The sequence below is a fragment of the Halopseudomonas salina genome, assembly GCF_008641105.1.
Window position 1 is genome coordinate 115,344 of sequence record NZ_VTTI01000011.1, and the last position, 47,997, is coordinate 163,340.

The window sequence follows — 47,997 nt, forward strand, 5'->3', positions numbered from 1 at the left end:
GTGTTGCAGGCCGAGACAGCCGTCAATCGCCTGGATGAAAAGGGCAGTGACGTGGGGCCGGCGCCGGGTGCCGGGCCGGCCTCCAGCGGCGAGCCGGTAGAGCTGCGGGAGGCGCGTATCGTCTTGATCGAGGAGTCCCAGGCGGGGCTGTCTCTGGCCAAGCGCGCCATCACCGCTTATATGGAATCAGGCAACGACCTGATGCACCTGATGAACGTGCCCTCTACGCTGGAATCGGTGCGCGGCGGTCTGATTTTCCTCGGCATGAGTCGAGCGGGCAATATCATTCACCAGTCGGCATGTTTTGTTCAGAAAAACATGCTGGAACAGCAGGCGCCACCTCAGGCGCAGCAGTTGGAGGTGTTGGCAGACGCCCTCACCGGTATTGAATTTTATCTTGAATCAGCCGAGCGTTCGGTCGTCGCCAACACCGAGGTTCTGGCCATGGCGGAAGAGAGCCTGGCTGAACTCGGTTACCAGGTTGCGGGAGCTTGAGCAGCATGAGTTTGACTTCAAAACGTTTTGTGCCAGCTACTCGAACGTCGAGGATAGACGATCAGGACTGGGTAGTGATCTACCATGAACAGCAGTTCGGAATGCTGCAGGGGCGTTTCCTGCTTGAGCCTGACGCTGTGCGATTTCTCGGCAATGTTGAACATCAGTTGTTGCTCGGGCACCTTGATGACAAGCCCTGTCATATGCTGCGTATCAGCGATCCGGCACAGGTGCCGGGTCTCACCTGGCACGGTCTGCGTGGTTTGATCGGCCAGGTTGATGATGACCTGTTCCGCTTGCTCGGCCTGGCCCAGCAGCTTGACGCCTGGTATGACAGTCATCGGTTCTGTGGCCGCTGCTCCGCCCCCATGCAACCGCGGGGCGAAGAACGCGCCATGGAATGCACGCAGTGTGACCTACGCCAGTATCCCAAACTGGCGCCCTGTATCATCGTGCTCATTCACCGCGATAACGAAGTTCTACTGGCCCGCGCCCCGCACTTTCGTCCGGGCTTCTTCAGCACTCTGGCAGGCTTCATCGAGCCGGGCGAGTCGGTCGAAGAATGTTTGCACCGTGAGGTCATGGAGGAGGTGGGCCTTGAGGTCGATCAGCTGGAATATCTGGGCAGCCAGAACTGGCCTTTTCCGAACTCGTTGATGATGGGCTTCCATGCTCGCTATGTCGGCGGTCAGATAGTGCCCCAGCCGGGCGAGATAGAGGAAGCTGAATGGTGGCCGGTTGATCAGTTGCCGGGGATCCCACCCCAGGGAACCATATCCCGCTGGCTGATCGACTGTCACCTGGCCCGTCTTGACGGTCAACCCCTCCCGCCCGTTCCGGCCTGAGAAAACACAGGAGCTACCATGCAGTACTACGGTCTGGCCGGTCTGGTACTGGTCATTGTTGCGCTCATGCTGTTTGCCGTTGTTCGAGCCGGCTGGCGTCTTTCCTGGCTATTGCCCTGGCTCAAGGGCAATCTGCTTCTGCTGGGTGTTCTGTTCGCCTGCGCCCTGGGGATCGTGGCCTGGGAGATTCAACAGTTTAAGACGCTCGACCCCGGCGCCAACGTAGCTACCCTGGAGTTTCGCAAGGTGGGGCCCCAGCAGTACGAGCTGCTTTTTTCGGCGGGTACCGAGCCTCGGTCGATTGTCCTCGAGGGTGACCTGTGGCAGCTTGACGCCCAGGTCCTGCGGTGGAGTGGTCTGGCCCATGCCATTGGCCTGCAGGACGGTTACCGGCTGCACCGGCTTACGGGCCGTTATCTGACCCTTGAACAGCAGCGGGGGCTGGCTTCTGCAGAGTACACCGGCGTGTTGCATGAAACACCCGCCTGGCGCGATGCCTGGCAATGGCTGGATAGACTCGATAGTGGGGCGCTGCTTGAAACTGACGCATTTGTGGTGCGTTTCATACCCATGGCTGAGGGCGCTCGTTTCGGGATCGAGATTGGTGAAACGGGATTGACCCCGGTACCCATGAATCGGCAGGCAATGAACGCCATGCAGCGTTCACAGTAGAAGGAACGCCGGTCCGGCGGGCGCCGGACCAGCCAACGACTCAGGCGAGCATGCCGCCGTCAACATTGATAGCTGCACCGGTGGTGTAGCTTGAGGCTTCGCTTACCAGATACAACACAGTGCCGGCCATTTCGCTCGGATCCGCTGCGCGGCGCAGCGGGATACGCTGCAGTGCCATTTTCAGAATCGAGTCATTGGTGGTCAGCGCCGAAGCAAACTTGGTATCAGTCAGACCTGGCAACAGGGCGTTGCAGCGAATGCCGAACTGGGCGCATTCCTTGGCAAACACCTGGGTCATGTTGATGACGGCTGCCTTGGTGATCGAGTAGATCCCCTGCATGTCGCCAGGCACTCTGCCGTTCACTGAGGCTACGTTGAGGATAGTGCCGCTGCCGTTTTCACGCATCAGCTTGCCTGCCTCTACAGACATGAAGAAGTAGCCGCGGATGTTCACATCTACGGTCTTCTGGAATGCGGTCAGATCGGTGTCCAGCACGTTGCCGAAGTAGGGGTTGGTGGCAGCGTTGTTGACCAGAATATCCAGCTTGCCGAAATCAGCGCGAATTTTCTCGATGGCCGCGGTGATCTGCGCCATTTCACCGATGTGACAGGCAACGGCTGTTGCCTTGCCGCCGGCGGCAACGATGGAATCAGCCACTTCCTGGCAACCTTCAATCTTGCGGCTGGAAACGATGACATGGGCGCCCTGCTGAGCCAGCAGTCGGGCGATGGACTCGCCGATTCCGCGGCTGGCACCGGTGACCAGTGCTACCTTGCCATCCAGATCAAACAGTTGTGTCTTCTGCATATTAGCGTCCTCTTCAAAGGGTTAGAGAGTGGATTTGGCGATCACAGCCAGGCTGGTCTGTTCCAGCAGCTTGTTCATGTGAATGAAGCTGCCGAAACGCTTGTCCTTGGTCTGGCCATGGTAAAAACGGTAGTAGATCTGCTGCATGATGCCGGCTAACCGGAACAGCCCGTAGGTATAGTAGTAATCCAGATTCGGGATCTCGATGCCGGCTTTTTCTGCGTAGTAATCAGCAAACTCCTGACGGGTCAGCATGCCGGGCGCATGGCTTGGCTGGCGGCGCATCAGCTGCACAGGCTGCGGATCATCGGCCTGAATCCAGTAGGCCAGGGTGTTGCCCAGATCCATCAGAGGATCACCGATGGTGGTCATTTCCCAGTCCAGCACGCCGATGATCTCCATCGGGTTGTTCGGGTCGAGGATGACGTTGTCGAAGCGGTAATCGTTATGCACCAGGCCAGGCTTGTGGTGGTCGGCAGGCATCTTGTCGCGCAGCCATTGCATTACGGCTTTCCAGTCCGGGGCATCCGGCGTGGCGGCTTTCTGATAGCGGTCGATCCAGCCTTCAATCTGACGCTTCACGTAGCCCTCGGGCTTGCCCAGGTCGCCCAGGCCACAGGCCTCGTAATCGAGATTGTGCAGATCGACGAACTTGTCGATAAAGCTCTTGCACAGCTCCCGCGTCTTTGTCTCATCCAGGCCCAGGTCGTCTGGCAGCTCGGAGCGCAGAATCACGCCTTCGATGCGCTCCATCACGTAGAACTCGTCGCCGATCACGCTATCGTCTGTGCAGTAGGCATAGACCTTGGGGCAATAGGGGAAGCCTTCGCCCAGCTGCTTGAGAATCCGGTATTCGCGGCCCATGTCGTGGGCGGATTTGGCTTTTTTGCCAAACGGTGGACGACGCAGTACAAATTCCTGATCGGGGTAGGCGACCAGATAGGTCAGGTTGGACGCGCCGCCGGGAAACTGGGTGATGGTCGGGGTGCCTTCAAGACCCGGGATCTGGCTCTTGAGGTACTGGTCTACGGCCTGTACGTCGAGCTCTTCGCCTTCGCGGATCTGGGTAGCCTGGTCTGTTGCGCTCATGGCTTTCCTTATAATGGTGGTCATGGACAATCAGCTAATCTAATGCAGGCCGCGGTTTGTAACAAGCCAAACGCTCGTTTGAATGGGGTTATCAGGGTTCGTGTTGTTGGGGGATTGGTTGGGGCTATTTTGCGGGGTTGTTTTCGGCTAGCACGGTGTCTGTGCACCCCGGTTGGGCAGGGTTGCGAAAGACGCCGTGAATACGTCCTTGTAGGCTTGTCAGAAACGTCCCTGTTTCAGACACTTTCTCCACCCTGACCAGCCGGGACGCTTCTTGGGCTTTTGCGTGGCTGATAGCGTGCTGTCCAAGTTCAAGTTCAAGTTCAAGTTCAGAAGATTGAGTCAGCTATCAGGATGCGCGGTTAGTACCGAGACCGCTTGGATTCGCGCCTTCGCGGGAATGACGGTTTTTCGTTAGGCGCCATCTTCGCGAGTGCCGGACCCAAACGGTGCCTCAGGGAAATACCAGCTTCTCCCCAATCGTCATCCTCGCGAAGGCGGGGATCCAGGCGGAGTGTCAGAAAACAGCTGAGCTCTCGCCCAAACGTCATCCTCGCGAAGGCGGGGATCCAGTCGGAGTGTCAGAAAACAGCCGAGCTCTCCCCCAAACGTCATCCTCGCGAACGCGGGGATCCATTTAGAGTTTCAGGACACTTCGCAGCTTGAACAAACCCCGAACATAAAAAACCGGAGCTGGGCTCCGGTTTCTTGTGCTGCTTTTGCTTCTTACGCGGGGAAGAGTTCGCCCAGTTTCAGAGCCAGCATCATGTCGCCTTCGGCGCGCAGCTTGCCAGCCATGAAAGCTTGCATGCCGTCGGTCTCACCGGTCATTACACCGTTCAGGGTGTCGCTATCCATGATCAGGGTAACGTTGGGTGCAGAGGCATCGCCCTGGGCGATGGCGCAGGTGCCGTCCTTGATGGTGACGTTGAAGTTGCTGTCGTCTTCGATGTTGAACTGGAAAACCAGGTCCAGACCGGCAGCGGCGGACGGGTTAAACTTCTCTTCCATCTTCTGGGTAATTTCTGCAACGTTGCTCATGTCTAAGTCCTTGTTTTGATGCTTGAAAGCAGCAGGTAGAAACCTGGCGCCATTGGTTATCTGTAAGTGACCCAGTCTGGCTGCTGGTGTACGTCAAGGTGCGCCTGGCTGTTGAACGAGGCCAGACTGACTTTGCTTCTACCATATTGTAGACGGCTTACAGAGGTATTCACTATTTGCCAGTTCAGCTCGAAAGCGCTGGTGGCTGGCATATCCGTGATCAGTTGCAGGGCAGCGGTAATGGTGCCGCCCGAAGTAAAAATGGCAATATTCTCGCCGCGGCCTGCCTGCTCCATGACACGACTCAAGCCTGCCTTCACGCGAGCAACAAAAGCGGACCAGGGCTCACAACCAGGCACTTCGTTCTGCTCGGTAATCCACATGGTGATTACCTTGCTGAATACTTTCTGGAACTCCTTGCGGTACTCGCCGGCGTTCTCGACAAAGTAACGGGCCTTGGGTTCGCTTTGCTCAAGGTGCGGCAAGTAGGTGCGCATGACCTCGTCGGCGGCATACTCGTTGAATGCCGGCTCGATCAGAATGTCTGTTCCAGAGCCGGGCATTTCCGCGAGGGCGTGGCGGCCGGTATCGATCTGGCGCTGCATCTCGCCCGAATAGGAGCGGTCGAACTTGAGGCCGCTGGAATGCGCGAACTGACCGAGTAATTTGGACTGTTTTATGCCCATATCGGAGAGTACGTCGTAGTTTGCTGCACCCAGGGAAGCCTGGCCGTGCCGAATCAGATAGATGCTACCCACGATGTCACCTGTCTTGTTAACAAGACACGAGGGTATGGGGCGGCGTGGAGTGTGTCAACAGAAAACCATACGCTTGTTTGAATCATCTTGTGGTACCTCAGCGCCCCCGCATCGGTTCATCCTGTATGCTTGTTTATATTATTTTCAACCCCCTGTTATTGGCTGGAGTGCGCTTGTGGAATGGCTTGCTGAATACACGATGTTTCTCGCAAAGGCATTTACCTTTGTAATGGCGGCGTTTCTGATTGTCGCAATGATTGCTTCGCTCAAGCAGCGCAATAAACGCGAAGAGGGCACGCTGACCGTAGTCCCCCTGAATCAGCAGTTGCTACGCATGACGGAGAAGCTTGAGCACGCGGTGCTGAACAAGGCAGCTTTGAAAACGCTGCTCAAGAGCCGCAAGGCAAAAGCCAAGGCAAAAGAGAAATCCACTGAAACAGGCAAGCGTGTCTATGTGTTGAACTTTGATGGTGACATCAAGGCCAGCGCCCTGGATAACCTGCGCCACGAGGTGACCGCCTTGCTGGAGCTGGCCACGGATAAAGATGAAGTCGTCATCAAGCTCGAGAGCGGTGGGGGTATGGTGCACGCCTACGGCCTGGCCGCCTCACAATTGGTGCGAATTCGCGATGCCGGTGTGCCGCTAACAGTGTGCGTGGACAAGGTCGCTGCCAGTGGCGGTTACATGATGGCCTGTATCGGCAACAAAGTGCTGGCAGCGCCCTTCGCGATTCTCGGTTCTATCGGCGTGGTCGCGCAGATGCCGAACTTCAACCGTGTTTTGAAGAAACACGATGTGGATTACGAAATGCTGACGGCGGGTGAGTACAAGCGCACGTTGACGTTGTTTGGTGAGAATACCGAAAAGGGCCGTGAGAAATTCCAGGAAGACCTGGAAAATATCCATCGCCTGTTCAAATCCTTCGTGGGCCAGTACCGCCCGCAGCTGGACGTTGCCGAGGTGGCTACCGGAGAAATCTGGTTTGGCACCGAGGCGTTGGAAAAATCCCTGGCGGATGAAATTTCTACCAGTGATCAGTACATTAGTCGCATGATCCACGAAGCGGACGTCTTTGAAGTGCATTATGTGCATCGCAAGCGGCTACAGGACAAGTTGTCGGCGGGCATGTCTGCCACTGTTGACCGGCTGCTTTTGACTTGGGTGTCACGCTTCCACAATCAGCGTTTCTGGTAGGAGAAAAACATGTCTGAATTCAAGGCTCTGGTCGTCAGTGAAGAAGACGGCAAGTATGTTTCCAAGGTGACCACTCGGCATGTCGATGACCTGCCCGCCGGCGAAGTGCTGATTCGCGTCAAGTATTCCTCGCTGAACTTCAAGGATGCGCTTTCTGCCTCTGGCAACAAGGGGGTCACCAAAAGCTTCCCGCACACGCCAGGCATTGATGCCGCTGGAGTCGTCGAGGCTTCGGCGGTCCCGGAGATAAACGTAGGCGATGAGGTGATAGTAACGGGCTATGACCTGGGCATGAACACCTCTGGTGGCTACGGTCAGTACATTCGCGTACCCGCAGCCTGGGTACTCAAGCGTCCCGAAGGCCTGTCGCTGCGCGACAGCATGCTGCTGGGTACCGCAGGCCTGACAGCGGCGCTGTGCATCGACAAGCTCGAACAGGCTGGGCTGGCGCCCGATCAGGGGCCGGTGCTTGTTACCGGTGCCACCGGCGGGGTGGGGAGTATTGCCGTATCCATGCTGGCGGGTCTGGGTTATGAGGTTGCTGCATCTACCGGCAAGGCTCTGCAGGCAGACTTTCTGCGCAAGCTCGGCGCCAGTCAGATCGTTGATCGTACAGCGCTCGAAGCTGGCAAGGAAAAACCCATGCTCAAGGAGCAGTGGGCTGGTGCAGTGGATACAGTAGGCGGCGACATTCTGTTCAACGTGGTCAAATCACTACGTTACGGCGCCAGCGTCGTCACCTGCGGTCTGACCGCTGGCACCCAGTTCCAGGGCAGCGTACTGCCGTTCATCCTGCGGAACGTGAATCTGCTGGGCGTGGACTCGGTAGAGCAGCCCCTGGTCGTCAAGGCTTCCATGTGGGATCGTCTTTCCGTGCAATGGAAAACTGATCTGCACGCTCTTGAGCACGAAGTCGGTCTGGATGACTTGCCAGCCGAGATTGAACGCATCCTGGGTGGCAAGATGGTCGGGCGTGTGGTGGTCAGGCTGGACTAGGTTTCACCTCTTTCCAGGCTGGGCGCATCTGACTGAAGGGGTCAGATGCGCAGGTTGGCTACCAGCCTCAAGAGGGGAATCGCTCGAACTCGGGCAGCTCCTGAACCTGCAACATCCAGTGAAGCCGCTCGGCCGTCTGTATCTGTACCGCCGGAGGCAGCGCCTCTGGATCGTCCAGAGTCGCAATCTGTACGTCAACGATCTCTGGCAGCACCGCCGCATTGCGGTAAAACAATCCACTGCCACAATCGGGGCAGAAGCTGCGCATTGCGGTACCTGAAGAGTTAATTGTCTTGGGCTGGCCCTGTGTGAGAGTCAACGCGCTCTCCGCAAACATGGCCCAGGCCACCATCGGCGCGCCGGCGCTTCGCTGACAATCTCGGCAATGGCAAAGGGCTGCCGTCTGGGGCTCCCCGTCAAGTTGATAGCGGATGGCACCGCACAAGCATTGTCCTGAATAGAGCATGGCTAATTTCCCTGATATTGAATTGACTGGTGAGAGCAGCCTATTGCTATTAAAGCTACCAATGCAGTTCAGCACAATGGCATCGATGCGTTGTATTTTTTGCGGTAGATCTACGGAGGTAAAGGCACCTGAACGGGTCGAGGTATGCGCTTTGACTGGCGACAGGTTAACCTATCGGATATTGCCAGCAGATACATGAATCTGCTTCTTTGCCAACACCGCCAACCCGGGAAATACAGATGCTCATATACCTTCTCATCGCATGTGATCGCCTTGATGAAAAGCAGGAGAAGAAACTGAAGCAGAATTTGTCAGAGCTGCTAGCGGCTCTGACGGCTTATGTTGACGCCAACGAAGCCAACGATGTGACCCTGATCAATGAGTGCGATAGCGACGACTGCGAGCAATGGCAGTTGGGTATCAGCCAGCCGGTAAAGAAAAATATCCACCTCAACTTTCCGGTGAATCTGTTTAACAGCCTGGCCAGAAAGTACGACATTGATTGCGAGGTGGGTTATATAGAGGACGATACACGCGAGCCGGTCAGCTACTTCGGGAAGCAGGAAGGCGCCGGAGAGGCATTCTTGATAGCGGAGTATCTGGGCTTGTAGCGGGGCATTTCCAATAAAGCGGCATGCGACTGAACGCCGTCAAGGTAGCTGAGATGATGCTGCGGCACCCTATCGTATGGCGCCGCGCGGTGAGATTGATAGAGTCTCAATGCTGATCTGACTCCGGTTTTCTTCTTGTCTGGTTAATGGTCTATATTGATATCATTGCGCAGTCGCTCTCGATCGATAGGCACTGCTCACTGACAACGCGTAGCCATAAAAGACAAGGACAAGGCGCGATGTATGAATCATAAGGTCAGGCAAGCTATCGCAGACCTGTTCGAGCTTTCCGCGAGCACTACCAATGATAAGTGGCTTGCTCTGGTGCTGGGTGAGTCCCTTGAGCCGGTCATACACACGCCTGCCGATACCGCAGAAATCAGATCCTATCTCCAGGCCGCCGAAGACCTGATTGACAGAAGCTCGAAAGAACTTATCAAGGTTGAATTGCGGGAAACGGTCGCTGTACTGAGCGGTGAGACTACCGGATCCACCTTCATGACGGCCCGCACGCTCAAGGCCGTCAATCTGTTCAATGGCAGGGGAGACCACCAGGGGCTACTGGTGGCTCTCAGCGTTTCTCCAAAACCGACCGATACGCCAAAAGAGGAGATCCTTCCCCGTATTGCTCTGCTGGCCGAACAGATTATCTCCGCCGGGACTTCGGAGGATCAGAGCCAGCAAGCGCTTGAGCACAGCTTCAATATTAATCGCGCGATCCTTGACACGCTCTATGACGCGGTTGTCATGACTGATCTCAAGGGGCGAATCCAGAGCGTGAATCCCGCGCTTGTTAAGATGTTTGGATACCCCGAAAACGAACTGGTCGGCGAATTCATCACCAAACTCATGCCACCAGAAGTTGCGCATCATCATCCTGGTTACATGCAGGCCCATGCTGAAGGCAAAACCACCGGCAAAATCATGGGTAATTTGCGTGCGGTCCAGGGTTTGAGGGCCGACGGCACGCGTTTTACGCTTCAGATCGCGATTACAGAAACCAGGGTCGGGTCTGAACGCTTGCTGGTCGCCGCTTTGCAAGACATCACAGAAAGCGAGGAGGCCAGGTTGAACCTCAAACGCTTTCGCAAGACACTCGACAGCACGCTCGATTGCGTATTCATGTTTGATGCTCAGACCCTGCAGTTCTTCTACGTGAACCAGGGTGCGGTTGACCAGCTTGGTTACACCCAGAGCGAACTTCTGGAGTTACACCCCTACGACCTAAAACCCCTCTACCCCGAACCTGAATTCAGAAAGATCATCGCGCCCCTGATGGAAGGCAAGGTACCCCGTTTGAATTTCCAGACTTTTCATCGTCACAAGAACGGCCACAACCTGCCAGTGGATATCTCCATGCAGCTCGTCAAGCTGGAAGACGAGCCTGCCCGTTTCATCGCTATAGTCAGGGACATTTCGGAGCAGAAGCGGCATCAGGAAAAAATCGAGAATCTGGCCTACTTCGATCCGCTGACCAAGCTACCAAACCGCAGCCTGATCGCCTTGAGACTGGAGAGTTGCCTGCGCAACTGCGCTGAAACCGGTTATTTTGGCGCCGTGATGCTCACCGATCTGGATGATTTCAAAGCGATAAACGATACGCTGGGCCATCATGATGGTGATCAGCTATTGATCGAAATTTCTGGCCGATTTGTCAGCGTCCTGGCAGATCACCATTCGATCTCAAGATTGGGAGGCGATGAGTTCCTGATGGTTATCAATACGTCGCACAGGCAGTACAGCGCGGCCCTTGGAGAGGTCAGTAACACCGCTCAGCAACTTCTCACAGCGGCAGCGCAACCATCGGACACTCTGGGCCATGGTCCGCCCATCTCGACCAGTCTCGGCTTCGTGCTTTTCAACGATGACTCAATCAGCGCGAGCGAGTTGATGAGGATGGCCGACATAGCGATGTATGACGCCAAGAAAAAAGGCAAAAACAACTTCAGTCTCTTTGACGACATCATGCATAAAGAGCTGCTAGAGGAACACCAGCTCACGGCGGATTTGAACCGAGCTCTCAATGCAGGGGACGAGATTGTTCCCTGGTTCCAGCCCAAGGTGGATAGCAGTGGCAGATTGATCGGATTTGAAGCGCTGGCCCGTTGGCACCATCCCGAACGCGGGATACTCAACCCCGTCAGCTTTATTGAGTTGGCGGAAAAGAAGAACCTGATAGTGCCCATGAGCGATCAGATACTGATGAAAGCCTGCAGCCAAATGAGCAGCTGGCGCAAAGAGTTCTCGATAGAGAGCTGGACGCTCTCTGTGAACATCAGCCAAAGCCAGTTGGCGATGGGCAACTTCCCCGAAAAGGTAGCCAATACCCTGGCTGAAACCGGCCTGCCGGCATCGGTACTGATGCTTGAGGTTACCGAAAGCGTTATTGCCGAGAGCATTGAAACCAGTATTCAGCAGATGTCCCGAATCCGGGCTATGGGCGTGCGCTTTTCCCTTGATGACTTTGGCACGGGGTACTCCTCCTTATCTTACATACGACAGCTACCCATCGATGAACTGAAGATAGATATCAGCTTTGTGAGGACCCTTTTGAGCAATCCGGAAACCCGCTCGATAGTAAAAGTCATTCTGCTCTTGGCCGATGCCCTGAGCCTGGACGTCATCGCGGAAGGTATCGAACAGGAGGAACAATTACAGGCTCTGGGGGAACTGGGGTGCACAAGATTCCAGGGCTATTTCTTCGGCCGCCCGCAACCGCCTGAACTAATTATCGAAAAGCTGCATGCGGGCTACGAGTAAATCGTTACGCGAGTGTCTGCAAATGCGAGAATAATAGGGTCATCCGTTTTTTGTAGACTCAGGGTAACAACATGGCTATCGATAATAATCGCTTACTTCTGGAACTGGAAAAGCAGCGCCGGGAAATCAATCGCAGCATCATCAATCCAGCCATCCCGGAATTGAGCCTTGAAGAGCTCAACCCGCTGCTGACAATGGTTGCTCAGGCACGTAAGAACTATCTCTGTTGCCTCGCCGATATGGCTAAGGTCTGTCAGGGCAAGGCGCCTGATAGCCGACAAGTAGCCACCTTGCGTGGGTTCAGAGAAACCTATGACGAGCTGGTCAGCGCCGTCAATGCGCTGGAAACGGCAATCCAGCGTGATTACCTGGACGTGCGCACTTCACGACGCTGAAGCGGAGCGAAGCCGCCTCATTTCGGGTAAAAGAAATTGCTAAGCCAGACTCCGAGCGCTGTGCGTCGCGCTCTTGGGGTTGGATTCGTTGAATCAGTTTTTCTGCCATTCGATTGTGTTTCGACCATTTTCCTTGGCGAGATACAGTTGGCGGTCAGCCTCCCGCAAAAGAGCCTCCTGATCAGTGAGCTCTTTGGGCACCCCAGAGGCAACGCCAATGCTGGCAGAGACTCTCAGTTGGTGCTGTTCGTCAGTCACGAGGCTCCGACTCAAGGCGTCCATGATCAGTTGCGCCACGGCTACGGCATTCTCGATGTCTGTCTCGGGGAGAAGAACAATAAATTCCTCACCACCATAGCGGGCAGCAATATCGGCGGAATGCCGTAGACAGGCGCGAATGACTTCGGCCGTTCTGACCAGGCAAAGGTCTCCGAAGGAGTGGCCGTAATTATCATTGATGCGCTTGAAGTGGTCGAGGTCGATCATAAGGACGGCAAGCGGCCGTTGGCAGCGGTGGGCGTTTCGGTATTCAGTCAGAAAAACATCGTCAAAGGCGCGCCGATTGAGCAATCGAGTCAGGCCATCAGTGGTACTGATCTCCCTGAGCTTGGCATGGGTTTTCTCCAGCTCCAGTGTCCGCTCAAGGACGATTCGATCAAGGTTTTCATTAGCCTGTATCTGATGTTCAAGCATCTTTTGCTGCGCTTTGGCTGCATCCTGCCGAGCCAACGCCGCCATGCGTTTTTCGAAACGCATGCGATGAGCCAGGGCAAAGGACAAAAGAACGGCCTGCAGACCAGCGCCTATCTGCGTGATCCGCATGGAAAACCACTCGAGCGGAAGGATACCCAGGGATGTAAGTGCCAGCAGCATGCCCACGACCAGTAGACAGCCCCATGCCAGGTTGAATACCCAGGCGCCATGGAAGCCGTCAAGCCAGCGTGCGAACCCGGCCCATACAGCACAGATGATCCCGCCAATGGCTAGCAGGACCGCAAGCATCATCATCTGTTGATAAGGCAAGATGAATGCACCGGCCATGATGAGTGCGGAGGCATACACAAAACCCAGAGCCAGGCGGCCCAGAAATGGGCGCGTCTGTGGAAGCAGAAGGAAGCTACGGAAAAACAGTGCGGCAAAAGCGACCAGGCTGGCGACTGACATGATCGGCACCACGTCGTTCAGCCAGGTAGCATCAGGCCAGAGATATTTGAACGAGATGCCCTCGATGCCCCCAAACACCACGGCAGTGGACAGCACCATCATGGCGTAATAGAAATAGCTGACATCGCGGATCGACTTGAGTATCAGCAGATTGTATAGGGCCATGACCAGCATGGCGCCATAGAACAATGCCTGTGCCACAGCTCTCTCGTAACTGCGCTCCACCAGGTGCTGATTGCTGTAGATATGCAGAGGGATAAGTACTGAAGAGCTGCTGCGAACCCTCAGGTACACGGTAGTGGTGTCGCTCTGCTGCAGTTTCAGCGGGACGGCAAAGTGGGGGTAATCCAGGAGGCGCTGAGCATGGGGAAGCTTGTCGCCTAACGAATGATGCGCAGCCAAGGAGCCGTTCTCGTAGATATACACATCTACCCAATCGAGAATTGCGTTGCCGATCACCAGAACATAGGGTGTTGCGGGGCTGTTATCCGTTAATTCCCGGGAGACGGTGAACCGAACCCAGTAGGTTGAGCTGGTGAAACCGAAGCTGAGCACCTCTCGTTTGGGGGGTTGCCACTCAAGCCCGCTTGCGAGCAGCGCGTCGATGCCTAGCTGGCCCTCCTTGTCCTCCAGGTATTCTATATGGGTGTTGAGGGAGAACAATGACTGACCGGGAGAGAGTATCAGCGGTTGAGGGGGCTCCGCGGCCAGTGGCGCAGTCGAGAGTGCCAGCAGCCAATACAGAATAAGCCGTATCCATCTCATAGGGATGGCGCCCCAGGTTGCCATTCAACGCGGTTCCGGCCGTTGCCCTTGGCGAGGTAGAGATGCTGGTCTGCTTCTTTTAACAACGTCTCTCGGTCTGATGTGCTCCGGGGGATGTGGGCGGCGACCCCGATACTTGCGGTAAGGGTGACGGTATATTGCCCATCATCGACGATCATGCATGCCAGGGCGTCCAGGATGGCCTGACCGATGGAGGCTGCACCCTGGGTATCCGTATCAGGCAGCATGACGATGAACTCCTCGCCCCCATAGCGTGCGACGACATCGGAGGCGCGGCTGAGACTGTTCTTGATTGCCTGGGCCGCATGGGTCAGACAGACGTCGCCGAACAGATGCCCGTAGCTGTCATTGATGTGCTTGAAGTGATCAAGATCGACCATCAAAACAGCGAGAGAGGATTGATTCCGGTAAGCCCGCTCATATTCGACAAGAAAGCGATCTTCAAAGGCACGCCGGTTGAGTAGGAGAGTCAGACTGTCTGTCGCGCCAAGTGCCTCCAATCTCTCGTTTGCTTCCTGCAGCTCAGCAGCGCGGTGTTGCACTAGCCGATCAAGATCTTCATTGGCCTTGATCTGCTGGTCCAGCAATGCTTTTTGCGCGGCTGTAGATTCTTGTTCGGCTTTCTCCCGCAGATCGCGCTCTGAGTTCATTCGGTAGGCCAGCGCGAATGATAGAAGAAGCGCCTGCATGCCAGTCGCGAGCTGCATGACATTCTCGGTAAACAGGTTGCGCGGGAGAATGCCGAGCTTGTTGAACGCGAAAACAATCCCTCCAGCGAGTACGAAGGTCCAGGCAAGGTTAAGGTACTTGGCAGCTTCAAACCCATCTCGCCAGCGGACAATGGCAGCCCAGAAACCCGCTACTATCCCGACTACCGCGAGCACTATGGTTGTTTGAACCAGCGGCCGATAGGGCAGGTAAAACGCGGTGGCCATCGTGAACAGGGGCAGGATCGCGATCAACAGCATTACCCTGTCCAGTACTGGTCGGGTATTTGGGGTATCCAGAAATCTGCGAAAAAGCAGAGCGGAAAAAATGACCAGACTGCTAAGTGCCACGATCAAAATGGAATCATTCAGCTCAGTTGTATTTGGCCATAGGTATTTGAACGTCAGCCCCTGAATACCACCCAGTAACGTCATGATCGATACGACTACCAGAACGTAATACAGATAATTGACGTCGCGAATGGAGAAGAAAACCAACAGGTTGTATACCGCCATTATCAGCATGGCCCCGTAGTAAAGAGCCTTTATCATTCCCTGGTTGTAATTGATCTCGACCATGGTTAGTTCCTGAGTCAGGTTCAGAGGGACCTGGACCGCTGATGTGCTCAGGACACGCAAGTAGACGCTGGTCATCACAGTGGGGTGTAGCGCTATCGGCACGAGAAAATGGGTGTGGTCGATCGGGCGCTGAAAGTAGGGCTGCTGATCACCCATTGAGTGGTACGCCACCTGTGCGCCGTTCTCGAAAATATAGACTTCGACATGGTCCAGCACCGGATAGGCTATCTCCAGCAGATAGGTCTCGGGTAGGGCCTCGGCCTGAGTGAGTCCGACCCGAAGCCAATAGGCGGAGGCCGAATAACCGAAGTTGAGAATGTCCTGATCGGAATTGAGCCAGCGGGAGGAGGGGGCTCGAGCCTGGTCGATCGTCAATGTGCCGCTAGGATCTTCCATGTAATCTACATAGGGTCCCAACTGAACGCGGGTAAGGTCAGAGGTGAGGGACAGGGCATCGGCATATACTGGAAACGCATGGCAAAACAGGAACGCCAGCAAGGCGCGGCGGACAAGGTGAGAGTACTTGCTGTTCAAACGAAACAAACCCGTGTGACTCGACATGGCAGTTGATCAGCCTCGATATACTTCTGATCTTATCGTTCATTCATCGAGCCGAACAAACGATGCGACAAATACAGTTACAATGCTGAGAGCCTTTGCGAGCGGATAACGGCCAAACACAGACAGGTTCACAAAAGGGTTTATAGCCGCAATTTTGCAAGCCAGAGTATCTGCTGAAATGCCAGTTGGCTTTTTGACGCTGCTTTTCGGTGGGGAGACACACTTGGCAAAGAGCCTCATCATTGCTGACATCCAATACTATTGTCGGCCAGGTGACGTCATTCTTGAAATGCTCTTTTGGTAGCAAGAACACATGCCGGTTAATATTTTCGCCGGGGCTTTACGCGGGCCCCGAGATTAAGTCTTATCCGACAGCCTCATGACTGACTCCAACTTCGGCTGAGACCCATGACAGCGGTGATTAGCAGCCAGCTGTGATAGCCGGACTGAGTTATGCGCTCGAATCCACCGACCCAATCCAGTCCCAGCTTGTGTGCAAGCGCAGCCCCCATCCCACCCAGCAGCATCGCGCCAAGCGCAAGCCATGTCAGACCTCGGTACCAGCGGTTAGCTTTGCAGGCCTGCGTTGCGGCCAGCATTTAGTCCTTTGGCAGCGCTTGAGTTTCAAGAAGGTATCAAACCCCGGTTTCCCTAACTGTTCACAAGTTGGAGGCTACTCCACACGGCTATCACACCATTTGGCGTTTCTCGATTCAGGGGTCTTGTGACATGTGCTGCACGCTCAGGCGGGTGCCAAGTTCCAGAGTAACGGGGCGATCCCATTTTTCTTCCAGTTGGTCGCGCAGCTGTTCGAGATCCTCACGCTGCAGCCATTGCTCGGCAACCAGGTCGCCACGCACCAGCAGGCTGCCGCCCTGGCGACTGACTTGCAGGTTGCTCAGGTTGACGGGCTTGCCATTGATCAGCAGGCCATAGCGGCTAAGGTCGCGTTCGATCTGCCAGTGGCTGTTCATGTCGATAAAAGCCAGTGTCAGCGGAATCGATACGGCCAGTAGCAGTACGCCGGAAATCGCCAGCCCGCGCTTGGCACGCACCAGCGGGGCATAGCCCAGCACCAGAAAGGTCAGCGCCGCACTAAGGGCAATGCCGACCAGGTTGGTAAGAAACAACAGCATGGCGCCGCTGAACACTTCCCATTGCCACCAGCCAATGCCGATGCCGGCCACCGACAGCGGTGGCACCAGGGCTACGGCAATGGCGACTCCGGGCAGACTTTTCATGATGCTTTCGCGAGCATGCGCATAGCCGCCAGCAATACCCGAAGCAATGGCAACCCCGAGATCCAGCAGATTGGGGTGAAGGCGCCCGGCCATCTCCGGGGTGATGCGATCAATCGGGATAATCAGGGCGATGATGGCTGCCGTACCCAGCGCCAGCAGAACGCCGATACCAATGGTCAACAGCGAACGGTCCAGCAGGGTCCTGTCACCTCGCAGCAAGCCCATGGCCAAAGAGATGATCGGCGCCATAAGCGGTGCCAGGACCATGGCACCAATGATCACCGCAGCGCTGGAGAGAAACAGACCGAAGCTGGCCACAACAACGCTGAGCGCCATCAGCGCAATGTAGTGCGCAGGAGCCTGGGCATTATCGCGCAAGAGCAGAAACAGATCCTTGAAATCATCCTCCAGCGCGCGAGTGAACAGCGGCAGGTGACTCTGGATCATTTTCAGGCGTGTTTCATTGGTCGGCAGATTCTCGACCCTCATGGTGTCCTTGCTCTGGCGGTTGCCTTGCTGGCTGGCCTGAAGAATCTCACCGGTATTGATGCGCACTGCCTCGGGATAGAGCTCAAGTTCAATCACGCTGGCCTGTCGGCGCCGGCCGTCAACGAAGTAGGTCAGCTGTTGCGATGACTCCAGCTTGAGGTGCTGGCTCTTGATATAACTGACCGCGGCTGGCAAACGTTTTACCCCGGCTTCGCCCTTGAATACGGCGGCCAGTAGAAAGGCCAGGTATTCGGTCACTGATTTTGGCGCAACCAGGATTGTCGAGATCTTGCGATCCTGCGCCGATATGCTGGTGTTGATCAGTTTGGCAGCGGCGCTGTTGACGTCATTCTCGATGGCTACCAGTCCGGTAATCGCGGTTTTCAGCGTGACGTCCTTGCCGGTGGTCAGGGTGATCGGGAAGGGCTTGATCACCAGCAAGTTGCGCAGGCTGTTCCAGACCAGTGCCAGCCAGTAGAGCAGGTGCTGCCAGTTCGAGGCCTTGCGGTTTTGGTAAGTCTTGCTGCGCTGGTCGAGGAACGGGGTTTCGCCAAGCATCAGCATGCCCAGCACTACCTCGTTATTGCAACGCACCACATCCAGTGCGGTGGCATTGCCAGCGAACGCCAGTGCCAGCGCGTCATCGCGTTTGCCCGGGATGCCAAACCAACGGTGCAGGCGGCTTTTCGGATTGGCCGGGATGATGCCCAGCGAGAAGTTCAGGGTTTTGGCCTGGTTAACGTATTCGCTTATGTCATCGTCCTCGACAATCACCACCACATGCTCGGCGTGGTCCAGGCAGAGCCCCGGTTGGCTGAGAAAAGTGTTCTTGTCGAATTCATGGAGAAGAATGTTGCGTTCTGCGGCAAAGGCGCGAATATCCGGCAAGCGAGCCTGGTGTGCGACTGGGCAGACGAGCAGTACCTGTTGATGAAATGTCACGTGCGAGGATTTCCGATTGGTATGCAAGGCGTCAATTGTGCGTGATCGATGCTTGTCGGAAAAGGGCTGGGTGACAAGAACCTGATTTACTCCTGGCATCTCGCTTCTGCGCATGGGAGTGAAAAGTTGGGGTCAGATAAACATTTTTCTTTAAGCCCAATTGGTCAAGGTTTGCTATTGCGAGATAAGTTACACTGTTTGCTTTTCACAAGTGCTCAGTCAGCGCCAAGTTAATCAATTACCAGCGAATTAACTTTGGTACTGCAAAACGCCCCGCCAGCGCGCAAAAGCCCACCGGAATACAGTGCCATATGGCGAGATGGCCCAGGCTATCGAACGGGCAGGACAGACCGTAGGCAAAGCTGCCAATGGCACCGGCGGCGAAGCCGGTCAGGGTGCCCGCCGCCACAAGTGACACAGGCGCACCACGGCGCAACCAAAAAATCAGAGCGCCGGCAGTAATCATACCGAACGCTATGCCCTGCATGGCGCAGGCAAAACCGTGAACGTCCGTTATAACCTCATCCATCCGGCCGTGTGCGGTCTCTGTGATGATCGCGCTTGCCGGTATGATGGCCAGTAGCAAGGTGCTCCAGAGGGTGGGGCGGGCGGAGTTGCCGACCTGAGGGTTGGCCATATGTACCACGGTCCATGCTGCGCCGCCGCCGAGGGCGGCCAACATGCCGTTGGTGATAAAGAAAAATGCCGAGGCCCTCCCGGAGGTTACCCCCTCCCATACGCCCAATAGCAAAACCACTAGAACAAGAGTCGCAAGCGCGGCTGCAGCCACCCAAAGTAACCCTTGTCGCGGCAGAACCGGGTGGATGGGTTGCAGGTCTTCAGTTAAGTCATCGATCAGAGATTGGTTCGTTTTTTTCATATTAATTTGCCTTTTCCACCAGTGAGGTCAGTCGTTTTAGCCCACGGTGAACGTTGATTTTGACCAGGCTTTCGCTTTGCCCAGTTCGTGCCGCTGCCTCAGCAACGGAAAGCCCGCTGATTTTAACCAAGTCAATCACGCTTCGCTGTTTATCGGGCAACTGTGCCAGCAGGCGATCCAGGCTTAAACGGGCGTGCAATGCATCTTCTTCACCAGGTGCAGCGTAGTCGGCATCATCCAATGGCTTCTCTGGCGCGCGATAATGGCCGCGCAAATGGTCCAGCCACCGATAGCGAGCAATGGCCGCTAACCAGGGTAGAAACGCACGCGATGAGTCCCAGGTCGCGCGTTTGTTGTGCATGGCCAACATCACCTCCTGCACCAGGTCATCAAGCTGCTGCGGCGCTACCCGGCGGCGGAAATAACGTTCCAGCCAACGCTGCACTTCCTTGAGGAGGGTGCGGTAGGCCGCTCGGTCTCCCATCTGGGCGGCTGCCATCAAGCCTGCAAGTGTGGGTTCATCCTGCTGCATTGTGTGATTACTCAACCTGTGCAGGTGGCCGCTTGGCAGCTTCAAGCGGTGCAGATGTAACAAGGCGCTTACGTGCAATCATCTCCATCATGCGAGCCAAAGCTGCATCCAGCGTCAACCAGCCACCTCCGCGCACCATCAGCACAAGGGCCATAGCGGACCATAGGCTGTGGGTCGCCCACCAAGCCTCCGGGTAGACAAAAATCTGAATGACCAGAGTCATGATCAACAATGCCATCGCCGAGAAGCGTGTGGCCAGACCCAGAACCAACAGAACCGGGAACACATGCTCGGCGTAAGTGGCCAGAGGTGTCGCCAGTTCCGCCGGCAGAGGCAGGCCAGTGTATTCATACTCGAACAGTGTATAGGCGCTGTCCTTTATCGTGATCAAAGTTTCCGCTTCTACCTTGGTGCGCCCGGAGCGCCAGAACACGCCCGCCAGGGCTACACGGACCAGAAGCAGTGCCAGCCCCTCGGTGAAGGGCGTGGTTAGCGGACGAAGTAACGCGTGGTAAACCGTGCTCGCCCTTTGCCATTGAATAAATAGCATGGGTTGGATTACCCCTCTATAGGCGCAAGCGAGCCCATGCCATTGGGCGTATCAATACTTTCACATGTGCCGGCTTCCACCAGTGTCCAGGCGTTGCCCTGGTAATCCGTGGTGGAGGTTCCTGCGCAACTGGTACCGGCACCGGCAGCGCAGTCGTTCTCTCCGGCTTTCGCGACACCGTAGCATTTCTCCATGGGGGTTTTTTCCTCGGCACCGGCCGTCGCAGCCATCAGGCCGCTTGCCAGAGTGGCAGTAAGGGTCAGCCCCGCAAGGCGGGCAATTGTTCGCGTGTTCATAGCAGTCACCGTTGTTCATAAGTTGAAGGTTTAGTGCGCCACTTTCCTCGCGGGCACATCTGCTAATTCGTTGGGCGTGTTCATTGGGTTACACCTGAAAAATAAAAAATCGGGTGTAACTTCTGATCGGGCGTGAGCGAACCAGTTAGTGCGCGCCTAACGCGTACTTCCTTCACTTGAAAACACACTGTTTGAAAAGGACCTGAGCATGAAAACATTTTCTCAAAAAGCGACCATGACCGCCGCCACCGCCGCTGCCTTCGCCATCCTCTCTTTGACGGCAAGCGCAGCAGAGCTCCCTGCTGGCAGCAAAGGCGTGGCCATTAACGCCGCAGACAAGGTGCATTGCTATGACGTGCACAGTTGTAAGGGTATGTCCGATTGCGCGACCACCGAGCACGACTGTAAAGCCCAGAACGCCTGCAAAGGGCACGGCTTCAAAGCGATGGAAGCCGGTGCATGTCTGAGCAAAGGCGGCACCATCGGTGACCTGGGCTGATTGGCCAAAGGCTAAATCTGGATTGAACGCCACCAACCTATGTATCTACCCAGTTTGACCGCCTGCATTCCCCCGGGAGTGCAGGTTCTAAAACTCACAGCTTCGGAGCAGAAATATGTCCAAACCCATAACCTTTCCCGGCTACGGGCTGGGCCTTCGCTCGCCCCACTATCAGAACTTTCTTGAGCATCAAGTGCCTGTGGATTTTGTGGAGGTGATTTCCGAAAACTTTATGATCGAGGGCGGCAAGCCACTGCGTATTCTCGAGCAAGTTCGCCAGAAACACGAAGTCAGCTTACATGGCGTATCCATGTCGGTTGGCTCTGCCCAGGGCTTGGATCAAGGCTATTTGGCCCGCCTCAGAACACTTGTCACGCGTATAGAGCCCTTGTGGGTTTCAGACCATCTCTGCTGGACACGAACCACCGCCCACAACAGTCATGATCTTCTCCCTTTGCCCTTGACTATGGAGGCACTGGAAATCGTTTGTGCCAATATTCATCATGCACAGGAATACTTGGGTCGCGCCATGCTGTTTGAAAATCCCTCGAGTTACCTGTCCTTTCCCGAAGACGAAATGACCGAGGCGCGTTTCCTGAAGGAGATGGTCTCGCGTACTGGTTGCTACCTGTTGCTGGACGTTAATAACCTGTGCGTTAACGCCCACAATCATAACTTTGACCCGCTGGAGTATCTGGAGCAGTTGCCGCTTTCGCGAGTCCGCGAAATTCACCTGGCCGGGCACACGCCTGGCGATATTCGCATCGACACCCACGATCGACCAGTATGCGGGGAGGTTTGGGCGTTGTACGAGAAGGTAGTGAACCGGGTTGACGGAGTGGGCACTTTGCTGGAGCGCGACGATGCCATACCGCCGCTGCCGGAATTGCTGGCGGAGCTGGACTGTGCACGGGACTGCGCGCGCAAGGTGAAACAGGAGACAGCGGCATGACCTCGCTCGCAACCATGCAAAACCAAATGATAGCCAGCCTGGTTGGTGAGGACGCTATTGTTTCCGGGTACTGGAGCAAGCAGCAACAGGCAGGATTGGCGGTGTACCGTAATAATTATCGCACCGCGACAATTGAGGCTCTGCACAACACCTTTGGGCGCACCTGTCGGCTGGTAGGCGAAGCGACATTTACCCGGGCGGCTATTCATCACCTTGTTCAACATCCACCGCACAGTTGGTCGTTGGATCATGTTGGCCAAGACTTTTGCTCGACCTGTGCGGCTCTTTTTCAAAACGATCCCGAGGTGTCGGAACTGGCGTGGCTGGAATGGGCCATGCATTGTGCGTTTACTGCACCTGATGTTGACGCTATGCAGGTGACCGCCTTTGCCGAGGCCACCGCTTCTTTTGAGTCAGACGCCTGGTATGAACTGCGCTTGCGATTCACCCCGGAACTCACCGCGCGCGTCGTTACTCATGATCTGATAGCACTATGGCAACAAACGGCAACGGCACAAGCCGCACTGCCGGTCGGCAAACTGAGCGCATCACACTCGGCCATCGTTTGGCGTGAAGGAGAGCTCCCGGTGTTCCGCCTTTTAGATAACTACGAGGCAGGCGCACTGCAAGCGATGATGGGCGGTGCGAGTTACGGCGATGCCTGTGAGATAGTCCTGGCTGCATGCCCTGCAGACGAAGCAGCAGCCGCTGCAGGAACCATGCTTAGTCGCTGGCTAACCGACGGGCTGGTTGTCAGCATCGGTTAAGGATTATTTATCGAGCTATAGGTACCGCATAGCCAGGCCTAAAGGGTGGTCCGTTCTCTGACTTTTGGAATCACACAGGAGGCTGGATCGTAGATACGTTTACCGACAGGCAAGACCTGACAGCTCTTCCTATGAATTTTGGCTTTCCGCTTTCAGCGGCAGTTGCCCGCCTTGCGGAAACCCTGGGTAATGGCTTCCTGTTCAGAGCCAAATTCGATCCGGTTTTTCTTGCCAATCTGCGTGTAGCCCGGGCAGCCATTTGGCAAGTGATACAGCTGACTGCGACTGTTACCTCGCACTCCAGCGCTCGCCTCCGGTGCTTCTGACATTGTGTTGACTCCTACGCTTTTAAGCCCGCCGGCCTGATTGCGATGGTGCAAGGTCCAGTAACGCGTGCCTGTGACGAAGGGGTTGTCGTGGCCCATCAGGCTGCTGACACGTCGGTTGCGCAGCTGCTCCCATTCGCTGGCCGGGAACTGCTTGTCCCAGGCCATCAACAGGCGTTGCTGTTGCTCTGCCAGCCGCAAGTCGTAATGATCGTGCATATAAAAGTAGGTGCGGGCGATTTGCCCTTTGACCGCGTTACGTGGCTCGGCCACACGCCCTTTGAAGTCCACCTTGAAGTCGCAGCGTCCATGCTGCCGTGGCGCCGACGGCAACACACCAAAGCGGTAGTTACTGCGGTCTGCATTAACTTCGCCGACGGTCGGGGTGAGGTTATGCAGATCGGCCTCCATGCGATTGAACAGCGGATCGGTGCGCTTGCAGTTGCTGCGTCCACCTTGCTGCCAGCATTGGCGCTGTTGTCCGAACAGCGAGGCCGGGACGATGTGCTCCCACTCAATGCGCTGGGCACGGTTGGGCTGGGCGCGTATCTGGTAATCGCAAGCTTGCAGATCAGGGCGACCGCCGGAGCGACCGGTCCACTCCCAGTTGCAGCCACAGTAGAGGCTGCCGAGTGTATTGCGATCATGATAGACCTGTTCGCGGGCCTGGTTTTTTGCGGCCTCGAATGAGACTGGAGCGGCAAGCAGCGTACTACTGAGTAACCACAGCGCCAGCAGGGAGGCGCCAAGCCCGTAACGGCTAAATCGATACATTGAACGGCTTATAGCAATGTACAACCGGGGTCCCGGCTACTTCTGGGCGGGAGTATACGTGATCTGTCTGATAATGCAGGTGCTGTTGAGGCACCAGATAAATGCTCACACATTTCGGGGTCTTATACCTGTATTCGGCTGCTAAGCTGTTTTACAAATGTCGTGAAATTCACGGCGAAATAACGGATCTGATTTCCCAACCACTCAGGAGCAACCATGGTCCCCTTCAGACATTCACTGATTTTTCTCGCCACCCTTGGGCTGTTGACCGCCTGCGATAACTCATCGAATCCGGGTAACCAGGAGCAGCTTTCAGCACCTACCAGCGCTGTCGAGGCAGCGCCGGAAGAGGCGGCTCCCGTTGCTACCGACACAGAAACTGCCGAAACGATGGCGGCACCTGATCAGGACGAAATGGAAACAACTGACTCTGGTTCGTCTTTTTCGATGACCGAGATCGCGCAGTTCGAGTCACCCTGGGCCATGACATTCCTGCCAGACGGTCGCCTTCTGGTGACGGAGATGGCAGGCAACCTGCGTCTGCATGATCTGGGGGCAGGCGAAACCGAGAGTATTGAGGGCGTGCCCGACGTCGTTCATGCCGGGCAGGGCGGATTGGGTGATGTGCTGTTGCACCCGCAATTTGCAAGTAACCAGCAGATCTATATCAGCTATGTCGAGGCTGGTGACGGTGGCTCCGGTGCTGCGGTAGCCCGGGCCCGGCTGGTATTGGACGAGAATGGTGGTGGCTCGCTTGAGGATCTGGAAGTGATCTGGCGGCAGACGCCGAAGATGTCTGGCGATGGTCATTTCGGCCACCGTCTTGCATTTGATGATGAGGGAATGCTCTGGATCAGCTCCAGCGAACGTCAGGAGTTTGATCCTGCCCAGGACATGACGGGCAACCTGGGCAAGATGGTCAGACTGAACGACGATGGTAGCGTGCCTGAGGGTAATCCCTTTACCGATCAGAGCGAGGTCGCGGCCCAGGTCTGGTCATTGGGGCACCGAAATATCCTGGGCATGGTCTTCGATGCTGAAGGCAGGTTGTGGGCCCATGAAATGGGTCCCAAAGGTGGCGATGAGCTGAATCTGATCGAAAAAGGTGCCAATTACGGTTACCCAATAGTATCCAATGGCGAGCACTATGACGGCAGGCCCATCCCCGATCACGATACTCGTCCAGAGTTTGAAGCGCCCGTTATCAGCTGGACGCCGGTTATCTCACCAGCGGGCTTCATCATCTATGACGGAGAGCTTTTTCCTGAGTGGCAAGGCAGCGGCTTTATCGGTGGCCTTTCGTCTCAATCCCTCGTGCGTGTCGAGTTCGATGGAGAGAGTGCGCGGGAGGCAGAACGTTTTGACTTGCAACAACGTGTGCGTGAGGTTGAGCAAGGTCCGGACGGGGCGATCTGGCTACTGGAAGATGGTAAACGGGGAGGCAACGGCTCGCTGCTGAAGTTGACGCCCCAGTAGTAGGTCTGCGGCAGAGCCAGCTTATTTCTGGCTCTGCTACTAAGTTTTAAGCATCACCTCTGCGCCGTATCTGTGCCGTGCTGAATAAAGTTGGTGGTTGTAAACAACAGACACACATTTTACTTGAATTGATTTGAAATGGTCATGGCGTGATTTATTGTATTACCAGTAACAATGAACTGCCCGCATAGAGTATCGCCATGATCAGAACACTGATAGCTCGTTTAGTTGGGCGCAGCTCGAGCCAGAACCAGATTCTGGAGCAAGCACTTGACGCCGTTGTATCGATTGACGCAAGAAACAATGTGACTTTTTTCAACGCTGCGGCTGAACGACTCTGGGGTATATCGAGGCGAGAGATCCTTGGCCAGAATGTTAACAAACTGGTCCCGATGTCGATTCGTGCAAGCCATGACGATCTGGTTAACGCTAACCGGATCACCGGTCAGGACAAAATAGTCGGCACATCCAGGGACGTACTTATCGAACGCGCCGACGGCGGCAAGATATGGGCAAACCTTTCGCTGTCGAAAGTCAGAATGGGCCGAGAGATTACCTACACTGCGTTTGTCAAGGACATCAGCGCGGAGCGCAATAACCGGGAAAGTATTCGACAGATACTCGAGCAGAGTATTGATGCGGTTGTCAGTATTGACGAGTTGAACTGCGTAACATTTTACAACGCCGCCGCTGAACGCTTGTGGGGTTACGCGGCTGGTGAGGTCATTGGTAAGAATGTTCGTATGTTGGTACCTCGAGTTATCCAACATCAACATGATGACTTGGTTAACGCCAACCGGCGCACCGGAGTCGACAAGATTGTCGGCACCTCCAGGGAAGTTGAAATTGAACGCAAGGATGGCAGTAAACTCTGGGGTAGCCTGTCTCTTTCAAAGGTACAGCTTGAAGGTAAAACACTGTACACCGCCTTCATCAAGGACGTTACCGCTCAAGTTATGCAACGCGAAAGAGTCCGACTTCTCTCGCTTGTGGCAGACGAAACGGACAATGCAGTCATCATTACCTGCCCCGAGGGTCTTATTGATTATGTCAATCCAGGGTTTGAGCGCCTGACCGGATATAAGTTGTTTGAGGTGCAGGGTAAAAGGCCTGGCCCACTGTTGCAGGGTCCTCATACAGATAGTGTAACGGTCGCGAATATCCGGTCAAAACTTCATGCCCAGGAGCCATTTTATGATGAAATCCTCAACTATGATCGCCATGGCAAACCCTACTGGATTTCGTTAGCCATCAACCCGGTTTTTGATGAATCAGGACAACTCAAACAGTTCATATCCATTCAGGCCAACATTACAGATACTAAACTCAAGGCGCTGGACTTTACCGTCAAGCTCCACGCTATAGGTGCTACTAACGCGATACTCGAGTGGAATGCTCAGGAAAAGGTGGTAGATGCCAACCCCTTCTTGCTCGAACTGCTCGGTTACTCCTCGGTCAAGGACCTGCCAGGCACTCAGTTCGACCTGGAAAACTTTGTAGATCGGGCCGGATTGACGCAGCTCAAGCAAGGCCAACCTGTACAAATGGACAAGACCGTTTTCGACAAACAGGGCAAAACCCACTGGTTGTCAGCTACCATCAGCCCAGCGCGGGGATTTGATGGGGCGATCCACAAATATGTGATGTTCGGGACTGACTCGTCTGTACGCATGCAAACCATCGAAAAAACCAAGGAGGCCATGCAACAGGTGGTCGACTCGAGCCAGCGGATAGGCGCTATTGTTTCCACCATCAACGGGATTGCTGCACAAACCAACTTGCTATCCTTGAATGCCGCTATCGAAGCCGCAAGGGCCGGAGAAGCGGGTCGAGGGTTTGCCGTTGTTGCGGATGAAGTGCGACAACTGGCCATGCGATCAGGCGCCTCGGCAAAGGAAATCAATGAGCTACTGAGTGAAACGGTGTCGCGCATTGACGGTTTGGCAGATACCCTCAGCCGTTTGTCCAACAGAGGAGGCAGTGGCTAGCTTCCAAACCCCAGTTACACCTAGTACTTCGTGTCTGCATCCACCAACTCGCGACCAGCTAACCGCACTGTATTTCGTCCTGCCGCTTTGCATTCATACAGCGCGGCATCTGCCTGAGCGATGAGGCTGTTGCCGTTGTCTTTGGCGTTTGGCACACCGACCCACACGCCGGCACTGAAGCTCTGGGGAATGCTTTGCTCGCCAAACTGGGTGTGATTCTCTGAAATGGCAAGGCGCAGATCTTCTGCCGCTTTCATGGCCCCCTCCACGGTGACGCCGGGCATCATCAGCAGGAACTCTTCTCCGCCGTAGCGGCCCAGACGGTCGGTCTGTCGCAGTCTATTTTTCATCTGTTCAACGCAGTGCCGCAACACCTCGTCGCCAGCCAGGTGTCCATGCTGGTCGTTGATATTCTTGAAATGATCCAGGTCGATTATGACGATGGCCAGGTTCGTCTCAGTCCTTCGCGCACGTTCTATTTCACGCTCAAGCTCTTCCAGAATGGCGCGTCGGTTGGGTATGCCGGTGAGGGCATCGCGCAGGGCAAGATACTTGAGCGCTGCCTCACTGCGCTCCTTGGACATCAGCACCAATCCCAGCGAAAGCATCATCACCGTCACCGTACCCAGGCTGATGGAAATGGATTGCCTGAGGTTACTGACGTCATAGCGCATTTCCACTGCGCTGCCCCCAACAATGGAGACAACTCGGATAAGGACGCCTATCAGACTGATACCAGCGCCGACAATCAGCAGAATATGAGCGCGTCCGCCCGGCTGGGCGAAATGTGCTGCCCAGCGGATGATGAATGCGCACTGGATCATGAGTATTACCGACGCCACCAGTGTTCGCGGCTCCAGCGTATTGAGCAGTAGGGTCAGCAGGAGTATCTGGCAGACCGGCAGGCTGAACAGCCAGAACCAGGGTACGCGGTGCTCGGCGATACGGAAAATACTCGCGGTGTAGAAGGCCACTGCGACTGAAAGCAGTGAGTTGGGCACCGCGTAGGTAATCCACAGGGAGGCATGGCCGAACAGGGTGAAGCACACGTAGGCCAGAGCGTGTGCCAGCAACCCGGCCCCTACCGTCAGCATGCCGTCGCGTTGGTTGAAGCGCCCGACAACCAGCAGACAAAAGGCCATGATCAATGCCACCCAGGCCACAGAGGCGAAGATGGTTGGCGTGTGAGCGATCATGGGTAAAGCACCGCGCAGGCCGGGCGGCCCGGATGGTTTGTAACTGGAAGAGAGAAGGGCGCCGGTACGTTTATTTTTTTGCCTATACCAAGTACATCTGACGTCTAGCTCGCAGATTGTTCACGTGTGTTGCCGTCAAAGTGTCTTGTCGTGGTTTTTGGTTTCCTTGTCTAGGAAATATAGCAGGTCAGCACGCGGTTGCAGAGGCTTATGCCGCAGAATAATGGATAAAGATAGTGCTGTACCGACAGTGCAGATCCGGCGCACATTGCAGCCATCTAGTATCAGCTGCCCGATTCTACCGATTTGTGAGCAGATCGCGGCGAGCACCAAAAGGAGCGGGAAATGAATGATTTTGCAGGCAAGACCGTTGTTGTCAGCGGCGGCGCCGAGGGCATTGGTTTAAGTATTGCTCTGGCGATGGGCAAGCAGGGCATGAACGTCGTCTTGGGGGATATAGATGCGCATCAGTTGCAGCTCGCAGAACAGGAACTGCGCCAGGCGGGCATCCAGGTACTGACCGTGCAGATGGACGTAACCCAGATTGATCAGTGGCAAGCGCTTGCTGCACAAGCCATTGAACGCTTTGGCAAGATTCACATGCTGGTCAACAACGCTGGCGTGGGCGGCGGTACCGGCAGCATCGAGCAAATGGACAACACCGAGTGGCGTTGGGTAGTGGACGTTAACCTCATGGGCGTTATCAACGGCACCCAGGTTATGATCCCCCACATCAAGCAGCACGGCGAAGGCGGCTGGCTGCTGAATGTTGCCTCCATGGCCGGTATGGGCGGCGTGCCCTACGGCGGAGCCTACACGGCCACCAAGGTCGCCGTTGTGGGTATGTCGGAAAGCTGGTTTGCCGAATTGAAGCCACACAACATTCAGGTGTCTGTGCTGTGCCCGGCATTTGTAAAAACGCGCATCAATTTGTCCGCGCGTAACAAGCAAAGCAGCTACAAAGGCCAGAGCGCCAAGCGCGAAGCCTCGCCACAGCAGGCAGCAATGGCGGCGCAGATGCAAAAGATCATCGATAACGGTTTGCCGGTTGAGATTGTGGGAGAGCGCGTGGTGGAGGCCCTGAACGCCAAGGAGCTGTACATCTTCACTCATCCCAACTATCGCCCAACAACTCAAGCCCGTGCCAAAGCCATCGATGAGGCATTTGAGCGTGCCGCTGCCAGCCCGTTGCTGGCTGATGTGGCGGGTCAGGAAGTTATCAGCTTCGGTTGAGGGGTGAGGGGAGTTGGGCGGCTAAGAGATCAGGGTCAGGCCTTGCTTTTTGCTCTGCTGGCGATCCGAATTACCTGGAAATAGTGCAAGCCAAAGTGGTTGTCGATGAATTTATCGCCGTGCAACCACTGATGCGGGGGAGGGTAAGAGGCAAGGCCAGACTCCTGGTTTTCAACGAACCCTGGTTTTGCCTAGTTGGATATCCATCATGGCCGTATCTCCAGCGATTGAATCCGGTCATTTTTAAGAACGAACAGGTGATCGAGCTCAAGCGGGCTCCCGGGGAAGTCTCCAACGATCCGCGCTTCGACAGTGAGGTGATTTCCCGCACTGGAGGCACTAAGCGGCGTTACCGTGAATGAGAAGGCCTCCCGGACCTGGCGTTGCCAGGACTCGATGGCCTTGATCCCCTGGTGCTTCTTTTCTTCGTCGATGACGTTGGCGTCCACCGCAAAGCAATCAGCCACTCGCGACGGATCAGCTCCATTGGAAATTTCAAAAAAGAGGGTTACTGCATCAGGTAGCTGGATGTTCATCGCCTATCTCCTATAACGGTTGGAAAGTCCCGCCGGGGCAGCTGAAACGTCATGCCGCCCTTACCAACAGGTCTTGCAACTATATTAAGGCTAGGGAATAAGTTCGACAATTAGGATAAAGTGCAATGACCTATCCCGAAAAACAGGATGGTCTTATGTCACGTTATCGACCAACTCTGCTGGAGCTGGAAGCTGCCCTGGCCGTTGCGAGCCGTGGCTCGTTTCGTGCAGCAGCGATTGATGTGGATATGTCGGCCACCGCACTCAGCAACACCATTGCCAGACTCGAAGGCGGATTGGACACGCGGCTGTTCAATCGAACTACGCGCAGCGTGGCGTTGACCGAAGCTGGAGGGATATTCGTCGACCGAGTTGGGCCGGTATTACAAGACATGCACAGCGCTCTCGACTATGTGCGCTCGCATAGCACAATCCCCTCAGGCACATTGCGCATCAATACATTCGCAAGCGCGGCGAGGGAAATCCTCTCGCCCCTCGTGCTGAACTTTATGCGGCAACACCCGAAGGTGGAAATTGACCTAATGACCGAAGGTCGCCTGGTGGACATCGTCGCTGAAGGGTTTGATCTGGGGGTACGAGCGCGGCACCTGGTTCCCCGCGACATGATCGCTATTCCACTCGGGCGGCCGCAGGGCAATGCTGTGGTTGCCTCGCCCGCCTTTCTGGAAAAATACGGCTTACCTGAAACGCCTGCGGATCTGCTGTACTTCCCCTGCATCCGTATCCGTCTGCCCAACGGCGCCTCCTATCCGTGGTTGTTCGAGGGCAACGGCGAGGCGCTTAGAATCGATGTCACCGGACAATTGACCCTCGACGAACCGAGCCTGGCGAAAGCGGCCGTTCTGGAGAGCGTGGGGCTTGGCTTTTTTATGGCGTGCGACGTCCGGACCGAGATCGAGACGGGACAGTTCGTCCAGGTGCTGAGAGACTGGACGCCGCCGCGGGACTCGCTCTGCCTGTACTACCCCAACCGGCGCAATCCTTCCGCCGCACTCAAGGCCTTTACTGAATTCGCCCGATGCCAGGTTAGCAACTTATAGACCTGCCCCGCTTTTTTATCAGCTTCGGCCTGGCGGTGATGGTAATGAAGAGCTCATATCTTCTCGTCCGGGCGTAAAATATGCGGGCTAGCCAGCGGCTCCCCTTTGGTGTTGAACAAGGGGTTGGGTCGCCCTTGACCGCTGAGTTTCCAGCCAATGATTTTCATCAGGAGCTTGCCAACATAGCCACGTGCGGGTGCCGCATCCAACTGGCTTTTGGGTATTTGACCAGTCGCCCCACGCAGATTGACACAAGCGCGTACCGGACCAAGCTTGGCTTCGCGTTCAGGATCGACAATAAAGCTGTGGATTAACCCAATCATCGGCACCCGAGGCGCCAGGCTATTGCACAGGGGAGTGTTACAGCAGCCGGCATACCAGCGATAAAGACCTTTTTCGCTCAGGCGCAGGCAGCGAATCTGTTCCAGGCCCTGTTGAATTTGCACGCGTGCAGGCGGCAACTGGTAGATGTCGGTACCGCCTTGCTCGTCGAGAACCTCTGCGCCCGCCTTGAGGGCGTGGGCAAAGGCCTGGCAGTCCTTGCAGTAACAGATGACGCGGGTACCGTCCGCTGGATTCACTTTGATAGCGCGGCCTTTTATCTGGCCACAACGACACTGAAGTGCCAGGTTATCCATTATCTTGCTCCTTGCAGTGTTTATCCGACGGGTGTTCACGGACAGGTCTTGCTTTGCACTGACAATCCAACTTACCCGGGAATAGACCCGGCCGTGCTGTCGGGTGCGGTCCCGTTCAGGGGCGGTGCGCGGTCAGCAGGATGTTATCCTCTGGTCCTCCGATCAGAAGCAACGCGCCCGCATCATCGATGTCGAAACGCCGCACCTGTTCCAGTGCATCCAGCACTCCCTGCTCTTGCGTCATTAGTGCGTCTCGGCATGCCATCATCGTCGAGCCCACCTGCCTGAAGGTCAGTCCCTCTCCGGTCAGGTCATACCCGCCCATGAATCGATTGCACCCCGTACCACCCGATACGCGGCCACCCTCGCTGAACTCGATGGTGACGGTTGTGCTGTCTATGACCTCCTTGTTAGCTACTTCTTGGATCTGCCATACAACCCCGGTCAGCAGACTGCTCGGGTCGCCGCCGCAGCCATGCAACTCGCGATCGTCCAGTTTCAGCATTGCCCTGTGCGGATGAGGCATGCCGGTGGCGTTGTCGCGACAAAGCTGCTCCCTCAATGTCAGACTTGCATTGATTCCCGGCATATCGAACAGATAGGTTCCGGGTGCGACCAGCACCTCGGGGCGCGGAGCCGTGCGCGTCAAGGCCCCGTAATCTGCCACAACGTCAACCTGGGTCTCTGTAATCTCAAGATTCCAGCCCGGCTCGTTCCCAGACGCGTTATATGGCTCGGCGCTTTTGTCTATCAGTGTGCATTCAGGCAGTTCGTCTCCCGCGACGATGACCATGGCCGACTTGCCCTTGGACCATAACTCGGTCCTGTCATCACCTTCGGCTACATACCGCGCGCCGGACGCTGCGATGGTTTCAACCATCCTGTAGTCCTGTCCGTGCACACGCATGATGGCGTCATTGTCGATGACTCCGAAGAGAGCCTCGGTTCCGTCACAGTCGAATCGGCTGGCGAAGGACAGCGGTGTAACGCTTTCGAGACGCATAGCACCCAAATCGACAGGTTCCGCTCCGCGAGCGAATCCGACATCCTCCGCGAGCCACAAGGGCTGACCGTTGACGCTAATGACCGCACGTAAACTGCCCGAGATATCACTTGGCACCTCTAGGGAAAAGGGTAGCGGCACCTGCTGGCCTTCGGTCTTGTAACGCTTGAAGCCTAACTGCGTACCAAATGCACCTTGGGCGGCTACAGACACCTCCGCATCCAGCGGTAAGGCGATCCTTGGAAGATAAATGAGCTGCCCGGAAATTTGCCGGCTGTGATCTTGGGCATGAGATGCCGTCGATACGCTGACAGTCAATATGAGGAAAAGCGAAAAAAGACGCATCAGGTTTCTCCGAAGTAATCATGCGACGTACCTGAGCCTTTATTTTATTCACGCAGATGTCAATATTTCCGCGCTCGCTCCGGCTGCACACTGAACCCGGCTCTGTTGCTGGTCAGGGCTTAATCGCCACTTTCAATACGCCGTCGCGCTGGTGGCCAAACAGTTCGTAAGCATCCACAATCTTATCCAACGCGTACTCGTGGGTCACCAGCGGCGCGAGGTCCAGCCGGCTTGATTCAAGCACATTCATCAGGCGCCGCATGCGTTCCTTGCCACCCGGGCACAGGGCGGTATTGATCTTGTGATCGCCGAGCCCGGCTGCGAATGCGCCCAGCGGGATGATCAGATTCTCGGAGTACACCCCCAGACTGGAGAGCGTGCCGCCGGGTTTGAGTACCTGCAGTGACTGGGCGAACGTCTGCTGGGTGCCGAGCGCTTCGATTGACGCGTCTGCGCCTCGCCCGCCGGTGAGCTTCATGACTTCTTCCACTACATCGCAGTTGCGGTAATCAAGGGTGATGTCGGCGCCGAGTTGGCGGGCAATGCCAAGGCGGTGGTCGTTGCCGTCCACTGCGATGATGGTGGTGGCGCCCAGTAGTCGAGCGCCGGCGGTGGCACACAGACCGATCGGGCCCTGGGCGAAGACCACGACAGTATCACCGATTCTGATATTGGCGTTCTCCGCGCCCTTGAAGCCGGTGGACATAATGTCCGGGCACATCAGCACCTGTTCGTCAGTCAGGCCATCCGGGATGGGCGCCAGGTTGGCCTGCGCATCGGGCACCAGTACGTACTCGGCCTGGGTGCCGTCGATGATATTGCCGAAGCGCCAGCCGGCTGTAGCCTTGTAACCGTGGCAGCCGCACTTGCCCTCAGCGGTCAGGTAGCTTCCATCCTGTGAAGCGAGGCCATCCTGCGCGGCATAGGAGTTGAAGTTCGGACAAATGGCGCCGGCAATCACGCGCTGGCCTTCGCGGTAACCCTGCACGGCGCTGCCCAGTTTCTCGATCACACCGACAGGCTCGTGCCCGATAGTCAGGCCTTTCGCTACCGGGTACTCGCCCTTGAGGATGTGAATGTCCGTGCCGCAGATCGTGGTGGTGGTAATACGTACCAGCGCATCGTTAGGGCCTACGCCTGGAATGGGCTTGTCAGCCAGTTCGATTCGTCCGGGCTCAATAAAGATCGCCGCCCTCATCATCTCAGCCATGGCAGTTTCTCCAGATAGTGGATGGCGAATCACGGTCGTAATTCACCTGAGCCCTCAAAGCCTAGTTCGCTTAGGCTTTTAGAAGCTTGACCTGGGTCATGAAACCGATAGGGGGCGTCGTGACCTCCGCAATTTTCTCTGATCCCATTTAGTCTCCATTCAGTCCATTTATCTCATGGTTGGCAGATCAATGCTGCGTAACCGCGACACCAGAAAATCAACGGCCACTTTGACCTTCGGCACATGGTAGCGTTGCTTCTGATATAGAAGAAATATCGCCAGTCGGGGATTCTGTGTCACATGCAAGGGGTGATCGAGAATTACCTCACACAGCGATCCGTCTTCCAGCGAGGGGGCGAGCGACCAGCGCGGCGCCATCATGATCCCTTTCCCGGCAACCGCTTGTTGTCCTAGCCAGTTCCCGTTGTTGGAAATCGCGAATGCCGGCGCCGACACATCGCGCCACTCCTCTTCGATTTTACAAAGCCAGGGGTTTGGGCCGGTGGGCGTTCGAAAATACAGCCCTTTGTGGTGGCGTAGTTCCAATACGGATTCCGGGGCCCCCATCTGCTCGATGTAGGAGGGCGCCGCCACCAGAATGAATTCATTGTCCATGAGTCGGATTGCCTGCACCCGCTCATTCGGCGCATACCCACCCCGGATGGCGATGTCGACCTCATCCCTGCCCAGGGTCATCACTTCATCGGTGAGACTTACATCCAGGATGACCTCCGGAAAAAGGGTCCTGAATTCGTCCAGTAAGGGAAGCACCTTGCTTTCACCAAAGCCGGCCATCGCGCTAATGCGCAGCTGGCCCATGGGTCTTGCCTGGTAGCTACGCACGGCTTCGTCAATCTGGTCCAGTTGATGCAGAATGTCCTGCACCTGCTCGTAGTACATCTTGCCGATCTCGGTAGGCTGCACCACGCGAGTCGTCCGCTTCAACAAGTTTGCTCCCAGGCTACCCTCCAGGTCGGCAACACGCCTCGACAACGACGACGGTGGGACTGAGTAGGCCTTTGCTGCTTGGGTAAAACTGCTGGTTTCCACTACTTTGCAGAAGTAGCGCAGCGCTTTGAGCTGATCCATGGGGCTTCCCGGGTTTGATCCGTCACATCGGTTCTATTGCTTTTATAGCAATAGTATTACCCAGAATGGGCCGTTTTTATACGTGAATAGGTCAGGAATACTGCTTACCTCACGCTCAAGATAAAAACTGGAGACGCCCATGAGCACTTTTATAAAAATCCAACCCGTTGCCCATCCTTCCGGCAACTCTATCGGGCCAGATCTGTTCATACCCTTGAACAAGAAGCGCGGCAATATTCACGGTTTAGCGATACCAGAGCACCTGGTTCAGGCGCCTGAACTGCTGAAAAAGCTCACGCCTTACGTAATGGCTTCCCTCTTATTGTTAACGACTCTGGTGTGGCCGAGCATCGGCCATGCTGAAAATGCTCTCAATTTGGCGGCAGGTGGCCATGGACCTTCGCCACGAATAGCCGGAGATATAGACAGCTGGACGGCCCTGGCAATTCTTCTGCTATCGGTTTCCACCGCCTGGGCATTAAATTATCAAGCTCCAATAGTGCGAGGGTTTGGGAGCATCTTGTCAGCATCCGGTTGTCTGGCTGTTGCTGCCTGGTTTTTCTGGTTTGTGATTGGCTCAGGGTTCCTGGAAAACCCCAAACCGAACCAAACACCCCTGGACTCAGCCAAACCGGCTTTGCTCTGGATACAAGGCAGTATTGCCTTGCTGGCTGGATTGTTTTTACTGCTTGTGGCCCGCAGGCAGTTTGCCAGTAACAAGACACTGATTTTATCAATGGAAAATGAGCAACAGCGCTACGGACGCGTATCTCGCTTCCTGCACTGGACGATAGCAATACTCTTTCTGGCGCTTATACCGATGGGGATTTTCGCGTCTATCATTCCCGAAGGCACCGAGTATCGGAACGCCTACTATGTGGTGCATAAAACTCTGGGCGTCGTTGTCTTTGCTTTGCTGCTCACGCGCCTGGTCTGGAATCGGATATCGAAACGCCCCGAACTGGACCCGTCGCTCAAGCCCTACGAGCGTAAACTCGCGCACGGGGTGCATATCGCTTTGTACGGCATGATGATTGCGATACCGGTCACCGGATTTGTCATGACCAGCTTCCATGGTTATCCCACCTTCTTTTTTATCTGGGAATTGCCGCCGCTGTGGGCACCCAGCGATACCGCGACCATCATTTGGGGCACCCTGCACAAGTACCTGCTGCCTTACTTGCTGTATATCATTCTAGGTGCGCATATCCTGGGCGCTTTAAAGCATCACTTTGTGGACAAGCATAGCGCTGCGTTCAAACGCATGGTGGGCTGACGGCTCACTCCACCAGTCTGATCAGGCCTTCCTGTGCTACCGAGGCGACCAACTGCCCATCCCGGGTAAAGATACTGCCTCGGTTCAGTCCGCGCGAGGCACCGGACCAGGGGCTGTCCATGACATACAGCAGCCAGTCCTCGGTTCGAATCTCGGCGGCGTGGAACCAGACCGCGTGGTCGATGCTGGCAGAACGTATTTGAGAATGGCGCCAGGTCATTCCATGGGGTCGCAAGCAGGTGCTGAGCAAGGACAGATCCGACGCATAGGCCAGAATGGCTCGCTGCAATGCCGCGTCGCTCCCTATCGACTCGCGACAGCGAAACCACGTCTTTTGCTGGTCCATGGGCTCGACAGTCATAAAGCTCGCCTCACCGCTGACTGGGCGGACCTCGAAGGGGCGCTCCCGGATCAGAGCATGGTAAAGCTTCTCGGGGAGTTGCTCTGCGTGCGCCCGGGCCAGATCCTGCTCATTAGGCAAGCCTTCGGGCCCCTGCGCCTCTGGCCGCGGTTGTTGATGGGCCAGTCCTGGCTCGAGCGCTTGAAACGAAGCCGTCAGGCTGAAGATCGGTTTGTCATTCTGACGGGCAACGACTCGGCGGTTGCTGAAGCTACGACCGTCCAGGTCGGCGAAGACTTCATAGTGGATCGGCAGGTCGCTGTCGCCGGGACGCATGAAATAGTTGTGGGCCGAATGGACCTGTTTCTCAGGAGCCACCGTGTTAGAGGCCGCCATCAGCGCCTGGGCCAGTACCTCTCCGCCGAAGATGCGGCCGTGATCGCCCTCACGGCGATGTCCAATAAAGCGGGTCTCGTCGATCTGGTCTACGCCCAGCAGATCGGACAGCAGGGTCTTGCGTTTCGGTTCGTTCATGGGGGCAGGGTCTCGTGCCAATGGGGGAGAGGGCCAAGGCCGAGCAGGACTTTATCACAGACCGCCGGTGCTGATTGTGACCGCGCGATAAGCATCAATAGCCTCTCGCGCATTGTCTGCACTGCCCTTTTGGCTGTTCTGATAGTGCTTCAGCGTCTTGTGCAGGTAACGCCTTGCAATGCTCTCCTGCGCGGGAGTACCTGCCTGCCAGATCTTATCGCCCACGGGGCTGATCTTATGCCACTCGGCAATTCCCTTCTGGTCTGCCGAGACGAGCAATACCTCATAAAAACGCTGGTTGTCGCTCAGCAGCACTTCCTCTTTTAGCCTGAAATCCAGAGCAATTAATTGCTGGCGCAGATCGTATTCCTGATGAACCGGGCAGAGCAGGAAATCGAGCTGGGCGCCGGGATGCGTGCGATGAATCTCCTGAATAAAGCGCGTAATCAGCTCTCCACCCACGCCGGCAATGATGATCAGGTGTTTGCCGGGATAGTGCTCCAGCGGCAATGCGGCAGTGTCCAGGCAGTGGGTATGCCAGCTGTAATCTGCTACTGGATAAAAGCGCTGGAGTTTTTCGTTCAACTGATTGATCAGCCCGGGCAGCACGTCAACAAAGTGGATGTGCGGTGCCGCCTGATCGAAGAGCAGCGCTGCCCCTAGCAAGCCGTGATCACAACAGCAGTCCCATATGTGGGTATAACCGGGCGGGACCATGGATCTGATTTGTTTGAGGCGTTTGCTGAGTTTCACGATGGGGCCTGGGGCGCATGGCGGGAAAGTGCGCGGGGTGATTGGGGGCAGATAAAGTTTCCGGTAAAAGCTTATCTGACCCCAGTTACTGATTATTCCAATCCCTTCACTAATATAGAGTTCGCTGTACTTCCGGCGTTACGGTGCTTCGATATAGCTTGATACTCAGCCGATGTCATCCAGGCTAAAGCCGACTTTTTCGATGGGAACTCAATAATAACCGACCGAGTATCATCCCATTCGCCCATTAATACCGTTGGATCTTCATCGACACTCAATAGCTTCCCGTCGAATTTCTTGAAGACCTCTGCGAAGCCGGCTTCATATTGATCGTACTCGCTACGATCATGAATTTTAAATCTGGCAATTATATAAACGGACATGGTGTTTTTCTCCTGAATTTGCTTGGATTTTAGCGTAAGCAGGTCCAGAAGAACATTGGCCCGATGTGTGCGGGTTTGTCTGGTTCCTTGCTGGTCGTCCTGATTTTCCTGCACTGGCGGCAAGGACTGAGTTGCCAGGCACGGCACTTAATTGCTCGGCGCATCCTCGCGCCAGTTGTCTGCTACCTGTGTACCCCGGGCTTCATTGACCGGCAACACACAGATGATCGCAATCACGAACAGTACCAGGCAGAACAGAATGGCGTCGGCCAGACCAAAGGCCCATTGAATCAACCCCAGCCCGACGATGCCGAACACCGCTGCCAGTTTCGACGACATGCCCCAGAAACCGAAAAACTCGGCTGATTTGCCATTGGGCGTCAGCACGCCAACCAGGGCGCGCCCGGCAGACTGGGAGGAGCCCAGGCTGGTGCCCGCCAGAACGCCCGCGAACAGGAACACATACTGCGCCTGCCAATCCACACCAAACCAGCGGCCGAGCAGGGCGGTGAAGGCGGGCGTCTGCCAGATCGCCACAATGGCCAACAGCCAGAGCAGCAGCGAAATGATGTAGGTGGTGCGTGCGCCTATGCGGCTTTGGATGAAGCCAAAGCCGATAGCACCGATGGCCGCAGTGACCTGTACCGTCACGAACATGTAATTGCGTACCGCTTCGTCCCAGCCGATAACCTGGGCGCCGTAGATGAACGAGAAGGCGATGATGATGTAGATGCCGGCCATGGCGAAAAAAATCGATATCAGCAAGGTGCGCAGATCGCGAAACTGCTGAATCTCTGCCAGGGTGCGCTTGATGCGGGCCACGCCCACTTCCATCAGACCTTGGCCAGGCGGAAGCTTTTGCGCTGTTCCTCGCTCGCGTACCCAGAGGAAGGTCGGAATAGCCGCCAGCAGAAAAAAGATCCCGGCAAAAGGGCCGACCCAGCGAATGGTGTTGTAGTTTTCAAGAGTCACGTCGCCGAGAAAGAACAAGGTGAAAGCGGTGGCGATCAAGCCGCCGATATAACCCATGCCCCAGCCAAGGCCGGAGATCCAGCCCAATGCCTGGCGTGGGCCAAGGTCAGTCAGAAAACTGGAAATGAAACCTTCGCCCATTGAATAGGCGAAGTTCGACAGCAGGATCAGCAGCATTGCTACTGCAATCCAGCCAGGTTCGACGAAATAGAGCAGGGCGGTGGTAAATACCGTGAGCAGGTAGCTGGCAAACAGAAAGCGTTTGCGACTGGCCGAATAATCCATGATCGCGCCGCAGAGCGGGTTGGCGACCACCACCATCAGATAGCTGGCGGCCAGAGCCAAACTCCAGAACAGATTGCCCAGACGGTAGTCCGGCGCATCGCCGACAATGACGCGGGTAAAGAGGTCGCCGTAGATCACGGTAATGATCAGCAGGGTATAACCCTGGTTGGCGAAGTCGAACATTCCCCAGCCGAAAATTTCGCTTTTAGGAGCCAGTTCAGTCGTTTGCATTATGGAGTCCTTGGCGGCGGAGCAGCGTTGTTGCCAAGCGTACCTGATTAGACAGCTTCAGGCTGCATCCTTACCCAGGTTATGTTTATCTTGAAATATAAATATTGACACAAACGGTATGTGCTGTACGATTGGCCGCGTTAGGAAGTTATGATTTATATTGTAAAACCGCTCGATCCCTGCCAGTAGTTAACAACTCCGCAGCATGTAATCGTCCCGTCTTTTAGTAATAGAATCTTTCCGGCAGCATCGGTCCAACTGGACCATCAATAATATATTTGTAGGTACGATAATGTCAGCAGTAACTGGTACGGTTAAGTGGTTCAACGAAGCAAAAGGTTTCGGTTTTATTGAGCAAGAGTCTGGAGCAGACGTTTTTGCTCACTTCAGCGCCATCGTCGGCTCAGGTTTCAAAACCCTGAACGAAGGCCAAAGTGTTAGCTTCAACGTGACTCAAGGCCAGAAAGGCCTTCAGGCAGAGAACATTCAAGCTATTTAAGATAGTTTGGCGCGGCGCCCTGGCGCTGATGTTCTAAAAAAGGCGGCTCCCTGACGGGAGCTGCCTTTTTTTGTGGGTACGGCGCAGTTCTTCAGTCATTACCGTCTGAGCCCTGTTACCAAGGACAGAAATTGAGAGGCTTTCGGGCGCTTTGGCGATTGTTGAATACGTGGGACTGTTGCGCGGGTGGCCTGTCATGCAACTGGACAGCACCCTGGTTTGAAGATAACTTCTTTGCTTCCTGTAGATCTTCTTAAACACCTTCCCATACACATCATCAGAGGCATCAATGGCTCGATTTCCGCTCCGCGTCCTCGGACTGCTTCTGCTGACGGCTACCATCACCGTGGCGAGCTGCCAGGCGGTGTTCCATGGGGCCGAGCTGCCGTCGCTACCGGCGGCTCTGGAATTCACGGAAGATTGACCAAACCATGAAAGAATTGCTACGCCAGAGCCGGGCCTGGGTACCGGTGTTGAAATCGGCGGCTCTGTTCCTGCTGCCGTTTCCGCTGTTGATTGCCTTCTTTGTGGCTCTCATCGACGGCGATGTCGGTCGGCTCGCCGCTATCAGCGGAGCCATCTTTGCATTCTTCGGCGCCGGTGTGCTCACCTGGCGAGGTCTGGTCGCTCAGGCGCGCTTCTTTCTCGGACAACAGCTCGATCCGCCGACAGTGCCGCTGAAGACCGTGAGCGCGATCCTCACCGCGCTCGGCACCGGTCTCGCGGCTGCCGCCGGGGGGCACGGTCTGGCCGGCGTCGGCGCTTTTGCTGCGCTGGCGGCGGTGGGCTACTTCTGCTTCTATGGCCGCGACCCCAAGCGCAAGCGCATCGATCTGCCGGAGGTGGCCGGAGTAGACCGTGACGCCGTCATCGTCCAACTCAAGCAGGCCTACGGGCGGCTGCAGGGCATCGAGGCTGCCGCTCGCTCCATTGCCGTGCCGGAGTTCGTCGAGCGCTTGAAACGGATCATCGGCATCGGCAGGCAAATCCTCGCGGAGATCGAGCGGGATCCGCGCGATGCCGCCCGGGCGCGGCGATTCCTGCACCTGTACCTCGACAGCGCCGAGAAGGTTACGGTGGAGTATGCGCGCACTCACCGCCAGATCCGTAGTCGCCCGCTTGAGCAAAACTTCCGGCAACTGCTGGTCGACATGGAACAGACTTTCGAGGCGCAGCACCAGAAGCTGCTGGAAAACGACGTGCTCACACTGGATGTCGAGATCGAGGTTTTAAACGCGCGGCTCAAGCGTGAAGGCATAAACTGAGGAGGTCATGACATGAACGAATCCACGCCCAGCGCAAACGGCTCCAGTGTAAGCGTAGGGCTGCCGCTGCCCGATACCGCGATCACGACCTACCAAGCCGCCACGGGTACCGAGCTTGCCAATATCGAGCGTGCACTGGCCGAGATCGACCTCAACGACAGCAACTCCATCCTGTTCTTCGGCACGGCCGCCCAGGGTGAAGTCACCATGGTGGCCGACGAAATGCTGGAGGGCGTGCGCAACAAGGACACCGGGCCGGCCGGTCAGGCGCTGAACGAGATGGTGACGACCTTGCGCGGCTTTCCGTTGGAGGAGCTCGATCCGAAACGCAAGCGCGGCTTTCTGGCGCGCCTGCTTGGCCGGGCCCGGCCCATCGCCCGCATCCTGCAGCAGTACGAAGAGGTGCGCGGCCACATCGACGCCATCAGCAATCGCCTCGATGACCACACGAGCGCGCTGATGAAGGACATCGGCATGCTCGATCGGCTCTATGACAAAACGCTGGCGTACTTCCAGACGCTAGCGGTGTACATCGCCGCCGGAGAGGAATCGCTTCGCCGCCTTGACGAAGATACCCTGCCGGCTCTGGCTCGTGACGCTGAGAGCAGCGGCGAAATGCTGCAGGCTCAGGCACTGCGTGATCTGCGCGCCAAGCGCGACGATCTGGAACGCCGCGTCCACGACCTGAAACTCACCCGCCAGGTGACTATGCAGAGCCTGCCGTCCATCCGCCTGGTGCAGGAGAACGACAAGGCCCTGGTGAGCAAGATCGGCTCGACCATGGCCAACACCATACCGCTGTGGCGCCAGCAGCTGGCCATGGCCGTGACCATCGCGCGCTCAATGGAATCTGGCACCACCTTGAAGCAGGCCACCGACCTTACCAACGAGCTGCTGACGTCGAATGCCGACGCGCTGCGAACCTCCAGTGAAGTCATTCGCACCCAGGTCGAGCGCGGCGTCGTCGACATCGGGTCTGTAAAGCAGGCCAACGACGCACTCATCGCCACCATCGACGACGCACTGCGCATCGCCAACGAGGGCCGACTTCAGCGCGTCGAGGCTGAGAAGCAGCTGATCACGTGCGAGACCGAGTTGAAACAGGCGCTGCGGGCGGCGCAGGCAAGCAGCACACAGCAGCCGGGCTAGGGTATCTGACCCTGGTGTCCTATGGTGCCCTGCTGCTCAATCGGAGTAAGGCGCTGCATCCGGTTTGGCAACGCGGGGTACGCGGTCTGGCTCAGCCACCAGTTGATTCAGCCGGCGGAGTACCGTCAGTGACACCTGAAACTGCCCATTGCTAGGCAAACGCTTGCCTTTGAACTGCTCCCAGACTCTTGCCCCTGGCCCGTTGTAAATCTCTTCAAATGTGCCGTCGGGCAGAATCTTGATGATAATGGCATGCTCGGGCTTGCTTCGGAACGCCACTGACTTACCTTGCGTCGCTTTGATTTCCACTTGCCGGTCATCCTCAGCTACAGCGTCATAGCCTTTGTTCGAAGCCCCCCTAAGCTGCAGGCAGTAAGCATCGGCCACCAGACACTCACCCAGGCTGCCCACCATATGGCCATCAGGCGTGAAGTGCCTGCCAGGAAACATCGCCTCCAGCTCATGGACGGTTGCATAAAGCTGTTTGACCAGGCTCTGGAGTTTGTTGTGATCAATCATTGAGGTTTACGGCTCGGCTGGGGTGAAGTGGGGTGTCATCAGACCTGGCTGTCACTATGTCGCAGAAAGGCCCCCACGTCGCGCCAGCACCCGAGCAGCTTTTCGCGGTTTTCAGGCTTTCGATTAACGAACATCGGGCTTGGATGCGGGCTCAAGAATACTTTAAGGTGCGGCGCGTTATTTTGGATATGCGTGAGAGCTTTCTGCGCCTTGCTACCGATCAGTACGATGGCGCGCAACTGCGGGAGAAGCTGGAGCAGTTCGTTGAGGGACGGAATGCCTGCGGCAATGTCGGCTGAATTGGCAGGGCGAATTTTTCGGCCTGAGCCTATATACCAAGGCACCGTATTCCACAGAAGGATTCGCTTGCGTACCACTCCTGCGTCTTGAACAGTAATGAAGATATTCTTCGCTGTTTCATCCGGGTTATTCATCGAGACAAACCCGGAATTTCTGGCTTTGGGCCCTGGTGCTTCCAGCAAAAACAAGACTTCAGCATCAACGCCAGCGTCCCATGGATCCATATACGGAATGGCTGCTTCAGGTCCCATGCTTGAGCGAAGACGATGAACGAAGCTCGTGAGTGGAGCCATGTGTGCATCGTGGACCTGCGATAACCGTGCTTGCACAGCCATGACGTCACTTAATAGCTTCGGGCAGTCCATTGCTTCTCCTGAGGATGAATCAAAATTACCCGATATCGCTGCTAGGAAGCGATTAAATAAATCTGTCCCCTTTTCCTTAAAAAAGGGGCAGCCACCGGTTCGGGGGAGGACAAAAGGCAAGACCTGACCCCAGTTTTCGTGCCTCTACAGCGAGCGCCATGCAGATTCCGCGGATTCAATTTATGGGCGTCCCGGGGATGTTTTTCAGTAGCTCGGCATTTGAGGGGTACTTTTCCAGCAGCTCAACCAGCTTTTTTGTGCCCTCTAGCGGTTTGAGACCGCCAAGCGCCCGGCGCAACGCTCTTGTTTTATCTAAATCTTTCGGATCCAATAGCAGCTCTTCGCGGCGTGTACTGCTTTTCGAAATGTCCAGCGCGGGAAAGACTCGCTGATTCGCAACGTCTCTTGATAACACCAGCTCCATGTTCCCCGTACCCTTGAATTCCTCAAATATAACCTGGTCCATACGGCTGCCGGTATCAACCAAAACGGTTGCCAGAATGGTAAGCGAGCCGCCATTCTCAATGTTTCGTGCAGCGCCAAACAACCTCCGCGGAATCTCCATGGCTCGGGCATCAACCCCGCCAGACATAGTACGACCGCTGCTCTTTTGCTGTGCGTTATGCACACGCGAAAGCCTGGTGAGGGAATCAATCACAATCATGACGTTGTGACCCTCGCCAGCTTGCTGGCGGGCGATATCAAGAAGCTCATCGGCAACGCGAACGTGATGAGCATAGCTTTCATCCGAAGAAGAAGCGTGTACCTCAGCCGGGACGCTACGCTTGAAATCAGTGACCTCTTCGGGTCGCTCATCTATCAATAGCGCGTAAAGTTTTATCTCGGGATACGCCTTTCCTACCGCCTGGCAAATATCTTTTAATATCGTCGATTTTCCAGATCCCGGCGGTGCAACGATCAAACCACGCTGCCCCATTCCAATCGGCGTGATCAAATCCATCGCACGCACCGTGAGTTTTTCTGAACCTGACTCCAAGCGAATCCCCGGCGCTGGATTGATAACCACACCGTTTAAAAAACGTTTTTTTGGATCAGCCTCAAACACAGCTTCGGCTTCCTTGGCCACTGGTTCAGCGTCTTTATTTCGTTTGCGGGTTAAACCTAATGTCGTTCTCGTCATGGCAGTCTGAAGCTCTTTTTTGATAGATATTTTTCGAAACGGCCATCTAACGCTCCGGCTCGAGACGTATAACGTGAGTGGTGATCAAGGTCAGGTCTGGCTTTTTGCCATACCGGCCGTCCCGGCATTGCAAAAGGCAAGAGGGTATCTGACCCCCGTTTGTGGGGGTAGCGACTCTCAGTCGCGGTAAAAAACCTGTACCAGGTGATAGCCAAACTGGGTTTTCACAGGCCCGTGTACCACTTTCATTGGCTTTTTGAAAATGATCTGGTCAATCGCCTTGGTCATCTGCCCCGGTCTTACTTCACCTAGATCGCCGCCACGTTTCTTTGATGGGCAGGTGGAGTGCTTCTTTGCCAGCACATCAAAGGCTTCGCCTGCGGCAATACGCTGCTTGAGTGCGGCGGCTTCGGCTTCGGTTTTTACCAGAATATGGCGAGCCATGGCGACGGGCATGGGGGCATCCTCAAAGGTAACAGGCAGTGAATTATGCCTGATCAGAGCGCCGCTAGAGAAATTGGGGTCAGATAAAGATTTTAAATAAAGATTTTCGGTAAATTTTCATCTGACCCCAATTAGCCAAACGCGATCAACAACTCTGACCCCATTGATTACTGACAGATGTCGCCAAGATTACTGATGCTAACAAACTGAGAAATAAGCAAAAATTAAATGCATACTCATAAAATAATTGCATTTTTATCCCTCGGGAAATGTTCATCTGACCCCATTTGTTTCGGGGGAGGGCAAAAGGCAAGACCTGACCCCCGGGTTCGCTTAACCAAAGCCTAGCTTCCAAAACCTTAGAATCGCGTTCCTGATGCAAGAAGTGAGATGCCCCTTTATTTGGGCGTTTCTGATCTAGGAGCACAGGCCCTAATTGTCCGGGTACATATCGGGGGCTGGGTCGCCACCGCCCGGATGTTCGGAGGCCTTTACTTTACTGCATATGAATACCGACAGCGACGTATATCGTGGGGAGGCTAAGATGGCAGCCAGTTCAGATAAATCGTATGCCTTCATCTAAGTAAGTACTTCGCTAACACGGTAGCAATTGCCCCGCTGCAAGCCAACGGTACAGCTACATACCGAATCCACCAATGTAACTTACCTTCGCCATACTTAGTTGAGCCTTCGCTTGAAGGGTTGACTGCCAATATGTTCCGATAAGAACGCTCTAATTCACTCTCTTTCTTCGAGTAAAATTCGTATATATCTTCTGTCGGAAGCAAGTCAAATATGCAATGCAAAAAATACCCGTATTCCGTCCTGACAGGGGTGACTATAGGCGTTATAGCTTCCTAAGAAACACCTTCAACAGCCTGTAATGTGAATCCAAACTCAGCTGCACGCCGATGTAACCCTTTCACTACACGCTCACGATATTTTTGTTCATAGTGATCAGCGCCAGGATCCTTGTAGTCCATGCCGAAGCGCATGGCGTTATAGAACAGAATGGCGATCTTTCTGGCAGTGGCGGTTACGGCCTTCGCCTTGCCTATTCGCGCTGACAAGCGCCGGTAGAAAGCGCCCAAAGCTGTGTTGGTTCTGCCGACTGTCACTGCTGCTAACCGCAAATGCGCTGTTACTCGGTTTTTGGTCTTGCGCGTATGCGCTGAAAGCACTTTTCCACCGCTAATTCGACAGCCAGGCGCCAGGGTTAGCCAAGAAGTGAAGTGATGCGCTGTCGGCCAACGGCTCAGATCAGTGCCGCACTCCGCCACCAAGCGCAGCGCCAAATAGGGTCCAACACCGTGAATCTGCGTCAGGTCCACACCGACTAACTGATAGAGCATAGTACGGACATCAAAGTTGAGCGCATTCGGCTGCCGGGTGCGATGGCGGGGCTTAGGCAGTGGCTCACGAGGAGGAACATTTTGCTGAGACAGTCGCAGTAGACTATGAGCAATTTGCTGATCGCAGAGCTCAAGCTGAGCTTGATAGGCATCGTACATGGTGGTCCTGCCCACAAAAAGTAGACACTGTTATGCGCATCTGCGCTCAAACTCTGCTGGACTGATATTGCCGAGAGCA

The 47,997-nt window shown here is 55.7% G+C and carries 47 protein-coding genes and 1 pseudogene (1 of these 48 cut by a window edge); 20 read left to right on the forward strand and 28 right to left on the reverse strand.

Annotated features, from left to right (window positions below; all coding sequences use genetic code 11):
- The 3 genes in view from FZF01_RS16050 to FZF01_RS16060 are tightly spaced (at most 18 nt apart) and all read left to right on the forward strand, a layout consistent with a single transcriptional unit that may run on beyond the window.
- Positions 1-495 carry the end of a ferrous iron transporter B gene (locus FZF01_RS16050; RefSeq protein WP_150279090.1) on the forward strand. The gene continues 1,176 nt to the left of window position 1, outside the view, so 495 of the gene's 1,671 nt are visible here — the last part of the coding sequence; its start codon lies off the left edge, out of view; it ends in the stop codon at positions 493-495.
- Between the two features lie 5 nt (positions 496-500).
- Positions 501-1,340: an NAD(+) diphosphatase gene (nudC, locus tag FZF01_RS16055; protein ID WP_150279091.1), complete on the forward strand. Its 840-nt coding sequence runs from the start codon at positions 501-503 to the stop codon at positions 1,338-1,340.
- A gap of 18 nt (positions 1,341-1,358) precedes the next feature.
- Positions 1,359-2,012 (forward strand): hypothetical protein, encoded by a 654-nt coding sequence (locus FZF01_RS16060; RefSeq protein WP_150279092.1) that lies wholly within the window; start codon positions 1,359-1,361, stop codon positions 2,010-2,012.
- Between the two features lie 40 nt (positions 2,013-2,052).
- Here the strand turns inward: FZF01_RS16060 and FZF01_RS16065 are convergent, their stop codons facing one another.
- The 4 genes from FZF01_RS16065 to FZF01_RS16080 all read right to left on the reverse strand — a co-directional run bounded on the left by FZF01_RS16065 (position 2,053) and on the right by FZF01_RS16080 (position 5,708).
- A complete protein-coding gene (locus tag FZF01_RS16065; protein ID WP_150279093.1) occupies positions 2,053-2,820 on the reverse strand; it encodes an SDR family oxidoreductase in 768 nt (255 codons plus the stop codon).
- Positions 2,821-2,841: 21 nt separating this feature from the next.
- Positions 2,842-3,909 carry a phosphotransferase family protein gene (locus FZF01_RS16070; protein ID WP_150279094.1) on the reverse strand — a complete coding sequence of 356 codons (1,068 nt, stop codon included), beginning with the start codon at positions 3,907-3,909 and terminating at the stop codon, positions 2,842-2,844.
- Positions 3,910-4,635: 726 nt separating this feature from the next.
- A complete protein-coding gene (locus tag FZF01_RS16075) occupies positions 4,636-4,950 on the reverse strand; it encodes an SCP2 sterol-binding domain-containing protein (RefSeq protein ID WP_150279095.1) in 315 nt (104 codons plus the stop codon).
- A gap of 56 nt (positions 4,951-5,006) precedes the next feature.
- On the reverse strand, positions 5,007-5,708 hold the full coding sequence (locus FZF01_RS16080) for a histidine phosphatase family protein (RefSeq protein WP_150279096.1): 702 nt from the start codon (positions 5,706-5,708) through the stop codon (positions 5,007-5,009).
- A gap of 175 nt (positions 5,709-5,883) precedes the next feature.
- Here FZF01_RS16080 and sohB point away from each other — a divergent pair, with 175 nt between their 5' ends.
- On the forward strand, positions 5,884-6,903 hold the full coding sequence (gene sohB / locus FZF01_RS16085) for a protease SohB (protein ID WP_150279097.1): 1,020 nt from the start codon (positions 5,884-5,886) through the stop codon (positions 6,901-6,903).
- 9 nt (positions 6,904-6,912) lie between these two features.
- Positions 6,913-7,899, forward strand: a complete 987-nt coding sequence (locus FZF01_RS16090) for a YhdH/YhfP family quinone oxidoreductase (protein ID WP_150279098.1) — start codon at positions 6,913-6,915, stop codon at positions 7,897-7,899.
- Positions 7,900-7,966: 67 nt separating this feature from the next.
- Here the strand turns inward: FZF01_RS16090 and FZF01_RS16095 are convergent, their stop codons facing one another.
- Positions 7,967-8,365: a GFA family protein gene (locus tag FZF01_RS16095; protein WP_150279099.1), complete on the reverse strand. Its 399-nt coding sequence runs from the start codon at positions 8,363-8,365 to the stop codon at positions 7,967-7,969.
- Positions 8,366-8,604: 239 nt separating this feature from the next.
- Between FZF01_RS16095 and FZF01_RS16100 the strand changes: the two genes are divergently transcribed.
- From FZF01_RS16100 to FZF01_RS16110, 3 genes are all read left to right on the forward strand, one after another.
- A complete protein-coding gene (locus FZF01_RS16100) occupies positions 8,605-8,976 on the forward strand; it encodes a hypothetical protein (protein WP_150279100.1) in 372 nt (123 codons plus the stop codon).
- Between the two features lie 243 nt (positions 8,977-9,219).
- Positions 9,220-11,736, forward strand: a complete 2,517-nt coding sequence (locus FZF01_RS16105) for a sensor domain-containing protein (RefSeq protein WP_150279101.1) — start codon at positions 9,220-9,222, stop codon at positions 11,734-11,736.
- Positions 11,737-11,807: 71 nt separating this feature from the next.
- The gene (locus tag FZF01_RS16110; RefSeq protein ID WP_150279102.1) at positions 11,808-12,131 is read left to right on the forward strand and encodes a hypothetical protein; all 324 of its coding nucleotides are present in this window, start codon (positions 11,808-11,810) and stop codon (positions 12,129-12,131) included.
- Positions 12,132-12,224: 93 nt separating this feature from the next.
- Here FZF01_RS16110 and FZF01_RS16115 read toward each other — a convergent pair whose 3' ends face one another.
- The 7 genes from FZF01_RS16115 to FZF01_RS16145 form a co-directional block, all read right to left on the reverse strand.
- Positions 12,225-14,060 carry a sensor domain-containing diguanylate cyclase gene (locus tag FZF01_RS16115; protein ID WP_188434480.1) on the reverse strand — a complete coding sequence of 612 codons (1,836 nt, stop codon included), beginning with the start codon at positions 14,058-14,060 and terminating at the stop codon, positions 12,225-12,227.
- Positions 14,057-15,928, reverse strand: a complete 1,872-nt coding sequence (locus FZF01_RS16120) for a sensor domain-containing diguanylate cyclase (RefSeq protein WP_150279104.1) — start codon at positions 15,926-15,928, stop codon at positions 14,057-14,059. The genes FZF01_RS16115 and FZF01_RS16120 overlap by 4 nt, the downstream gene beginning before the upstream one ends.
- Before the next feature lie 713 nt (positions 15,929-16,641).
- The gene (locus FZF01_RS16125; protein WP_188434481.1) at positions 16,642-18,600 is read right to left on the reverse strand and encodes a DUF389 domain-containing protein; all 1,959 of its coding nucleotides are present in this window, start codon (positions 18,598-18,600) and stop codon (positions 16,642-16,644) included.
- Positions 18,601-18,838: 238 nt separating this feature from the next.
- A complete protein-coding gene (locus FZF01_RS16130; RefSeq protein WP_150279106.1) occupies positions 18,839-19,480 on the reverse strand; it encodes a DUF1109 domain-containing protein in 642 nt (213 codons plus the stop codon).
- Between the two features lies 1 nt (position 19,481).
- Positions 19,482-20,012 carry a sigma-70 family RNA polymerase sigma factor gene (locus FZF01_RS16135; RefSeq protein WP_150279107.1) on the reverse strand — a complete coding sequence of 177 codons (531 nt, stop codon included), beginning with the start codon at positions 20,010-20,012 and terminating at the stop codon, positions 19,482-19,484.
- 7 nt (positions 20,013-20,019) lie between these two features.
- Positions 20,020-20,562: a DoxX family protein gene (locus tag FZF01_RS16140; RefSeq protein WP_150279108.1), complete on the reverse strand. Its 543-nt coding sequence runs from the start codon at positions 20,560-20,562 to the stop codon at positions 20,020-20,022.
- A gap of 8 nt (positions 20,563-20,570) precedes the next feature.
- Positions 20,571-20,858, reverse strand: coding sequence for a BufA1 family periplasmic bufferin-type metallophore (locus FZF01_RS16145; protein ID WP_150279109.1), 288 nt, complete (start codon positions 20,856-20,858; stop codon positions 20,571-20,573).
- 208 nt (positions 20,859-21,066) lie between these two features.
- Here FZF01_RS16145 and bufA2 point away from each other — a divergent pair, with 208 nt between their 5' ends.
- From bufA2 to FZF01_RS16160, 3 genes are all read left to right on the forward strand, one after another.
- Complete coding sequence (gene bufA2 / locus FZF01_RS16150) at positions 21,067-21,357, forward strand: BufA2 family periplasmic bufferin-type metallophore (protein ID WP_188434482.1); 291 nt, start codon at positions 21,067-21,069, stop codon at positions 21,355-21,357.
- A 115-nt stretch (positions 21,358-21,472) separates the two neighbouring features.
- Positions 21,473-22,309, forward strand: coding sequence for an MNIO family bufferin maturase (gene bufB, locus FZF01_RS16155; protein ID WP_150279110.1), 837 nt, complete (start codon positions 21,473-21,475; stop codon positions 22,307-22,309).
- Positions 22,306-23,076, forward strand: a complete 771-nt coding sequence (locus FZF01_RS16160) for an HvfC/BufC N-terminal domain-containing protein (protein WP_150279111.1) — start codon at positions 22,306-22,308, stop codon at positions 23,074-23,076. Before bufB ends, FZF01_RS16160 begins: the two co-directional genes overlap by 4 nt.
- A gap of 152 nt (positions 23,077-23,228) precedes the next feature.
- Here the strand turns inward: FZF01_RS16160 and FZF01_RS16165 are convergent, their stop codons facing one another.
- The gene (locus tag FZF01_RS16165) at positions 23,229-24,176 is read right to left on the reverse strand and encodes an endonuclease (RefSeq protein WP_150279112.1); all 948 of its coding nucleotides are present in this window, start codon (positions 24,174-24,176) and stop codon (positions 23,229-23,231) included.
- 216 nt (positions 24,177-24,392) lie between these two features.
- On the opposite strand from FZF01_RS16165, the gene FZF01_RS16170 reads away from it, so the two are divergent.
- Complete coding sequence (locus tag FZF01_RS16170) at positions 24,393-25,652, forward strand: PQQ-dependent sugar dehydrogenase (protein ID WP_150279113.1); 1,260 nt, start codon at positions 24,393-24,395, stop codon at positions 25,650-25,652.
- Positions 25,653-25,852: 200 nt separating this feature from the next.
- Positions 25,853-27,640, forward strand: coding sequence for a PAS domain S-box protein (locus FZF01_RS16175; RefSeq protein ID WP_150279114.1), 1,788 nt, complete (start codon positions 25,853-25,855; stop codon positions 27,638-27,640).
- 20 nt (positions 27,641-27,660) lie between these two features.
- On the opposite strand, the gene FZF01_RS16180 is transcribed toward FZF01_RS16175, so the two are convergent.
- On the reverse strand, positions 27,661-28,836 hold the full coding sequence (locus FZF01_RS16180) for a GGDEF domain-containing protein (protein ID WP_150279115.1): 1,176 nt from the start codon (positions 28,834-28,836) through the stop codon (positions 27,661-27,663).
- A gap of 345 nt (positions 28,837-29,181) precedes the next feature.
- Here FZF01_RS16180 and FZF01_RS16185 point away from each other — a divergent pair, with 345 nt between their 5' ends.
- Complete coding sequence (locus tag FZF01_RS16185) at positions 29,182-30,069, forward strand: SDR family NAD(P)-dependent oxidoreductase (RefSeq protein ID WP_150279116.1); 888 nt, start codon at positions 29,182-29,184, stop codon at positions 30,067-30,069.
- A gap of 206 nt (positions 30,070-30,275) precedes the next feature.
- Here the strand turns inward: FZF01_RS16185 and FZF01_RS16190 are convergent, their stop codons facing one another.
- Positions 30,276-30,605, reverse strand: a complete 330-nt coding sequence (locus FZF01_RS16190; protein ID WP_150279117.1) for a nuclear transport factor 2 family protein — start codon at positions 30,603-30,605, stop codon at positions 30,276-30,278.
- 125 nt (positions 30,606-30,730) lie between these two features.
- Here FZF01_RS16190 and FZF01_RS16195 point away from each other — a divergent pair, with 125 nt between their 5' ends.
- Complete coding sequence (locus tag FZF01_RS16195) at positions 30,731-31,666, forward strand: LysR substrate-binding domain-containing protein (protein ID WP_223825542.1); 936 nt, start codon at positions 30,731-30,733, stop codon at positions 31,664-31,666.
- Between the two features lie 53 nt (positions 31,667-31,719).
- Here FZF01_RS16195 and FZF01_RS16200 read toward each other — a convergent pair whose 3' ends face one another.
- The 4 genes from FZF01_RS16200 to FZF01_RS16215 all read right to left on the reverse strand — a co-directional run bounded on the left by FZF01_RS16200 (position 31,720) and on the right by FZF01_RS16215 (position 35,951).
- Positions 31,720-32,304, reverse strand: a complete 585-nt coding sequence (locus FZF01_RS16200) for a DUF6151 family protein (protein ID WP_150279118.1) — start codon at positions 32,302-32,304, stop codon at positions 31,720-31,722.
- A 115-nt stretch (positions 32,305-32,419) separates the two neighbouring features.
- Positions 32,420-33,652: an META domain-containing protein gene (locus FZF01_RS16205; protein WP_150279119.1), complete on the reverse strand. Its 1,233-nt coding sequence runs from the start codon at positions 33,650-33,652 to the stop codon at positions 32,420-32,422.
- Between the two features lie 112 nt (positions 33,653-33,764).
- On the reverse strand, positions 33,765-34,862 hold the full coding sequence (locus FZF01_RS16210; RefSeq protein ID WP_150279120.1) for an NAD(P)-dependent alcohol dehydrogenase: 1,098 nt from the start codon (positions 34,860-34,862) through the stop codon (positions 33,765-33,767).
- A 168-nt stretch (positions 34,863-35,030) separates the two neighbouring features.
- Positions 35,031-35,951: a LysR family transcriptional regulator gene (locus tag FZF01_RS16215; RefSeq protein ID WP_150279121.1), complete on the reverse strand. Its 921-nt coding sequence runs from the start codon at positions 35,949-35,951 to the stop codon at positions 35,031-35,033.
- A gap of 139 nt (positions 35,952-36,090) precedes the next feature.
- Here FZF01_RS16215 and FZF01_RS16220 point away from each other — a divergent pair, with 139 nt between their 5' ends.
- A complete protein-coding gene (locus FZF01_RS16220; protein ID WP_150279122.1) occupies positions 36,091-37,227 on the forward strand; it encodes a cytochrome b in 1,137 nt (378 codons plus the stop codon).
- A 4-nt stretch (positions 37,228-37,231) separates the two neighbouring features.
- Here the strand turns inward: FZF01_RS16220 and FZF01_RS16225 are convergent, their stop codons facing one another.
- From FZF01_RS16225 to FZF01_RS16240, 4 genes are all read right to left on the reverse strand, one after another.
- Complete coding sequence (locus tag FZF01_RS16225; RefSeq protein WP_150279123.1) at positions 37,232-38,101, reverse strand: acyl-CoA thioesterase; 870 nt, start codon at positions 38,099-38,101, stop codon at positions 37,232-37,234.
- Positions 38,102-38,155: 54 nt separating this feature from the next.
- On the reverse strand, positions 38,156-38,854 hold the full coding sequence (locus FZF01_RS16230; protein ID WP_150279124.1) for a tRNA (adenine(22)-N(1))-methyltransferase: 699 nt from the start codon (positions 38,852-38,854) through the stop codon (positions 38,156-38,158).
- Positions 38,855-38,946: 92 nt separating this feature from the next.
- Positions 38,947-39,237, reverse strand: a complete 291-nt coding sequence (locus FZF01_RS16235) for a DUF1330 domain-containing protein (protein WP_150279125.1) — start codon at positions 39,235-39,237, stop codon at positions 38,947-38,949.
- Positions 39,238-39,384: 147 nt separating this feature from the next.
- Complete coding sequence (locus FZF01_RS16240) at positions 39,385-40,725, reverse strand: MFS transporter (RefSeq protein WP_150279126.1); 1,341 nt, start codon at positions 40,723-40,725, stop codon at positions 39,385-39,387.
- A gap of 292 nt (positions 40,726-41,017) precedes the next feature.
- Between FZF01_RS16240 and FZF01_RS16245 the strand changes: the two genes are divergently transcribed.
- From FZF01_RS16245 to FZF01_RS16255, 4 genes are all read left to right on the forward strand, one after another.
- A complete protein-coding gene (locus FZF01_RS16245; protein WP_150279127.1) occupies positions 41,018-41,224 on the forward strand; it encodes a cold-shock protein in 207 nt (68 codons plus the stop codon).
- A gap of 289 nt (positions 41,225-41,513) precedes the next feature.
- Positions 41,514-41,648, forward strand: coding sequence for a hypothetical protein (locus FZF01_RS19705; RefSeq protein ID WP_263363794.1), 135 nt, complete (start codon positions 41,514-41,516; stop codon positions 41,646-41,648).
- A 7-nt stretch (positions 41,649-41,655) separates the two neighbouring features.
- On the forward strand, positions 41,656-42,489 hold the full coding sequence (locus FZF01_RS16250) for a 5-bromo-4-chloroindolyl phosphate hydrolysis family protein (RefSeq protein WP_188434483.1): 834 nt from the start codon (positions 41,656-41,658) through the stop codon (positions 42,487-42,489).
- A gap of 12 nt (positions 42,490-42,501) precedes the next feature.
- A complete protein-coding gene (locus FZF01_RS16255) occupies positions 42,502-43,638 on the forward strand; it encodes a toxic anion resistance protein (RefSeq protein ID WP_150279129.1) in 1,137 nt (378 codons plus the stop codon).
- 36 nt (positions 43,639-43,674) lie between these two features.
- Here the strand turns inward: FZF01_RS16255 and FZF01_RS16260 are convergent, their stop codons facing one another.
- The 5 genes and pseudogenes from FZF01_RS16260 to FZF01_RS16280 all read right to left on the reverse strand — a co-directional run.
- Positions 43,675-44,157 (reverse strand): DUF6998 domain-containing protein, encoded by a 483-nt coding sequence (locus tag FZF01_RS16260; RefSeq protein WP_150279130.1) that lies wholly within the window; start codon positions 44,155-44,157, stop codon positions 43,675-43,677.
- Positions 44,158-44,195: 38 nt separating this feature from the next.
- Positions 44,196-44,822: a uracil-DNA glycosylase gene (locus tag FZF01_RS16265; protein WP_150279131.1), complete on the reverse strand. Its 627-nt coding sequence runs from the start codon at positions 44,820-44,822 to the stop codon at positions 44,196-44,198.
- A gap of 175 nt (positions 44,823-44,997) precedes the next feature.
- Positions 44,998-45,963, reverse strand: coding sequence for a transcription termination factor Rho (rho, locus tag FZF01_RS16270; protein ID WP_150279132.1), 966 nt, complete (start codon positions 45,961-45,963; stop codon positions 44,998-45,000).
- Between the two features lie 177 nt (positions 45,964-46,140).
- Complete coding sequence (locus FZF01_RS16275; RefSeq protein WP_150279133.1) at positions 46,141-46,419, reverse strand: peptidylprolyl isomerase; 279 nt, start codon at positions 46,417-46,419, stop codon at positions 46,141-46,143.
- Positions 46,420-47,264: 845 nt separating this feature from the next.
- Positions 47,265-47,918 (reverse strand): annotated as a pseudogene (locus FZF01_RS16280) (transposase); the annotation flags it as partial.
- Positions 47,919-47,997 lie beyond the last annotated feature (79 nt).

Bases quoted from the DNA above. Each gene is read 5' to 3' on its own strand.
- nudC (WP_150279091.1), top strand. From the start codon at position 501: ATGAGTTTGACTTCAAAACGTTTTGTGCCAGCTACTCGAACGTCGAGG.
- FZF01_RS16060 (WP_150279092.1), top strand. From the start codon at position 1,359: ATGCAGTACTACGGTCTGGCCGGTCTGGTACTGGTCATTGTTGCGCTC.
- FZF01_RS16065 (WP_150279093.1), bottom strand. From the start codon at position 2,820: ATGCAGAAGACACAACTGTTTGATCTGGATGGCAAGGTAGCACTGGTC.
- FZF01_RS16070 (WP_150279094.1), bottom strand. From the start codon at position 3,909: ATGAGCGCAACAGACCAGGCTACCCAGATCCGCGAAGGCGAAGAGCTC.
- FZF01_RS16075 (WP_150279095.1), bottom strand. From the start codon at position 4,950: ATGAGCAACGTTGCAGAAATTACCCAGAAGATGGAAGAGAAGTTTAAC.
- FZF01_RS16090 (WP_150279098.1), top strand. From the start codon at position 6,913: ATGTCTGAATTCAAGGCTCTGGTCGTCAGTGAAGAAGACGGCAAGTAT.
- FZF01_RS16095 (WP_150279099.1), bottom strand. From the start codon at position 8,365: ATGCTCTATTCAGGACAATGCTTGTGCGGTGCCATCCGCTATCAACTT.
- FZF01_RS16100 (WP_150279100.1), top strand. From the start codon at position 8,605: ATGCTCATATACCTTCTCATCGCATGTGATCGCCTTGATGAAAAGCAG.
- FZF01_RS16105 (WP_150279101.1), top strand. From the start codon at position 9,220: ATGAATCATAAGGTCAGGCAAGCTATCGCAGACCTGTTCGAGCTTTCC.
- FZF01_RS16110 (WP_150279102.1), top strand. From the start codon at position 11,808: ATGGCTATCGATAATAATCGCTTACTTCTGGAACTGGAAAAGCAGCGC.
- FZF01_RS16115 (WP_188434480.1), bottom strand. From the start codon at position 14,060: ATGAGATGGATACGGCTTATTCTGTATTGGCTGCTGGCACTCTCGACT.
- FZF01_RS16120 (WP_150279104.1), bottom strand. From the start codon at position 15,928: ATGTCGAGTCACACGGGTTTGTTTCGTTTGAACAGCAAGTACTCTCAC.
- FZF01_RS16130 (WP_150279106.1), bottom strand. From the start codon at position 19,480: ATGAAAAAAACGAACCAATCTCTGATCGATGACTTAACTGAAGACCTG.
- FZF01_RS16135 (WP_150279107.1), bottom strand. From the start codon at position 20,012: ATGCAGCAGGATGAACCCACACTTGCAGGCTTGATGGCAGCCGCCCAG.
- FZF01_RS16140 (WP_150279108.1), bottom strand. From the start codon at position 20,562: ATGCTATTTATTCAATGGCAAAGGGCGAGCACGGTTTACCACGCGTTA.
- FZF01_RS16145 (WP_150279109.1), bottom strand. From the start codon at position 20,858: ATGAACACGCGAACAATTGCCCGCCTTGCGGGGCTGACCCTTACTGCC.
- bufA2 (WP_188434482.1), top strand. From the start codon at position 21,067: ATGAAAACATTTTCTCAAAAAGCGACCATGACCGCCGCCACCGCCGCT.
- bufB (WP_150279110.1), top strand. From the start codon at position 21,473: ATGTCCAAACCCATAACCTTTCCCGGCTACGGGCTGGGCCTTCGCTCG.
- FZF01_RS16160 (WP_150279111.1), top strand. From the start codon at position 22,306: ATGACCTCGCTCGCAACCATGCAAAACCAAATGATAGCCAGCCTGGTT.
- FZF01_RS16165 (WP_150279112.1), bottom strand. From the start codon at position 24,176: ATGTATCGATTTAGCCGTTACGGGCTTGGCGCCTCCCTGCTGGCGCTG.
- FZF01_RS16170 (WP_150279113.1), top strand. From the start codon at position 24,393: ATGGTCCCCTTCAGACATTCACTGATTTTTCTCGCCACCCTTGGGCTG.
- FZF01_RS16175 (WP_150279114.1), top strand. From the start codon at position 25,853: ATGATCAGAACACTGATAGCTCGTTTAGTTGGGCGCAGCTCGAGCCAG.
- FZF01_RS16180 (WP_150279115.1), bottom strand. From the start codon at position 28,836: ATGATCGCTCACACGCCAACCATCTTCGCCTCTGTGGCCTGGGTGGCA.
- FZF01_RS16185 (WP_150279116.1), top strand. From the start codon at position 29,182: ATGAATGATTTTGCAGGCAAGACCGTTGTTGTCAGCGGCGGCGCCGAG.
- FZF01_RS16190 (WP_150279117.1), bottom strand. From the start codon at position 30,605: ATGAACATCCAGCTACCTGATGCAGTAACCCTCTTTTTTGAAATTTCC.
- FZF01_RS16195 (WP_223825542.1), top strand. From the start codon at position 30,731: ATGACCTATCCCGAAAAACAGGATGGTCTTATGTCACGTTATCGACCA.
- FZF01_RS16200 (WP_150279118.1), bottom strand. From the start codon at position 32,304: ATGGATAACCTGGCACTTCAGTGTCGTTGTGGCCAGATAAAAGGCCGC.
- FZF01_RS16205 (WP_150279119.1), bottom strand. From the start codon at position 33,652: ATGCGTCTTTTTTCGCTTTTCCTCATATTGACTGTCAGCGTATCGACG.
- FZF01_RS16210 (WP_150279120.1), bottom strand. From the start codon at position 34,862: ATGGCTGAGATGATGAGGGCGGCGATCTTTATTGAGCCCGGACGAATC.
- FZF01_RS16215 (WP_150279121.1), bottom strand. From the start codon at position 35,951: ATGGATCAGCTCAAAGCGCTGCGCTACTTCTGCAAAGTAGTGGAAACC.
- FZF01_RS16220 (WP_150279122.1), top strand. From the start codon at position 36,091: ATGAGCACTTTTATAAAAATCCAACCCGTTGCCCATCCTTCCGGCAAC.
- FZF01_RS16225 (WP_150279123.1), bottom strand. From the start codon at position 38,101: ATGAACGAACCGAAACGCAAGACCCTGCTGTCCGATCTGCTGGGCGTA.
- FZF01_RS16235 (WP_150279125.1), bottom strand. From the start codon at position 39,237: ATGTCCGTTTATATAATTGCCAGATTTAAAATTCATGATCGTAGCGAG.
- FZF01_RS16240 (WP_150279126.1), bottom strand. From the start codon at position 40,725: ATGCAAACGACTGAACTGGCTCCTAAAAGCGAAATTTTCGGCTGGGGA.
- FZF01_RS16245 (WP_150279127.1), top strand. From the start codon at position 41,018: ATGTCAGCAGTAACTGGTACGGTTAAGTGGTTCAACGAAGCAAAAGGT.
- FZF01_RS19705 (WP_263363794.1), top strand. From the start codon at position 41,514: ATGGCTCGATTTCCGCTCCGCGTCCTCGGACTGCTTCTGCTGACGGCT.
- FZF01_RS16250 (WP_188434483.1), top strand. From the start codon at position 41,656: ATGAAAGAATTGCTACGCCAGAGCCGGGCCTGGGTACCGGTGTTGAAA.
- FZF01_RS16255 (WP_150279129.1), top strand. From the start codon at position 42,502: ATGAACGAATCCACGCCCAGCGCAAACGGCTCCAGTGTAAGCGTAGGG.
- FZF01_RS16260 (WP_150279130.1), bottom strand. From the start codon at position 44,157: ATGATTGATCACAACAAACTCCAGAGCCTGGTCAAACAGCTTTATGCA.
- FZF01_RS16265 (WP_150279131.1), bottom strand. From the start codon at position 44,822: ATGGACTGCCCGAAGCTATTAAGTGACGTCATGGCTGTGCAAGCACGG.
- rho (WP_150279132.1), bottom strand. From the start codon at position 45,963: ATGACGAGAACGACATTAGGTTTAACCCGCAAACGAAATAAAGACGCT.
- FZF01_RS16275 (WP_150279133.1), bottom strand. From the start codon at position 46,419: ATGCCCGTCGCCATGGCTCGCCATATTCTGGTAAAAACCGAAGCCGAA.